45 protein-coding genes and 1 pseudogene (1 of these 46 running past the window's edge) are annotated in these 57671 nt (G+C 69.6%); 13 read left to right on the top strand and 33 right to left on the bottom strand.

Features of this window, described 5'->3' with window-relative positions; translation table 11 throughout:
• The first annotated feature begins 286 nt into the window (after positions 1 to 286).
• Together GGR16_RS08125 and trhA are read left to right on the top strand one after the other, a co-directional pair.
• A complete protein-coding gene (locus GGR16_RS08125; protein ID WP_183316208.1) occupies positions 287 to 1822 on the top strand; it encodes a DEAD/DEAH box helicase in 1536 nt (511 codons plus the stop codon).
• A 279-nt stretch (positions 1823 to 2101) separates the two neighbouring features.
• Positions 2102 to 2719 carry a PAQR family membrane homeostasis protein TrhA gene (trhA, locus tag GGR16_RS08130; RefSeq protein WP_019402400.1) on the top strand — a complete coding sequence of 206 codons (618 nt, stop codon included), beginning with the start codon at positions 2102 to 2104 and terminating at the stop codon, positions 2717 to 2719.
• Positions 2720 to 2767: 48 nt separating this feature from the next.
• Here the strand turns inward: trhA and ettA are convergent, their stop codons facing one another.
• Entirely contained in the window at positions 2768 to 4423 is a 1656-nt protein-coding gene (gene ettA, locus GGR16_RS08135) for an energy-dependent translational throttle protein EttA (protein WP_183316210.1), read from the bottom strand.
• Between the two features lie 152 nt (positions 4424 to 4575).
• Here ettA and arfB point away from each other — a divergent pair, with 152 nt between their 5' ends.
• On the top strand, positions 4576 to 4998 hold the full coding sequence (gene arfB, locus GGR16_RS08140; RefSeq protein WP_019402398.1) for an alternative ribosome rescue aminoacyl-tRNA hydrolase ArfB: 423 nt from the start codon (positions 4576 to 4578) through the stop codon (positions 4996 to 4998).
• 354 nt (positions 4999 to 5352) lie between these two features.
• Positions 5353 to 6795, top strand: coding sequence for an aldehyde dehydrogenase family protein (locus tag GGR16_RS08145; RefSeq protein ID WP_019402397.1), 1443 nt, complete (start codon positions 5353 to 5355; stop codon positions 6793 to 6795).
• A gap of 400 nt (positions 6796 to 7195) precedes the next feature.
• On the opposite strand, the gene pbpC is transcribed toward GGR16_RS08145, so the two are convergent.
• Both pbpC and GGR16_RS08155 read right to left on the bottom strand, forming a co-directional pair.
• Positions 7196 to 9307 carry a penicillin-binding protein 1C gene (gene pbpC / locus GGR16_RS08150; RefSeq protein ID WP_425486563.1) on the bottom strand — a complete coding sequence of 704 codons (2112 nt, stop codon included), beginning with the start codon at positions 9305 to 9307 and terminating at the stop codon, positions 7196 to 7198.
• Between the two features lie 178 nt (positions 9308 to 9485).
• Entirely contained in the window at positions 9486 to 14708 is a 5223-nt protein-coding gene (locus GGR16_RS08155) for an alpha-2-macroglobulin family protein (protein ID WP_183316211.1), read from the bottom strand.
• A 177-nt stretch (positions 14709 to 14885) separates the two neighbouring features.
• Here GGR16_RS08155 and GGR16_RS08160 point away from each other — a divergent pair, with 177 nt between their 5' ends.
• The gene (locus tag GGR16_RS08160) at positions 14886 to 15782 is read left to right on the top strand and encodes a peptidoglycan-binding domain-containing protein (RefSeq protein WP_183316212.1); all 897 of its coding nucleotides are present in this window, start codon (positions 14886 to 14888) and stop codon (positions 15780 to 15782) included.
• A 50-nt stretch (positions 15783 to 15832) separates the two neighbouring features.
• A complete protein-coding gene (locus GGR16_RS08165) occupies positions 15833 to 16297 on the top strand; it encodes a trypsin-like peptidase domain-containing protein (RefSeq protein ID WP_183316213.1) in 465 nt (154 codons plus the stop codon).
• A 142-nt stretch (positions 16298 to 16439) separates the two neighbouring features.
• Here GGR16_RS08165 and phnN read toward each other — a convergent pair whose 3' ends face one another.
• From phnN to phnG, 8 genes and pseudogenes are all read right to left on the bottom strand, one after another.
• Positions 16440 to 17039 (bottom strand): phosphonate metabolism protein/1,5-bisphosphokinase (PRPP-forming) PhnN, encoded by a 600-nt coding sequence (phnN, locus tag GGR16_RS08170; protein WP_183316214.1) that lies wholly within the window; start codon positions 17037 to 17039, stop codon positions 16440 to 16442.
• On the bottom strand, positions 17036 to 18190 hold the full coding sequence (locus tag GGR16_RS08175) for an alpha-D-ribose 1-methylphosphonate 5-triphosphate diphosphatase (RefSeq protein WP_183316215.1): 1155 nt from the start codon (positions 18188 to 18190) through the stop codon (positions 17036 to 17038). Before GGR16_RS08175 ends, phnN begins: the two co-directional genes overlap by 4 nt.
• A 15-nt stretch (positions 18191 to 18205) precedes the next feature.
• A complete protein-coding gene (gene phnL / locus GGR16_RS08180) occupies positions 18206 to 18919 on the bottom strand; it encodes a phosphonate C-P lyase system protein PhnL (protein WP_019401628.1) in 714 nt (237 codons plus the stop codon).
• Entirely contained in the window at positions 18916 to 19692 is a 777-nt protein-coding gene (gene phnK, locus GGR16_RS08185; protein ID WP_019401629.1) for a phosphonate C-P lyase system protein PhnK, read from the bottom strand. The genes phnL and phnK overlap by 4 nt, the downstream gene beginning before the upstream one ends.
• A gap of 194 nt (positions 19693 to 19886) precedes the next feature.
• Positions 19887 to 20813 (bottom strand): annotated as a pseudogene (locus GGR16_RS08190) (alpha-D-ribose 1-methylphosphonate 5-phosphate C-P-lyase PhnJ); the annotation flags it as partial.
• Between the two features lie 8 nt (positions 20814 to 20821).
• Positions 20822 to 21931 carry a carbon-phosphorus lyase complex subunit gene (locus GGR16_RS08195; RefSeq protein WP_071923911.1) on the bottom strand — a complete coding sequence of 370 codons (1110 nt, stop codon included), beginning with the start codon at positions 21929 to 21931 and terminating at the stop codon, positions 20822 to 20824.
• Between the two features lies 1 nt (position 21932).
• Positions 21933 to 22532 (bottom strand): phosphonate C-P lyase system protein PhnH, encoded by a 600-nt coding sequence (gene phnH / locus GGR16_RS08200; RefSeq protein ID WP_183316216.1) that lies wholly within the window; start codon positions 22530 to 22532, stop codon positions 21933 to 21935.
• Positions 22532 to 23026 carry a phosphonate C-P lyase system protein PhnG gene (gene phnG, locus GGR16_RS08205; protein ID WP_183316217.1) on the bottom strand — a complete coding sequence of 165 codons (495 nt, stop codon included), beginning with the start codon at positions 23024 to 23026 and terminating at the stop codon, positions 22532 to 22534. Before phnG ends, phnH begins: the two co-directional genes overlap by 1 nt.
• Positions 23027 to 23094: 68 nt before the next feature.
• On the opposite strand from phnG, the gene phnF reads away from it, so the two are divergent.
• Complete coding sequence (phnF, locus tag GGR16_RS08210) at positions 23095 to 23901, top strand: phosphonate metabolism transcriptional regulator PhnF (RefSeq protein WP_343059614.1); 807 nt, start codon at positions 23095 to 23097, stop codon at positions 23899 to 23901.
• A 256-nt stretch (positions 23902 to 24157) separates the two neighbouring features.
• Here phnF and phnE (GGR16_RS08215) read toward each other — a convergent pair whose 3' ends face one another.
• The 4 genes from phnE (GGR16_RS08215) to phnC all read right to left on the bottom strand — a co-directional run bounded on the left by phnE (GGR16_RS08215) (position 24158) and on the right by phnC (position 27909).
• Positions 24158 to 25045: a phosphonate ABC transporter, permease protein PhnE gene (gene phnE, locus GGR16_RS08215; protein WP_183316218.1), complete on the bottom strand. Its 888-nt coding sequence runs from the start codon at positions 25043 to 25045 to the stop codon at positions 24158 to 24160.
• Positions 25042 to 25926 (bottom strand): phosphonate ABC transporter, permease protein PhnE, encoded by an 885-nt coding sequence (gene phnE, locus GGR16_RS08220; protein ID WP_183316219.1) that lies wholly within the window; start codon positions 25924 to 25926, stop codon positions 25042 to 25044. Before phnE (GGR16_RS08220) ends, phnE (GGR16_RS08215) begins: the two co-directional genes overlap by 4 nt.
• A 178-nt stretch (positions 25927 to 26104) precedes the next feature.
• The gene (gene phnD / locus GGR16_RS08225; protein ID WP_183316220.1) at positions 26105 to 27031 is read right to left on the bottom strand and encodes a phosphonate ABC transporter substrate-binding protein; all 927 of its coding nucleotides are present in this window, start codon (positions 27029 to 27031) and stop codon (positions 26105 to 26107) included.
• A 62-nt stretch (positions 27032 to 27093) separates the two neighbouring features.
• The gene (gene phnC / locus GGR16_RS08230; RefSeq protein ID WP_019401543.1) at positions 27094 to 27909 is read right to left on the bottom strand and encodes a phosphonate ABC transporter ATP-binding protein; all 816 of its coding nucleotides are present in this window, start codon (positions 27907 to 27909) and stop codon (positions 27094 to 27096) included.
• Between the two features lie 167 nt (positions 27910 to 28076).
• Here phnC and GGR16_RS08235 point away from each other — a divergent pair, with 167 nt between their 5' ends.
• Positions 28077 to 28697, top strand: coding sequence for a DapH/DapD/GlmU-related protein (locus GGR16_RS08235; protein WP_183316221.1), 621 nt, complete (start codon positions 28077 to 28079; stop codon positions 28695 to 28697).
• Between the two features lie 7 nt (positions 28698 to 28704).
• On the opposite strand, the gene GGR16_RS08240 is transcribed toward GGR16_RS08235, so the two are convergent.
• The 6 genes from GGR16_RS08240 to GGR16_RS08265 all read right to left on the bottom strand — a co-directional run bounded on the left by GGR16_RS08240 (position 28705) and on the right by GGR16_RS08265 (position 36811).
• Positions 28705 to 30672: an alpha/beta hydrolase domain-containing protein gene (locus tag GGR16_RS08240; RefSeq protein ID WP_183316222.1), complete on the bottom strand. Its 1968-nt coding sequence runs from the start codon at positions 30670 to 30672 to the stop codon at positions 28705 to 28707.
• 114 nt (positions 30673 to 30786) lie between these two features.
• A complete protein-coding gene (locus GGR16_RS08245; protein ID WP_183316223.1) occupies positions 30787 to 32301 on the bottom strand; it encodes a malonate--CoA ligase in 1515 nt (504 codons plus the stop codon).
• A gap of 28 nt (positions 32302 to 32329) precedes the next feature.
• Positions 32330 to 33688, bottom strand: a complete 1359-nt coding sequence (locus tag GGR16_RS08250) for a malonyl-CoA decarboxylase (RefSeq protein ID WP_183316224.1) — start codon at positions 33686 to 33688, stop codon at positions 32330 to 32332.
• 19 nt (positions 33689 to 33707) lie between these two features.
• Positions 33708 to 35027 (bottom strand): TRAP transporter large permease, encoded by a 1320-nt coding sequence (locus GGR16_RS08255; protein WP_183316225.1) that lies wholly within the window; start codon positions 35025 to 35027, stop codon positions 33708 to 33710.
• The gene (locus GGR16_RS08260; RefSeq protein ID WP_183316226.1) at positions 35024 to 35551 is read right to left on the bottom strand and encodes a TRAP transporter small permease subunit; all 528 of its coding nucleotides are present in this window, start codon (positions 35549 to 35551) and stop codon (positions 35024 to 35026) included. The genes GGR16_RS08255 and GGR16_RS08260 overlap by 4 nt, the downstream gene beginning before the upstream one ends.
• Positions 35552 to 35812: 261 nt before the next feature.
• A complete protein-coding gene (locus GGR16_RS08265) occupies positions 35813 to 36811 on the bottom strand; it encodes a TRAP transporter substrate-binding protein (protein WP_019401630.1) in 999 nt (332 codons plus the stop codon).
• A 137-nt stretch (positions 36812 to 36948) separates the two neighbouring features.
• Between GGR16_RS08265 and GGR16_RS08270 the strand changes: the two genes are divergently transcribed.
• From GGR16_RS08270 to GGR16_RS08280, 3 genes are all read left to right on the top strand, one after another.
• Positions 36949 to 37605, top strand: a complete 657-nt coding sequence (locus GGR16_RS08270; protein ID WP_019401631.1) for a GntR family transcriptional regulator — start codon at positions 36949 to 36951, stop codon at positions 37603 to 37605.
• A gap of 194 nt (positions 37606 to 37799) precedes the next feature.
• A complete protein-coding gene (locus GGR16_RS08275; RefSeq protein WP_019401632.1) occupies positions 37800 to 38594 on the top strand; it encodes a PstS family phosphate ABC transporter substrate-binding protein in 795 nt (264 codons plus the stop codon).
• Positions 38595 to 38601: 7 nt separating this feature from the next.
• On the top strand, positions 38602 to 40641 hold the full coding sequence (locus tag GGR16_RS08280) for a methyl-accepting chemotaxis protein (protein ID WP_183316227.1): 2040 nt from the start codon (positions 38602 to 38604) through the stop codon (positions 40639 to 40641).
• Positions 40642 to 40754: 113 nt separating this feature from the next.
• On the opposite strand, the gene GGR16_RS08285 is transcribed toward GGR16_RS08280, so the two are convergent.
• Positions 40755 to 41903 (bottom strand): 2Fe-2S iron-sulfur cluster-binding protein, encoded by a 1149-nt coding sequence (locus tag GGR16_RS08285; RefSeq protein WP_019401634.1) that lies wholly within the window; start codon positions 41901 to 41903, stop codon positions 40755 to 40757.
• A 71-nt stretch (positions 41904 to 41974) separates the two neighbouring features.
• Complete coding sequence (locus GGR16_RS08290) at positions 41975 to 43744, bottom strand: ethylbenzene dehydrogenase-related protein (protein WP_019401635.1); 1770 nt, start codon at positions 43742 to 43744, stop codon at positions 41975 to 41977.
• Positions 43745 to 43923: 179 nt separating this feature from the next.
• Between GGR16_RS08290 and purU the strand changes: the two genes are divergently transcribed.
• Together purU and GGR16_RS08300 are read left to right on the top strand one after the other, a co-directional pair.
• On the top strand, positions 43924 to 44787 hold the full coding sequence (gene purU, locus GGR16_RS08295) for a formyltetrahydrofolate deformylase (RefSeq protein WP_183316228.1): 864 nt from the start codon (positions 43924 to 43926) through the stop codon (positions 44785 to 44787).
• 255 nt (positions 44788 to 45042) lie between these two features.
• A complete protein-coding gene (locus GGR16_RS08300; protein ID WP_026015039.1) occupies positions 45043 to 45258 on the top strand; it encodes a hypothetical protein in 216 nt (71 codons plus the stop codon).
• Between the two features lie 141 nt (positions 45259 to 45399).
• Here the strand turns inward: GGR16_RS08300 and GGR16_RS08305 are convergent, their stop codons facing one another.
• From GGR16_RS08305 to GGR16_RS08350, 10 genes are all read right to left on the bottom strand, one after another.
• Positions 45400 to 46851 (bottom strand): aldehyde dehydrogenase family protein, encoded by a 1452-nt coding sequence (locus tag GGR16_RS08305; RefSeq protein ID WP_183316229.1) that lies wholly within the window; start codon positions 46849 to 46851, stop codon positions 45400 to 45402.
• A gap of 149 nt (positions 46852 to 47000) precedes the next feature.
• Complete coding sequence (locus tag GGR16_RS08310) at positions 47001 to 48842, bottom strand: ABC transporter ATP-binding protein (RefSeq protein ID WP_183316230.1); 1842 nt, start codon at positions 48840 to 48842, stop codon at positions 47001 to 47003.
• Between the two features lie 3 nt (positions 48843 to 48845).
• Positions 48846 to 49706: an ABC transporter permease gene (locus GGR16_RS08315; protein WP_019401764.1), complete on the bottom strand. Its 861-nt coding sequence runs from the start codon at positions 49704 to 49706 to the stop codon at positions 48846 to 48848.
• Positions 49703 to 50650, bottom strand: a complete 948-nt coding sequence (locus tag GGR16_RS08320; RefSeq protein WP_019401765.1) for an ABC transporter permease — start codon at positions 50648 to 50650, stop codon at positions 49703 to 49705. Before GGR16_RS08320 ends, GGR16_RS08315 begins: the two co-directional genes overlap by 4 nt.
• Positions 50651 to 50920: 270 nt before the next feature.
• Positions 50921 to 52420: an ABC transporter substrate-binding protein gene (locus GGR16_RS08325; protein WP_246372858.1), complete on the bottom strand. Its 1500-nt coding sequence runs from the start codon at positions 52418 to 52420 to the stop codon at positions 50921 to 50923.
• Between the two features lie 224 nt (positions 52421 to 52644).
• Positions 52645 to 53925 carry an acetylornithine deacetylase/succinyl-diaminopimelate desuccinylase family protein gene (locus tag GGR16_RS08330; protein ID WP_183316231.1) on the bottom strand — a complete coding sequence of 427 codons (1281 nt, stop codon included), beginning with the start codon at positions 53923 to 53925 and terminating at the stop codon, positions 52645 to 52647.
• Between the two features lie 103 nt (positions 53926 to 54028).
• Entirely contained in the window at positions 54029 to 55309 is a 1281-nt protein-coding gene (locus tag GGR16_RS08335) for a TRAP transporter large permease (RefSeq protein ID WP_019400231.1), read from the bottom strand.
• Positions 55309 to 55842: a TRAP transporter small permease gene (locus tag GGR16_RS08340; protein WP_183316232.1), complete on the bottom strand. Its 534-nt coding sequence runs from the start codon at positions 55840 to 55842 to the stop codon at positions 55309 to 55311. Before GGR16_RS08340 ends, GGR16_RS08335 begins: the two co-directional genes overlap by 1 nt.
• Positions 55843 to 56221: 379 nt before the next feature.
• Positions 56222 to 57199 (bottom strand): TRAP transporter substrate-binding protein, encoded by a 978-nt coding sequence (locus GGR16_RS08345; protein WP_019400233.1) that lies wholly within the window; start codon positions 57197 to 57199, stop codon positions 56222 to 56224.
• 120 nt (positions 57200 to 57319) lie between these two features.
• Positions 57320 to 57671: the 3' portion of a 2-keto-4-pentenoate hydratase gene (locus tag GGR16_RS08350; protein ID WP_019400234.1), read on the bottom strand. The gene runs 470 nt beyond the window's last position; only the last 352 of its 822 coding nucleotides appear in the window; its start codon lies beyond the right edge, outside the window; the stop codon is at positions 57320 to 57322.

The following is a 57671-nucleotide window of genomic DNA, read 5'->3' on the forward strand; positions in this document are numbered from 1 at the left end:
ACGAGCGCGGGCATGACGGCGCAATGGTGCGCACGTCGATGGAGCGGCATTGCACGCCCCTCCTTGACAAAGCACCCGCCAGGGGACACATGTGGCGCGGGTCGCATCGATTTCCCTTTCACGTTCGGCTGCGTGAGCGACGTTCTTCGTCGATTGAGCCGTTCGTCCGGCGACCGATCCTTCCGGAACAGCCCAATTCACGCGGGGCGTTCGTTTCCCCGCGTTCGTGCGCCCGCTTCGGCTCGTTGCCGGCGGCGTGTCCGGCGCGCACCATGAAAGACGATAAGTGACTTCATTTTCCGATCTCGGCCTCGCCCAACCGCTGCTCAAGGCGCTGGAGAGCGAGGGTTACGAGCAGCCGACGCCGATCCAGGCGCAGGCCATTCCCCATGTCATCTCCGGCCGCGACCTGCTCGGCATCGCCCAGACGGGCACGGGCAAGACGGCGGCCTTCGCCCTTCCCATCCTCCACCGCCTCGCCAACGCGCCGAAGCGCCCGGGCCGCGGGCGCTGCCGCGTGCTCGTGCTGAGCCCGACGCGCGAGCTCGCCAGCCAGATCGGCGAGAGCTTCCGCACCTATGGCCGCCACCTCAACCTGCGCACCACCGTGATCTTCGGCGGCGTCGGCCACCGGCCGCAGTCCGATGCGCTGGCGCGCGGCCTCGACGTGCTGGTCGCCACCCCCGGCCGGCTGATCGACCACATGCAGACGGGTGCCGTCAGCTTTGCCGAGACGGAGGTCGTCGTCCTCGACGAGGCCGACCAGATGCTCGACATGGGCTTCATCCACGCCATCCGGAAGATCGTGCCGCGCCTGCCGAAGGAGCGCCAGAACCTCTTCTTCTCGGCGACCATGCCCAAGGAGATCGCCGCGCTTGCGTCCGACCTGCTGCACGACCCGGTCCAGGTGTCGGTGACGCCGGTCGCGACGACTGCCGAGCGCATCGACCAGCGCGTCATCTTCGTCGAGACGGCGCGCAAGCGTAACCTCCTCGCCGAGATCCTGAAGGGCGAGAAGCTCGGCCGCACGCTCGTCTTCACCCGCACCAAGCACGGCGCCGACCGCGTGGTGCGTCACCTCGAACAGGACGGCATCCGGGCCGCGGCGATCCACGGTAACAAGAGCCAGTCGCAGCGCGAGCGCGCGCTCGGCGGCTTCCGCACCGGCGAGACGCCGATTCTCGTGGCGACGGACATCGCCGCCCGCGGCATCGATGTCGACGGCGTGACCCACGTCATCAACTTCGACCTGCCGAACGTGCCGGAATCCTACGTGCACCGCATCGGCCGCACGGCCCGCGCCGGCGCCGACGGCAGCGCCATCTCCTTCTGTGACGGTGAGGAGCGCGCCTATCTTCGGGCCATCGAGAAGCTGACGCGCCAGAAGATCCCGGCGACCGACCGGCGCGCCAATCCGGGCGCCGAGCCGGAGGAGCCCGCCGAAGCCCGCCCGCAGGGCCGCAACGGCGGCGGCAGGAACGGCCCCGGCAAGAGCGCAGCCGGCAAGGGCCGGCACTCGCCGCGCGGCGGCCGCAACGCGCCGCAGCCGGGCCACCACAGCGCCGGCAAGGCGCCGGGTCACGGCAATGGCCATGGTCACGGCAGCGGCCTCGGCCAGGGCAACGGCCAGCGCCAGCAGGACGGTGCGTCCCGCCGTGATGGCCAGCGGCCGGCCAAGGCCGCCCAGGGCAGCGGCAAGCCGCAGCAGCGCGACCACCACCGCGGTCAGGGCCAGGGTCATGCCCCGGCCGGTGCCGAGCGCATGGACGGCATCGGCTTCATGCGCCCGGCCCGCCGCCGCAGCGACGGCCCGTCGCGCTGAGGCAGGCCTGGCAGCCGGCAAACCTCCCTTCCCCACACCTCGGGCTCGCCCGGGAGGTGTCCCTCGAAGAGCAAGTCGGGCACACCCGACTTGCGACAGACGGGATCAGCAGCGCCAGCTTGTGCCGTCAGCATGCTGCCATGATCGGCATCCATCCTGAGCCGTGAGGCAGCAACCAAGCTCACGGCCAGGGGCATGACGCGCGCGCCGTCCGGCACGACCGGATCAGCAAGGGGATTTTCGACGTCCGCGTGCCGCCCGCGCACGCGCCGCGAGATCGTGGCCGATGCGGTCGTGCACGCCATCGGCCTCGTCGCCGCCTGCGTCGGTGCGGTGGTGCTCATCGGTTTCGTGCTGCACGGCGGCGCCTACGGCGCCCTGCCCGCCGTGGCGCTCTACACCCTCGGCCTCTTCGTCATGCTCGGCTGCTCCTGCGCCTACAACCTGGCACCGGCGTCACCGCGCAAGGAGAAGCTGCGCCAGTTCGACCAGGCCGGCATCTTCCTGATGATCGCCGGCACCTACACGCCCTTCACGACGCTCAGCCTCGGCGGCCCCTGGGCCGTCGGCCTGACGAGCTTCGTCTGGCTCGCGGCCATCGCCGGCGCCTGCCTGAAGCTGTTCTTCCCGCGCCGCTTCGACCGCCTGACGATCGCCGCCTATCTCGCCCTCGGCTGGGCCGGCGGCGTCGCCGTTGCCCCGCTGATGGACGCGCTCGGCCTGACCACGCTGGCGCTGATCGCCGTCGGGGGCGTGCTCTATTCGGTCGGCGTCATTTTCCATCTCGCCGAACGCCTGCCCTTTCAGGCGGCCATCTGGCACGGCTTCGTCGTCGCCGCCGCCGGCGTGCACTATGCGGCGGTGCTGCGCGCACTGACGGCCGTCCTCAGCGCATAGAAAAGCGCCCGCAGGACGAACCCGCGGGCGCTCGCAACAGGGTCCCGCTCAGCGCGAGAACTTCTTGTACTGGATGCGCTTCGGGATCGTGGAATCGATGCCGAGGCGGCGCTTCTTGTCTTCCTCGTAATCCTCGAAGTTGCCCTCGAACCACTCCACGTGGCTGTCGCCCTCGAAGGCGAGCATGTGGGTGGCGACACGGTCGAGGAACATGCGGTCGTGGCTGATGATGACGGCGCAGCCGGCATAATCCTCCAGCGCCTCCTCGAGCGCGCGCAAGGTGTCGACGTCGAGGTCGTTGGTCGGCTCGTCGAGCAGCAGCACGTTGGCGCCCGACTTCAGCATCTTGGCAAGGTGCACGCGGTTGCGCTCGCCGCCCGAGAGCATGCCGACCTTCTTCTGCTGGTCGCCGCCCTTGAAGTTGAAGGCCGAGCAATAGGCCCGCGAGTTGATCTCGCGCTTGCCGAGATAGATGACGTCGTTGCCGCCGGAGATTTCCTCCCAGACGGTCTTGTTGCCGTCGAGCGCGTCGCGCGACTGGTCGACATAGCCGAGCTTGACCGATTCACCAACGGTGATGGAGCCGGCGTCCGGCGTCTCCTGCCCGGTGATCATGCGGAACAGGGTGGTCTTGCCCGCGCCGTTCGGCCCGATGACGCCGACGATGCCGCCCGGGGGCAGCTTGAACGACAAATCGTCGATGAGCAGACGATCGCCGAAGCCCTTGGTGAGGCCGTCGAACTCGATGACGTTGTTGCCCAGCCGCTCGGCGATCGGGATGACGATCTGGGCCGTGGTCGGTGCCTTGTCCGAGGCCTTCTGCACCAGCTCCTCGTAGCGCTGGATACGCGCCTTGTTCTTGGCCTGGCGGGCCTTGGGCGAGGCGGAGATCCACTCGCGCTCGCGCTCCAGCGTGCGCTGGCGCGCCTCCTCCTCGCGTCCCTCCTGGGCGAGGCGCTTCTGCTTCTGCTCCAGCCACGAGGAATAGTTGCCCTCGTAGGGGATGCCACGGCCGCGGTCGAGCTCGAGGATCCAGCCCGTGACGTTGTCGAGGAAGTAGCGGTCGTGGGTGACGATCAGGATGGCGCCCGGATAGGTCCTGAGGTGCCCTTCGAGCCAGGCCACCGTCTCGGCGTCGAGATGGTTGGTCGGCTCGTCGAGCAGCAGCAGGTCCGGCTGGGCGAGCAGCAGCTGGCACAGCGCCACGCGGCGCTTCTCGCCGCCGGACAGCGAGGCGACCTCCGCATCGTCCGGCGGGCAGCGCAGGGCGTCCATGGCCTGGTCGACCTTCGAATCGAGGTCCCACAGGCCCTTGGCCTCGATCTCGTCCTGCAGCCGCGTCATCTCGTCGGCCGTCTCGTCCGAGTAGTTCATGGCGAGCTCGTTGTAGCGCTCGAGCACCGCCTTCTCGCCGGCGACGCCCTCCATGACGTTCTCGCGCACATTCTTCGTCGGGTCGAGCTGCGGCTCCTGCGGCAGGTAGCCGACGCGCGCGCCTTCCGCCGCCCAGGCCTCGCCCGTGAACTCCTTGTCGAGCCCGGCCATGACCTTGAGCAGCGTCGACTTGCCGGCGCCGTTGACGCCGAGCACGCCGATCTTGGCGCCCGGGTAGAAGGACAGGTGCACGTTGTCGAGGACCTTCTTGCCGCCAGGGTAGGTCTTCGACAGGCCGCGCATGTGGTAGACGTACTGATAGGAGGCCATTCAAGTCTCTCTCAACGAAAGGACCGCATGCTCCCGGCGTGCACCGCGCACGCGGGAACTGTCGGCCGCATCGGAAATTCGAGCCACGAGTTATCAGGCGGGCGAGGTCGGTTCAAGCCGCGCGCCCCCGCACGCGACCTGCCGGATCCGCCATGCTGCGCATCACCGACGATATAAGCATCGACGAAAGCGAAATCGAGGAGAGCCACATCCGTGCCTCCGGCCCCGGCGGCCAGCACGTCAACAAGACGGCGAGCGCGGTGCAGCTGCGCTTCGACGCCCGCCGCTCCCCGTCGCTGCCGAACGAGGTGGCCATCCGCCTGATGAAGCTCGCCGGCAGCCGCCTGACGCAGGAAGGCGTCATCGTCATCACCGCCCAGTCGCACCGCAGCCAGCTGCGCAACCGCGAGGAGGCGCTGGACAGGCTCGTGGACCTGATCCGGCAGGCGACGGTGCGCCCCAAGCCGCGCCGGCCGACGAAGCCGACGAAGGCCTCCAGGGAGCGGCGGCTCGAAGGCAAGCAGCGTCGCTCCGCGGTAAAATCCGTCCGGCGGGCCAAGCCGACGGTGGAGTGACGGCCCGGCGATCGTGGAGCCAGACCTGCACGCCGTTTCCCTGCCGTCATGCCCGCGCTCGTCGCGGGCATCCACGCCTTCAACCGAAAAGCAACGTCAAAGGCGTGGATGGCCGGGACAAGCCCGGCCATGACGACCGAGGCGCCTCTGCCTGCCCCGTTCTCGCAGCTGCCCGCGAACCCGATTGGCAGCGTGCGGCGTTCCCCACATCGTGATCCCCACGCGCGGCACGCACGCCCGGCATGCACTGCTCGGTGCTTTTGCAATGTGAGCCGGGATGCGTATGGTGTGCGCCGAATGCGGCGGCGCCCGCGCTGCCCCACAGCCATCACATGAGGAACGACAGGAAGAGGCATGACCGCACATTTCCAGAACTTCATCGCCGGTGAGTGGGTCGCCGGGCACGACGCCACCAGGAACGTCAACCCGTCGAACACGAACGACGTCGTCGGCGAATACTCCCGCGCGAGCGCGGCCGACACCGAGCGCGCCATCGCCGCGGCCAAGGCCGCCTTCCCTGCCTGGGCCCGCACGACCCCGCAGGAGCGGCACGACATCCTCAAGAGGGCCGGCGACGAGATCCTCGCCCGCAAGGACGAGCTCGGCCGCCTGCTCTCGCGCGAAGAGGGCAAGACCCTGCCGGAAGGCGTAGGCGAAGTGGTCCGCGCCGGCCAGATCTTCCTCTTCTTCGCGCAGGAAGCGCTGCGCCTTGCTGGCGACAAGATCGCCTCCGTGCGCCCCGGCGTCGATGTCGAGATCACGCGCGAGCCGGTCGGCGTCGTCGGCATCATCGCTCCGTGGAACTTCCCCATCGCCATCCCCGCGTGGAAGATCGCCCCGGCGCTCTGCTACGGCAACACGGTCGTCTTCAAGCCGGCCGACCTCGTGCCCGGCTCGGCCCATGCCCTGTCCGAGATCATCGTGCGTGCCGGCATTCCCTCCGGCGTCTTCAACCTCGTCATGGGCCGCGGCTCGGTCGTCGGCGAGACGCTGCTGAAGTCGCGCGACGTCAACGCCATCACCTTCACCGGCTCCGTGGCGACCGGCCGCAAGGTGGCCGAGGCCTGCGTCGGCACGATGAAGAAGTTCCAGCTCGAGATGGGCGGCAAGAACCCGCTCGTCGTGCTCGACGACGCCGACCTCAAGACGGCGGTGGAATGCACCGTCAACGGCGCCTTCTTCTCCACCGGCCAGCGCTGCACGGCCTCCTCGCGCGTCATCGTGACGGCCGGCATCCATGACCGGTTCGTCGATGCGGTGGCCGAGCGCATGAAGGGCCTCGTCGTCGGTGACGCCCTGAAGGCCGGCACCCATATCGGCCCGGTGGTCGACCAGAACCAACTCGACCAGGACCTCTCCTACGTCAAGATCGGCCAGGACGAAGGCGCCCGCCTCGTCGCCGGCGGCGAGGTGCTGAACCGCGAGACACCCGGCTTCTACATGGCGCCCGCGCTCTTCACCGAGTGCACCAACGCCATGCGCATCTCGCGCGAGGAGATCTTCGGCCCGGTCGCCAGCGTCATCCGCGCCAAGGACTACGACGAGGCGCTCGCCCTCGCCAACGACACCGAGTTCGGCCTGTCGGCGGGCATCTGCACGTCGAGCCTCAAATACGCCAGCCACTTCAAGCGCAACGCCGAGGCCGGCATGGTCATGGTCAACCTGCCGACCGCCGGCGTCGACTACCACGTGCCCTTCGGCGGCAGCAAAGGCTCGTCCTACGGCGCCCGCGAGCAGGGCCGCTACGCGGTGGAGTTCTACACGACGGTCAAGACGGCCTATACGCTGCCGATCTGACGGTCGCACCTGCTTCCTCCCCACACATCTCGGGTGGACCCGAGATGTGATCCTGAGAGGCAGGTCGGGAACACCCCGACTTGCCTGGGGAGGGGGGCGGGGTGGGTGTTGCGGCTGCCCCCCTCCCTACCCTTCCCCGCAAGGGCACGGTATTCGCATACAAGGAGCGCTATTGATCCCTCCCCTTCAGGGGAGGGTGGATCGCGCCGGAGGCGCGAGACGGGTGGGGTCGAGGCGGGGACCGGTGTTCACAATCTCAGCCGCGCGGGCCCCCCCCCCCGTCGCTGCTACGCAGCGCCACCTCCCCCAATGCGGGGGAGGATCACGACCTCGACGTTCATGTGCAATAGCCTGCCCCCACAAGGGGAAACGGATCGACGACGCCGGGAAAGGGGTGCCCCTATTCCACCCGCACCGTCACGCTGTCCGTCGCGCCACGGCCGTCCGTCACCGTCACCCGTGCGAAGCCGCGCCCGTCCGCCTCCCACGCGGCCTCGCGCCTCGGGCTGTGCGTCCCGAGCGGCGCGCCGTTGACGTACCACAGGAACGGCGGGCTTCCGCCGCTCGCCTTGAGCGCGAGGAGCGCTCCGGCCCCCTCCTCCGAGAGACCGAGGTCGACGCGCGCCCCGTCCGGCGGGAAGGCGATGCGCAGCGGCGCCTGCGCCACGGCCGCGATCGTCTTCGGCACGTCCTTGCGCAGGTGGCGCAGCGGCGGCGGCAGGTTCGCCGTCGTCGCGTGGATGACGCCCGGCGGCTCGGCCACGGGCTCGCTCGCACCGCCGCGCCGGGCGAAGGCCTCGAACAGCATGGGCGCCGCCACCTGTCGGGCGACGAGGCCGGGCACCGCCGCGCCGTCCGGCCGGCCGATCCACACCGCGATGGTGGTGCTGCGGTCGAAACCGATGGCCCAGGCATCGCGATAGCCGTAGGAGGTGCCGGTCTTGTAGGCGATCATGCCCGGCAGCGCGTTCTGCGGCGCCGGCGCACCGCGCAGCACGTCGGCGACGTACCAGGCCGCGACCGGCTCCGTCAGGCGCGCGGCCTCGCCTGCGGGCGCCCCCTCCTCCCGCCACCACAGCGCCGGCACGGCGCCGCCACGCGCGAAGGCGGCATAGAGGCGCGCGAGATCGATGAGGCGCACGCCGACGCCGCCGAGGCCGATGGCGAGGCCCGGCGCCGCCTCCTTCGGCAGGACGAGGTCCGCCCCGGCCGAGCGCAGCCGCACGAGAAGCCGCACCGGCCCGATCTCCGACAGCAGTTCCACCGCCGGCACGTTGAGCGAGAGCTGCAGCGCATGGCGCGCCGTCACCGTGCCCTGGAAGGTGAGGTCGAAGTTCTTCGGCGCGTAGATACCATAGCGCGACGGCCGGTCGTCCAGCACCGTCTCGGGATGGGCGAACCCGCTCTCGAAGGCGAGCGCATAGATGAACGGCTTGAGCGCCGAGCCCGGCGAGCGCACGGCGAGCACGGTGTCGACCGCCCCGGCCCGCTCGGCCGAGAAATAATCCGCCGCGCCGACATAGGCGCGCACGGCGCCGCTCGCATTATCGATGGCGATGACGGCGGCCGAGGCGCGCGGATCGACCCGCTCGGCCGTCTCGCGCGCCAGCGCCTCGAGCCGCGCCTGCAGGCGCGCATCGAGCGTCAGGCGATGCTCGCGCCGACCGGGCTCCCCGCGCACCACCGTCTCGGCGAGGTGCGGTGCCAGCATCGGCACCGGCTGGCGCTGCGTCGGCACCGGCGCCTCGCGGGCTGCCCGTGCCTCGGCCTCCGAGATGCCGCCGTGGGCGAGCGCCCGTGCCAGCACCCGGTCGCGCGCGGCGCGGGCCACCTCCGGAAAGCGGTCCGGCCGGCGCGTCTCGGGCGATTGCGGCAGGGCGACGAGCAGCGCCGCCTCGGCGAGCGACAGGCGCTTCGGCTCCTTGCCGAAATAGGCGAGGCTCGCGGCGCGGATGCCCTCGAGATTGCCGCCATAGGGCGCCATGGTGAGGTAGAAGCCGAGGATCGCGTCCTTGTCGAAGCGCCGTTCCAACTGAACGGCGCGCACCGCCTGGCGCAGCTTGGCGGCGAGGTCGCGTTCCTCGCGCGGCTCGAGCAGGCGTGCCACCTGCATGGTCAGCGTGGAGCCGCCCGAGACGATGCGCCCGTTGAGCGCCACCTGGCCCGCGGCGCGCAGGACGGCGAGCGCATCGATGCCGGAATGCGCGCGAAAACGCCGGTCCTCATAGGTCGTGAGCAGCGCGATGAAGCCCGGATCGACGTCGTCGACGCCGACCGGCAGGCGCCAGCGTCCCTGCGGCGTGGTGAAGGCGCGCAGCAGCCGGCCGTCCCTGTCGGACACGACGGTCGAGCGCTCCTCGACCTGCGCCAGGTCGAGCGGCCCGAGCGAAGCGACGAAGCGCGCAAGCGCGATGCCGCCGGCGAGGAGCAGCACCGCGCAAACCGCCGCCACCCCGTGCAACGCGCGGGAGCGGAGCAGTCTGGCAAGTCGCTCGCTCAATCCGGCCGGCATCCCAGCGACCTTCTCGTTGCGCCCCGGCGGGCCTCATCTGTTCCCTCCCCCTTGCGGGGAGGGCCAGGGTGGGGGTGGCGCAGCCTGGAGGACCGCACCGTCACCCGACGTCGCGCCCCCCACCCCTACCCCTCCCCGCAAGGGGGAGGGGAAATTGCGGCGTCCATCGTAGCCGCCCCTACTTCGCCTCCGTCACCTCGACTGTCCCGAAGCCCGTGCGGCCGAAGCGCTCGGGGCGATACATGTCCTCGGCCGTCGCCGGCGGGTGGACGTAGCGGCCCGGCGCCACCGCGCGGATCATGTAGGCGACGGTGATGAAGGCCGACTGGCCGCTGTCACGGTCGAAGGCCGCGACGAAACGGTCGTCGCGGTATTCGACATGTGCCGGCTCCACCGTGGTCTGCAGCCACGACAGCGCCGCCGCCGAGGAGGCGTCGACGAGGTTCGGATTGTCGATCTCGAACCCGGCCGGCAGGTGATCGACGACGAGCAGGCGGGCGAAGCGCGCCTGGTCCTCCGTCACCTTCAGCACCGTGACGAGCCGCTCATTCTGCCGCACCGTCGCGGGATCGACCGCCGTGCCGTCGAGCCGGTAGTAGCTGCGCTCCACCGTGTAGCCGCGGGCGAGCGCGCCCTCCTGCGCCGTCGGATTGCCGGCCGCCGTGACGACGACCCGGGCATCGAGCGTGCCCGTATTGGCGATCGTCACCGCCCCCTCGTCGAGGCGGGCGGCGCGGTAGTTGCGGTAGAACGGGCCATCGGCCTCGCGCCCGTCCACGGTGAGCTTGAGCCGCGCATTGTCCCGCGCGAGCGCGCCGGCCGCGAGCACCATCCAGGCCTGTTCCTGCGTGCTCGTGTAGCGGCCCGTGCCGCGCGCCTCGTCGATGACGAGGGACGCCTGCTGGATCTCGGCGCCGCCGGTGCCCGCTTCGCCCAGGAGCGCCAGGACCGCGGCGCCGTCGCGCAGGCGCGAGCCGTAGTCCGGCCGCGAGGCCGGGCCGTCCTTCTCCCCGCGCAGGGTCGACATGGCGGTGGCGAAGGCGGTCTCGGCCCGGCGCCGGTCGCCGAGCAGCGCGAGCGCTGCTGCGATCTGCGCCTGCGCCATGGCGCTGCCGAAACGCGGCAGCCTGACGTCGGCGAGATAGCGCAGGTCGCCCATCACCGGGCGGCCGTTGCGGGCGAGCACATAGACCGCATAGGCCAGCGCCTGTCCCCGTCCCTGGTCGAACTCCGTCGTGTTGGCGACGTAGTTGCGCAGCCGCTCAAGCGCGAGGTCGAAGGCCGTCTGCGGCACGGCGAAGCCCTTTTCGCGGGCCCGCGTCAGGAAGTCCGTCACATAGGCGTCGAGCCAGATGTCGTCGCCGCCGACGGACCACAGGCCGAAGCTGCCGTTGGAATCCTGGCGCGACATCACCCGTTCCACGGCGCCGCGCACCCGCTCGTCGAGTTGCGTGTCGACCGGCAGGGCCTCGGTGCTGGCGAGCTCGTTCACATAGAGCAGCGGCAGAGCCCGGCTGACGATCTGCTCCGAGCAGCCGTAGGGATAGCGGTCGAGCGCCTGCAGCAAGCCCGGCACGTCGAGCGCGGCGAGCGTCGTCACGGAGACGGATGCGACGCCCGAGCCCGGCATCAGGCCGGCGAGGATGTCACTGCTGATCGAGACGCTGCCGCCGGCCGGCAGCGGCCGGACCGTGCGATGGGCGAGCGCCGGCGTGCCGGGAGCAATGCCGAGGGCGAAGTCCTGCGCCACGTCGATGCCGGGGCCGGTCAGCCGCGCGGTGAGCTTCGCGACGCCGAGCCCGCCGGCCGTGACCGGCAGCGACAGGGCCGTACGCGCGCCCTTCTCCAGCTTGAGCGTGCGCCGCGTCGCCTCGAGCGGCAGGATGACCGGACCGGAAGCGTCGACCTCCACCACATAGTCGCCCGCCTCACCTTCCACATTGTCGATGGCGAGGTGGATGCGGGACGTGTCGCCCACGTTGAGAAAGCGTGGCAGAGTGCCGGAGACGACGACGGGGTCGCGCACCACGACATCGGCCGTGGCCGAACCGGCCCGGGTCTTCGACCAGGCGACAGCCATGACGCGCACGGTGCCGTTGAAGGCCGGGATGTCGAACGACACATGGGCGACACCGTCGGCCCCGGCGCGCACGACGCCGGAATAGAGCGCGACCGGCTCCTGCGTCGGCGGCGCGTTGTCGAACTGCGGCGCGGCCGCGTCGCCACCGGAGCGGATCGCCCCGCGCGTGCCCTGCATGCCGTCGATGAGATAGCCGTAGACGTCGCGGATCTCGGTGCCGAGACGCCGCTGGCCGAAGAAATAGTCGCCCGGGCGCGGCGCCTCGTAGCGCGTGAGGTTGAGGATGCCGACATCGACGGCGGCTACCGTCACATAGGCCTCCTCCCCCGCCGCGAGCCCGCCGAGCCGCACCGGCACGTCGAGCGTCTGCCGCGGCTGCATCACCTGCGGCACATCGAGGGAGACGTCGATGTTGCGCTGGTCGCGCGCCACGGAGAACCACGCGAGGCCGAGCGCGCGGCCCGGCATGCGCTTGGCCCCGACGTCGAGCGGCCGGTGGGCCAGCACGACCACATAGGCCCCCGGCCCCCACTCGGCCTTCGCCTCGAGCGAGACCGTGGTGCCCGCCGGGTCGAGATCGACGAGCTTCTCCCAATGCACCTTGTCGCCGACGACGAGCACCGTCGCCTTGCCCGCCGCGCGGGGCTTGAGGCTGATCGCCATCCTCTCGCCGGCCGCGTAGGAGGCCTTGTCGAGGCGCATGTCGAGCACGTCCGGCGTATCGGCGCTCACGGCGCCGCTGTAGCCGACGGAGAAGGACAGGCTCGTCGGCGCCGCCTCGCCCCGGCCCGCCTCGATCTCCAGGCGGTAGCGTCCCCAGCCGACGGGCGCGGAGATGCGCGCGGGCGCATCGGTCCCCGGCTCGATCTCACCGTCGGCGATGCGGCGCGTCGTCTGGATCGGCTCGTAGGACCAGCCGCCGCCCTGGTTGAACCATTGGTAGCGCTGGTCGATGCGGTAGAGGCTCCAGCGCAGCGGCATGGCGAGCCGCTTGCCCTCGCCCGTGGCCGCGACCACGTCGAAGGTCGCGATGCCGCCATCGGAGAGATCGGTGAACAGCTTGCGCACGCCGATGACATTTCCGGCCTGGGCGACGGGCAACGTGAGCGAGCGCGCCACGCCACGCCCGCCGGGCTCGGCCACGGTGACGGTGACGGTGGCCTGCAGCGGCCGCGGCGCGGAGACGTCCGGCAGCGGCACGGCGAAGGTCGCCTTGCCGGCGGCATCCGTCTCTGCCCCCTCCTCGACCTCCTGCATCACGGTCTCGAAGGCCTCGTCGTCGAGGCCGACGGCATAGCCCTCGAGCCCCGGCACCGCATTGTTCGGCACGGCCTCGACGGTCACGGTGCCGCTGACCTCGAGCTCCGCGCCCGGGGCGCCGTAGAGATAGCGGGCCGTGACGTCGATGTTCGCCGCGTCGCCGGCGGCGACCGTCGGCTCCTGCGGGGCCAGCGTCAGCTCCAGCCGCTCCGGCACATAGTCCTCGACGAGGAAGGTCGTCTCGCCGATGGCGGCGCCCTTCGGGTCCGCATAAGCGGTGAGCCGCCAGGTGCCGCGCATGGCCCCGGGCAGGATCGCCAGCGACCAGGCGCGCCCGCCGAGGCCCTGGTCGTCGACGGCGACGCGCCGGTATTCGACGCCGTCCGGCCGGCGGGCGACGAGGGTGAGCGGCAGGCCGGCGGCGGCATCGCCGCGCGCGTCGCGCAGCAGCGCCGTGACCTGGACCGTCTCGCCCGTGCGGTAGACGCCGCGCTCGGTGAAGACCTGCGCATCGAGCGGCCCCGGCGTCTGCCGGCCGGCGACGCCCCGGTCGGTGAGGTCGAAGGGCGTCTGGGCCAGGTCGAGGAAGGCATAGTCGCCGGCCTCTGTCGTCGCCACCACGAGCCCCGGCGCGAGGCCACCCTTGCCGCGCGAGAGGCCGGGCGCGAAGACGGCGCGGCCGTTGCCGTCGCTCTTCACCTCGCCGAGCACCTCGTTGTTGCGGGCGACGAGCTTGACGGTGGCGCCGGCGAGCGGCCCGGCCGAGGCGAGCGAACGCGCGACGACGTGCACGCCGTCCTCGCCCGAGAGCGCCGTGAGGCCGATGTCGGAGACGATGAACCACTGGGTCGCGGCCGGGCTGTAGTCCTCGTCCGCGGGCGGCCCGCCGGAGGGACGCGCCGTCATCACATAGACGCCGGGCTCCAGCTTGCCGCCGGTCGCCTCCAGCACCGGGAAGGCGGTCGTCACGTCCTCGTTGATCCGCCGCGCCACATCGAGCGTGCCGGCCCAGACCTTCTGCCCCTGGTCGGAGGCGATGTTGTCGGCCGTGTAGCGGGCGATCTGCGACATGAACTCGTCGGAGCGCAGCGTCGGCAGGAGGTTGCGGTCACCGATGCGGTAGAGCTCCACATCCACCTTGTCCGTGTTCACGGTGACGACCGGGATGCCCTCCTGCCCCGTGCGCGGCAGGATGTAGTTGCGGCCGGTGAAACGCGCCTGCGGAGAGCGGTCGCGCACGTAGATCTCGTAGTCGGCGTTGCGCAGCAGCGTCTCCTCGACGGACGAGGGCAGGCCCTGGCGCAGCACGATGGCATAGCGCTCGCCGTGCTTCAGGCCGTCGACGCAGAGCTGGCGGTCCTCGCCCGTCACGGCGGGCGTCGCGCTGCCCGTCACGGCGACGAAGGGCGCGAAATCGACGCGGCCGCGCGCCAGAGGCTCCGAGAAGTTGAAGCACACGCGCGGCGAGGCTGAATCGGAATCGACCCGGTAGTCGAGGATGCGGAAGCCGTATTTCTCGCGCAGGCCTTCATAGATCGACCGCACATGCGAATCGTCGGCGAGCGCGAGGCTCATCCGGTAGGCGTCGAGCGAGGGGCGCCAGTATTGCCGCGAGGCGAAGACGTCGCCGAGAAGCGCCAGCGCCGAGGCCTCGGCCGCGGCCCCGCGCGCGTTCTGATAGGCCGCATAGGCCGCGCTCGTCGCCCGCTCGGCGAGCCTGTAGCGCTCGCTGTAATTGGCCGGCGAGATCGCCATGGCCGCCCGCGCATAGGCCGTCCAGCCGGCAGCGCTGGCCGGATCGGCAGCGACGGCCGCGGCGGCGGAGGAAAGCGCCTGGCGGGCGTCGCCGCGGGCGAGCGCCTGGGCGCTGTCACGGCGCAACTGGTCGGCGGGACGCGTTGCGGCCGCTCCCGCCTCCGTCTTCAGGTCGGCCTGCAGCCTGACGGCGGCGCTGGCGAGATCGTCCCGGACCAGGGACTTCTGCGCCGAAGCCGGTGGGGCAAGGGCGAGGAGGCAGAGGGTTGCGATGGCGACGGCAATCAGTTGCGCAGCACGAATCATGCTCCCCTCCCTGGGCGTGCCTTCGGGTGACGCCTAGGAAAAATAGCGCCGCCGCGATGACGAGCGCGAGACTAAGCGCCTCGAAGCACGGCTGCAATCCATGGCTGCAACGCATGCCGTGACGACATCGTGCAGTTTTGCCATAGTCGCGCGACGGAACGAACGGGGAGCGGGGGCATGAACCGGGCGCGGACGGGGCGCGGTCGCAGACGGGATCGTGGACAGGGCGGCATCGGGGCCCTGCTGGGCCTCCTTATCGGCGCGGCGGCCCTGCCGCTCGGCTCCCCGGCTCTCGCGCAGCAGCCCGCAGCGGGCGAGGCGCTCGATGCCGCCCGTGCCGCCTTCGAGGCGCTGCCGGAGGCCGACCGCAAGGCCATCCAGGACGCGCTCGTCTGGACCGGCGACTACAACGGCACGCTCGACGGCGCCTTCGGCAAGCGCAGCTTCGATGCCATCCGCGCCTTCGAGACGCGCAGCCGCCTCACCGCGGACGGCATTCTCACGCCCGCCGAACGCGACGCGCTCCTGGCGGCCGCGCAACGCCAGCGCGATGCCGCCGGCTTTGCCGTCATCGACGATCGCCGCTCCGGCATCCGCATCGGCGTGCCGCAGAAGGTGCTCGCCGAGCGCAGCGACACGCCGGGCGGCTCCCTCTTCCGCGCCAGGCGCGGCGGCGGCGCCCTGACGACGGATCTCATCCCGGCCGCGGCCGGCACCGGCCTCAAGGATCTCTACGCCGACCTCAGCGCCGCGGCGCCGGGGCGCCGCATCACCTACAAGGTGCTGCGCGACAACTGGTTCGTCGTCACCGGCGAGGAAGGCGCCGAGCGCTTCTTCACGCGCTTTGCCGCAACCGCCGCCGGCCTGCGCGGCTTCACCATGGCCTATCCGCGAGCGCCGCCGCGACCTTCGACAGGCTCACCATCGCCATCACCAACAGCTTCGAGCCGGAACCCGAGGCTGCATCGGCAACAACGGCCACGGCCGGGGCCGGCGGTGCGGCATCCCCCGCCCCCACCGTCTCCGGCGGCAATGCCTTCACGGCCGTCGTCCTCGACGGCGGGCGGGCGCTGACGAGCGCCGCCGCAGGTGCCTGCAAGGCGCCGACGGTCGGCGGCAAGCCGGTGAAGATCGAGGCGAGCGGCGAAGCCGCCTTCGTCGAGGGCGCCTTCGCGGCGGGAGGGGTGCCAGTCGCCTGGCGCCGCCCGGAGGGCACGGACCAAGACGTCTTCGTCCTCGGCCATGCCGCCACGGGCGGCGAGCGCCGGCTCGTCGCGACGCCGGGCGTGCTCAAGGTGGCGGGCGATGGCACGGCGCGCCTCGCGGCCCCGGTGCAGCCCGGCATGGCGGGCGCCCCCGTCGTCGACAGGTCCGGTGCGCTCGTCGCCGTCGTAGGCCCCCTGCCGCAGACGATGACGCTGGTTGCCGGCATCGCGCTCGGCACGAGCGTCCCCGCGACGACCGCGGCGAGCCTTGCCGACAGCACCCGCCTGCCCGAAGCCGGCGGGACGGGCGAAGCGACAACCCTCGGCGCCGCGGCCGAGGCCTGGCGCGCCCGTATCGTGGCGGTGGACTGCCCGGGCGGGTAGCCGGGGGCAGGCCGGCCACCTCCCACGCCGTCATGCCCGCGCTCGTCGCGGGCATCCACGCCCTGCCGTCGCGCAAGGGGCTCGAAGGCCGCGGGCGGCGGAGAGCGTCGGGTACGCGGCCCGGAGGCACTCGGAAGCACCCTCAGTCCCGGAGCGCCCCACGCAGGAAGGCGACCAGCTTCTCCCCGGCCGCTTCCACGCTGCCGTCATTGACGATGGTGAGATCCGGCGCCCGGTCGGGCACCACGGCCTTGCCGCGGGCGAGGCGCGCGGCGATCGTCTCGGCGCTTTCCCGGCCGCGGGCCGCGAGCCGCCTGGCGATGACGGCGTCGGGCGCCGTCACCGATATGACGGCGATGCGGGCAAAGGCCTCGCGCGCCGCCGCGACCTGCGCCCGCGAGATGTTGCTGACGACGACTGCCCCGTCCGCAAGCGCCGCCTCGACGCTGCGCGGCAGCGCATAGCCGAGGCCGTGCGCATGCCAGTGCAGCGAAAAGGCTCCACCGGCGACGCCTGCGCCGAAGGCCTCCTCGCTCAGCACATCATGGTCCTCGGCAGTGCTCGCCGCGCGGGTGACGAGCCGGCGCGGAAAGACGAAGCGTTCCCCCTCAACCGCGAGGCGCCGGCGGGCATGGTCGATGAGCGTGTCCTTGCCGGCGCCGCTCGGCCCGACGACGCAGACGAAGAGCCCGCGCCCGAGCGTGATGCGCACGCGATCGCCGGCTTCGGCTTCCATGGTCATGCCACGCGGCGCCCCTCGCGCCACACCTGCCGCACCACCGGAACGGCACCCGTCATGTGCACGCACACGAGGTCGGCCCGAAGCCCGGCGGCGAGCGCGCCGCGGTCGGCGAGCCCCGTCGCGAGGGCCGGATTGCGCGTGACCGTCGCCACCGCCTCGGGCAGCGAGATGGCCGGCACCCGGCGCGGCAGGTCGAAGGCGGCCATGAGGAGGCTCGCCGGGACGTAGTCGGAGGAGATGATGTCGAGCACGCCCTCCCGCGCCACGGCCTCGGCGGCGACGCTGCCGGAATGGGAGCCGCCGCGCACGATGTTGGGGCCGCCCATCATCACCCGGATGCCGGCGGCATGGGAACCGCGGGCGGCCTCGATCGTCGTCGGGAATTCCGCGATGGCGACGCCGTCGGTCTTCGCCTCCTCCACATGCTCTGGCGTCGCGTCGTCGTGGCTTGCCAGCACGACGCCGCGCGCGCGGGCGATCTCGACGAGGCGGCGCCGGTGGGTTTCGGCATTCGCCTCGTGCATCGCGAGGCGGCGCGCCATGAGCGCGTTCATGGCATCGTCGCCGACGCCGTTCTTGCCGCTGTAATAGGTCTTCCACACGGCGATATCGCGGAACTGACGCTGGCCCGGCGTGTGGTCCATCAGCGACATCATGTGCACCGGATATTCGGCCACATAGCGCTCGGCCTGGTCGATGACGTCAGGGGACGAGATCTCGCAGCGCAGGTGCGTGCGGTGCTCGGCGCGCACGTGCCCCTCGGCGACGGCCGTCTTGATGGCATCGGCGAGCGTCCACACCTCCTCGCCGAGCGAGCCCTTGTCGAAATCGGAGCCGATGCGCAGGGAATCGAACACCGTCGTGATGCCGGCCGCCGCGATCTGCGCGTCATAGGCCATGACGGCGGCGAGCGGGTGCCAGCGCACCTTGGGCCGGGGCGCGTAGTGGCTCTCGAGATGATCGGTATGCAGCTCGACGAGGCCCGGCAGCAGATAGTCGCCGGCAAGGTCGATGCCGCGCTCCGGCGCCCGGCCCTCGCCGAACTCCGCGATGCGGCCGTCCGAGACCGCGAGCCAGCCGCCCGGGACGATCCTGTCGGGCAGGATGAGCGTGGCGTTCTCGATGACGAAACTGTCGGGCGTTGCGGTCATGACGGCGGCTCTCAATCAGGCGGCTCGGGAAGAAGCGAAGCGGGTGACGTCCTCGATGCGGTCGGCCACCGCCTCGCGCACGTCTTCGTCGTGGAAGATGCCGAGAATGGCGGTGCCAGCCCGCTTCTTCTCGTGGATGAGGTCGACGACGACGGCGCGGTTCTTCGCGTCGAGCGAAGCCGTCGGTTCGTCGAGGAGCAGCACCGGCCGGTCGGCGGCAAGGCCGCGGGCGATGTTGACGCGCTGCTGCTCGCCGCCCGAGAAGGTCGAGGGCGGCAATTGCCACAGGCGCTCCGGGACGTTGAGGAGGCTGAGCAGGCGCCTCGCCCGCTCCATCGCCTCCTGCTGCCCGATACCGCTCTCACGCGCCGCATTGGCCACGATGTCGAGGGTCGCGACGCGCGGGATGACGCGCAGGAACTGGCTGACATAGCCCATGACGTCGCGCCGCAGCGCCAGGATGCGGCGCGGCTCGGCGCTGGCGACGTCGACCACCTCCGCCCCGTCGCGGACGAGGATGCGGCCACGGTCGGCGCGGTAGTTGCCGTAGATCATCTTGAGGATCGACGACTTGCCGGCGCCCGAGGGCCCGCCGAGGACGACGCATTCGCCGGCCGCGACCGCGAGGCTGACGTCGGAGACGACGGCAAGCTCCAGCCCGCCGCGCAGGTGGAGCGTGAAGCTCTTCGACACGTCGTCGAGGGCGATGAGAGGCTGTTCGGTCGTCATGCTGCCAGCACCGAGGAAACGAGTAGCTGCGTATAGGCCTCGCGCGGGTCGTCGAGCACCTGGTCGGTCAGTCCGGTCTCGATCACCCTGCCCCGGCGCATCACCATGATGCGGTGCGAGAGCAGACGAGCCACAGCAAGATCGTGTGTCACGATGATGACGGCGAGGCCGAGTTCCGCCACGAGGCCGCGGATGAGATCGAGCAGGCGCGCCTGCACCGAGACGTCGAGGCCCGAGGTCGGCTCGTCCATGAAGACGAGGCGCGGATGGGTGACGAGGTTGCGGGCGATCTGCAGGCGCTGGCGCATGCCACCGGAAAAGCTCTTCGGCGTGTCGTCGATGCGGCCGGCCTCGATCTCGACGCGCGCGAGCCAGTCGCTCGCGGCGGCGCGGATATTGCCGTAATGCCGGGCGCCGACGGCCATCAGCCGCTCCCCGACATTGCCGCCGGCCGAGACGCCCATGCGCAGGCCCTCGCGCGCATCCTGGCGCACGAAGCCCCAGTCCGTGCGCAGCAGCAGGCGCCGCTCGGCCTCGGTGAGCTCGGACAGGTCGCGCACCACGCCGTCACGCATGCGGTAGTGGACCGCGCCGGCGCTCGGGGCGAGCTCGGTCGCGAGCAGGCCGAGCAGCGTCGACTTGCCCGAGCCCGACTCGCCGACGACGGCGAGCACCTCGCCCTCGTGGAGATCGAAGGTCACGTCCCAGCAGCCGAGACGCTCGCCATAATATTTCGTCAGCCCGCGGGCGGACAAAAGCGGACGCTCGCTCATCGGGTCTCTCCTGCCTTGTCCTTGGCCACCACTTCCCTCTTTTCAGCAGCCGTATCGGATGGCAGGTCGCTCGATCCTCCCCCGTATGGGGGAGGTGGCGGCCGCAGGCCGTCGGAGGGGGCCGCGCGCTTCCCGGCACGAGCGGCGTGCCTCGCCTCACCCCACCCGTCTCGCGCCTTGCGGCGCGATCCACCCTCCCCTTCAGGGGAGGGATCACTGGCGCCGGGATCCACCATCATCCCTTGATGCCCGGCCGCCCGGCGCTCCTCGCAGAAATCGGTGTCGGAACAGACGAACATGCGCCCGCCGCGGTCGTCGAGCACCACCTCGTCGAGATAGACCCCCTCGGCGCCGCAGAGCGCGCAGGGCTGCTTGAAGGTCTGGATGCGGAAGGGGTGGTCCTCGAAATCGAGGCTCCTCACCCGTGTGTGGGGCGGCACGGCATAGATGCGCTTCTCGCGCCCGGCGCCGAAGAGCTGCAGCGCCGCGCACATGTCCATCTTCGGGTTGTCGAACTTCGGCGTCGGCGAGGGATCCATCACATAGCGGCCGGCGACCTCGACCGGATAGGCGTAGGTCGTGGCGATGTGGCCGTGGCGGGCGATGTCCTCATAGAGCTTCACATGCATGAGCCCGTAGTCGGCGAGCGCATGCAGCTTGCGCGTCTCGGTCTCGCGCGGCTCGAGGAAGCGCAGGGGCTCCGGGATCGGCACCTGGTAGACGAGGATCTGGCCGTCCCGCAGCGGTTCCTCCGGGATGCGGTGGCGCGTCTGGATGACGGTCGCCGCCCTTGTCTTCGTCGTCGTCTCGACGCCCGCCGTCTTGGCGAAGAAGCGGCGGATGGAGACGGCGTTCGTGGTGTCGTCCGAGCCCTGGTCGATGACCTTGAGCACATCCTCGGGGCCGAGCACCGCGGCCGTCACCTGCACGCCGCCGGTGCCCCAGCCATAGGGCATCGGCATCTCGCGGCTGGCAAACGGCACCTGGTAGCCGGGAATGGCGATCGCCTTCAGGATCGCCCGCCGGATCATGCGCTTCGTCTGCTCGTCGAGATAGGCGAAGTTGTAGGCGTCCGTTTCCTTCCCCGCCGTTGCGCCGGGAGAAGGAAGATCATCCCGCATCGCCGCGCTCATTCCGCAGCCTCCTTCATCTCGCTCGCCTCGCCACGGCGGGCGGCATATTCGGTGCGCATGCGGCGCACGAGGTCGAGCTCGGCCTGGAAGTCGACGTAGTGCGGCAGCTTCAGATGCTCGACGAAGCCGGTGGCCTGCACGTTGTCGCAATGGGCGAGCACGAATTCCTCGTCCTGCGCCGGGGCCGTCACCTCCTCGCCGAAGTCGCGGGCGCGCAGCGCCCGGTCGACCAGCGACATCGCCATGGCCTTGCGCTCGCTCTGGCCGAAGACGAGGCCGTAGCCGCGCGTGAACTGCGGCGGCACCTCGGCCGAGCCCTTGAACTGGTTGATCATCTGGCACTCGGTGACGTCGATCGTGCCGAGCGGCACGGCGAAGCCGAGCTCCTCCGGCACGAACTCCACCGCAACCTCGCCATAGCGCACCTCGCCGACGAAGGGATGCGTGCGGCCGTAACCGCGCTGGGTGGAATAGCCGAGGGCGAGCAGGAAACCCTCATCGCCGCGGGCGAGCGCCTGCAGGCGCAGGTCCCGCTCCGCCGGAAAATCGAGCGGCTCGCGCGTCAGGTCGCCGACCGGCGTATCGCCGTCGGGCGCGACCTCGCGCTCGATCAGGTCCTCGCCGTCGAGGAGGTCGGTGACGCGCGCCATCGGCTCGCCCTCGCCCGCCGCGGCTTCCGCCGGCTCGGGCGGCGCGGCGCCGGCGGCCAGCAGGAAGTCGATCAGCCGGTGGGTATAGTCGAAGGTGGGCCCCAGCACCTGTCCGCCCGGCAGGTCCTTGTAGGTGGCGGAGATGCGGCGCTCGACGGCCATGGCCGCGGTGTCGACCGGCTCGCTGTAGCCGAAGCGCGGCAGCGTCGTGCGATAGGCGCGCACCAGGAAGATGGCCTCGACGAGATCGCCCCGCGCCTGCTTGATGGCGAGCGCGGCGAGGTCCCGGTCGTAGAGCGAGCCTTCCGCCATCACCCGGTCCGCGGCGAGCTTCAGCTGCCCGCCGATCTGCTCCGGAGAGATCTCCGGCACGGCGGGGTCGCCGCGCCGCGCATGGGCGAGCAGACGGTGGGCGTTGTCGATGGCGGCTTCGCCGCCCTTGACCGCAACATACATGTCAGCCCTCCGGCAGGATCTGCGTGGTGCGGGGCAGCGCCGCGACGGAGCCCGGCGCGACGAAGAGACAGTCGATGCCGCGCGGGAAGAGGGCGCGGTTCGCCGCGCGCTGGGCGAGGAAGTCGCCCGGCAGCGGCGCGATGGCGATGTCGGCGCGGTCCAGAATGCCCGGCCCCTCGCAGGCGAGCCCCCGCCCCGCCGCGAGCGTCCGCACCGCCATGACGACGGTGGTGGAGCGGTCGGGATATTCGTCCGTGCCGACCGCGAAGGCGCCGAGCGGCGGCATCGCATCGGGCTCGGCGACGAGGGCGAAGGCCGCCTCGTCCGGCGTCTCCACGACGCGGGCCCCGGTGTGGAAGCGCAGATAGGCGGCCACCGCCGGCACGGCGGCGAGCGCCGCATCGAGCCACAGCGGCGCCTCGTGGTCGGCCAGCGCCAGCGCCACCGCGGCGAGTTCCGGCGTTAGCGGCGCCGGCGGCACAAGGTCCGTGGCGAGCGGCTGGACGGTCGCCGGCCGCGCGGTGGCATCCATGAGAGCGCGGAAGACGCGCTGCGCATCGAAGACGGGCTCGGTGAAGCCGGGTGCGAGGGCGATGCTCATCAATCCTCTCCGCGGACCATAGTGAAGAAGTTGACGCGCGTCGCCGCCGTGCGGCGCGCGGCCGTCTCGCGCCCGGCCATGAGCCGTTCGTGCACCGGTGCGAGCGCCGCTTCCACCGCCTGCCGCCGGCCCGGCAATTGCCAGAGCGCGTCGATGACGGCGGCGGCGCGCGCCCGCGCCGCATCGCGGCCGAGGTGATAGGCGAAGCCGTTGACGGTGCGTCCGCCCTCCGCGATGCGCACCGCCGCGCGCGTCACCGTCGCCTCGCCGAGGTTGAACGGCGCCCCGTCACCGCCGGCACGCCCGCGCGTCATGACGAGGCCCGTCTCCGGCCGGCGCAGGTCGCTCGCCTCCGGCAGCGGCGCGAGCGCGGCGAGCACGCTGTCCAGCTCCTCGCGCCGCGCCGCGGCCGAAACGGCCATCACGGCTTGCCGCGCCGCGATTTCCCGATCATCGTCAGCTGGATGGATTTCACCTGGACCGACTGCGGTCATGATCACCCGCCCTCGCTGCCCTGTTGCAGCGCTTCAACAATCATTTGTCTAGTGGTATAGACAACTACATGAAAAAGTCCAGTGACACTTCCATGACGGGCGAGGCCATAGCGGATTTCGGCGACGAACCGATGACCGGGACGAGCGACGGCGCGCTCGCCCGCGCCGCTGGCGTCACCGCCTGGCGGCAGATCGCCGATGCCATCGAGGCGGATGTGATGAACGGGCGCCTGACGCCCGGCAGCCAGCTGCCGACGGAGGCGCGGCTTGCGGAGCGATTCGCCGTCAACCGCCACACCGTGCGCCGGGCGATCGCCGCGCTCGCCGCCAAGGGCCTGCTGCGCGCCACGCAGGGACGCGGCACCTTCGTGGAGGCGAAGCCCCTCGCCTATCCCATCGGCCGGCGCACGCGCTTCACCGAGATCGTCTCGCGCGAAGGCCACGAGGCCGGCGGCGAGTTGATGTCGGCGGCCGAGACGGTGGCCGACGAGGAGACGGCCCGGCGCCTGCGCCTCATGCCCGGCTCGCCGGTGCTGCGGACGGAGGTGCGCCGCTTCATCGACGGTACGCCCGTCTCCAGCGGCACGTCCTTCTTCCCGCTGCCGCGCTTTGCCGGCGCCGCCGCGGTGCTGCGCGAGACGGGATCGATCACCCGGGCGCTCGCCGCCTGTGGCGTGACGGACTACGTGCGCGCCGAGACGCGCATCACCGCCCGCCTCGCCACCGGCGACGATGCGGCGCGGCTCGACCTCTCGCCGGGGCGCATCCTTTTCGTCGTCGATGCGCTCAACGTCGACGGCACGGGCACGCCCGTGCAGGCGGCCCATGTGGTCTTCGCCGCCGACCGCGTCGAACTCGTCGTCGAGAACGGCTAGAGCAGGACGAATGCAAGCCGGCCGCAAGGCTCTTGGCTTGATCCCTCCCCTCAAGGGGAGGGTGGATCGCGCCGAAGGCGCGAGACGGGTGGGGTCAAGACCGGGATCGACGCCCTTGTTGTCAACCCCTACCCCCTCCGTCGCCGCTTCGCGGCGCCACCTCCCCCATACGGGGGAGGATCAGCGCGCACCAAAGTGCATCCGCCCGCGAATTGGATGCCGGCTGGGGGAATAGGCGGATGCGAACATAAACGGTTCAGGCCACGATCTTCGCATTGCCGATGATGGCAAAGCGCAGCCGGCCGGAGACGAAGTCGATCACCGCCACCGTGAGAAGGATCATCAGCACCAGGAAGGAGACGTGCTGCCATTCGAGCATGCGGATCTGCTCGTAGAGATGCAGGCCGACGCCGCCGGCGCCGACCACGCCGATGATGGTGGCCGAGCGGGTGTTCGATTCGAAATAATAGAGCACCTGGCTGACGATGACCGGGAAGACCTGCGGCAGGAGGCCGAAGCGTACCTGGTGCAGCTTGCCGCCGCCGGTCGAGGCGACGCCTTCCACGGCCTTCTTGTCCATCGCCTCGATGGCCTCGGAGAAGAGCTTGCCGAACTCGCCGAAATTGCTCGTCGCCACGGCGAGGATGCCGGCGAAGGGCCCGAGCCCGACGACATTGATCCAGATGAGCGCCCAGATCAGCACGTCGACGCCGCGCACCACATCGAGCCCGCGACGCAGCGAAAAATGGAGGAATACGTTCGGGATGACGTTCTTGGCCGCGAGGAAGCCGAAGGGAAAGGCAAGGATCGCCGCCGTCAGCGTGCCGAGGAAGGCGATCGCCAGCGTCTGCGCCAGCGCCATGAGATAGGTGAGGAAAGTCGCGTAGCTGCCCGGCGACGGCGGCAGCATGAAGCCGGCGAATTCGACGAGCTTGCCAAGGCCGCCGGCGATGCGGGCGAAGGAGAAGCCGAGCGCCCAGAAGCCGGAGATGAACAGCCCGGCGAGCACGGCGACGATCGCCACTGTCAGCGCCCGGCGCGGCCAGTTCACGCGGAAGATGGAAGGATGGCGCGCCGCGAGCCCCGCCATGTCGGCGAGCGCCTCGGCCTCGAAGCGGGGGGCGGTTGGCGCAGATCCGTTCATGAGCGGCTCTCCATGCCGATCAGCGCGTGGCGCAGCCGCTCGGTCGCAAGGTCGATGACCATGACGGTGGCGATGATGATGAGGAGGATGGCGCTGACGTCGGAATAGTAGAACTTGCGGATGGATTCGATGAGGTCCTGGCCGATGCCGCCGGCGCCGACGAAACCCATCACGGCCGCGCCGCGCACGTTGATCTCGAAGCGCAGCAGGCCGTAGCTGGCGAAGTTGGACAGCACCTGCGGCAGCACGGCGAAGCGCACCGTCTCGAGCCAGGTCGCGCCGGTGGCCGAGACGCCCTCGACCGGCTTCATGTCAATGTTCTCGACGACCTCGGAGAACAGCTTGCCGAGCGCGCCCGTCGTGTGGATGGCGATGGCGAGCACGCCCGGCACCGGGCCGAGGCCGAAGGCCGCGACGAAGATGAGCGCGAAGACGATCTCCGGCACCGTGCGGCAGAATTCGAGCACCCGCCGCACCAGCCAGCGCACCCGCGCCGAGCGCGAGAGATTGGCCGCGGCAAGGAAGCAGAGGCTGATTGCACAGAGCCCGCCGAGCATGGTGCCGAGATAGGCGATGAGCAGCGTCTCGCCCATGAGCCTCAGCCAGTAGCCGAGCCCCCAGTACCACTCGGCGAGGTCCTCGCCGAGATGGGTGAGCCTGAGCGTCGGCACGATGTCGCCGATGTAGCTCGGGAAGCGCCAGAGATTGGCGAAGAACTTCGCAAGGTCCACCTCGCCCGCCCAGGCGGACAGGCCGACGAGCGCGGCAAGGACGAGGCCGCCGAGAAGGACCTGCCGGCGCTTGGCGGCGACGGCCGCGCCGTAGGCATCTTCGAGCGCGCGCAGGCGCGGCTCGGGCAGGCGGGCGATGGCGTGGGACATGGATGGATACTTCGTCAGCCGGTGGGCCGGAGGCAGCACGCCGCCATGCCCGCACCTGTCGGGGGCATCCACGCCTGACCGCAAGCGACGTCGGACGGGCGTGGATGGCCGGGACCAGCCCGGCCATGACGATGGAAGGCGTGATCGGCGGCAGGGATGGCCTGCCGAACGGATGCGCTCAGGACGCCTTCTTGCGCTTCAGGCGGTCGACGAACTCGATGAGCTCGATGGTCGCCTTGTAGTCCTGCGTCGTGACCGGGGCGAAGCCCTTGTCCTTGCCGTCGGAGAGCTTGTCGAAGGCGGTCTTGTCCTTCTGCGGCGCCTCCTGGAAGGCCTTGGTGATGGCCTGCTTGAGGTCCGCCGGCAGGTCGGTGAGATAGGCGTAGGGCGAGCCCTGGATGAGGTCCGACTTGTAGATGATCCGGAAGTTCTCCTTCTTCGCCATGCCCTTGTTGGCCATGCGCGTCAGGTTTGAGTCGTTCTCGGAGTTCCACCAGTTGAAGGCGACGTCGACCGTGCCCTGGTCGAGCGCGGAGACAGCGTTCTCGTGGCTGCCGGCATAGACGACCTTGCCGAAGAACTGCTCGGGATCGATGCCCTGCTTGTCGAGGGCGAAGCGCGGCACGTTGTTGCCCGAGGTCGAGTTGGGGTCGACGAGGCCGAGGTTCTTGCCCTTGAGGTCGTCGATCGACTGGTAGGGGCTGTCCGCCTTCACATAGGCGACGGAATAATAGCCGACCGTGCCGTCGGAGTTGATCGTCGTCACGAAGGGCTCGACGCCGCCGCTCGTCACCTTGACGGCGCGGGAGAGCGAGGCAGGGCCGTAATAGGCGATGTGGATGTTGCCGGCCTTCTGGCCCTCGATGACCGCGGCATAGTCGTTGGCGATGCGCAGCTTCACCGGCACGCCGAGTTCCTTCGACAGATAGGCGACGAAGTCGTCGTAGCGCTCGTTCACGCCCGAGGCGTTCTCGGCCGGGATGACGGCGAAGGTGATCTCGGGATACTTCGCCTTCCAGTCCTCAGCGAAGGCCGGGATCTGGGCCATGCCGGCGAAGGCGAAGGACGCGGCGGCGGCACCGATGAGGGCGCGGCGGTTCAACATCGTGGTCTCTCCTCAAGAGTAAGGTCCGGCGCGGATCGCTGCGCCGGCGTCCATCGCGGCGCTCAGGCCGGGATCGCGACAGGGGAACGGGCGCCCCATCCGGCGGCTGCCGGGGACGTTGCGCCCTCGCCGATGACGTCGGCGGCCTCGAGCCCGTAGAGCTCGCGCGCCACGTCGTCGGTCAGGCTTTCCGGCAGGCCGTCGAAGACGACGCGGCCCGCGGCCATGCCGACCAGGCGGTCGCAGTAGCTGCGCGCCAGATCGAGCGAATGCAGGTTGCAGATGACGGTGATGCCGTAGGTGCGGTTGATGCGCTGCAACGCGTCCATGACGATGCGCGTGTTGCGCGGATCGAGCGAGGCGATCGGCTCGTCGGCCAGGATGATCTCGGGCGACTGCGCGAGCGCCCGGGCGATCGCCACGCGCTGCTGCTGGCCGCCGGAAAGCTGGTCCGCGCGCTGCGCCGCGAGCCCGGCGATGTCGAACTGCTCGAGCGCCGCGAGCGCGATCGCCTTGTCCTCCGGCGCCCACAGGCGCACGAGGGATTTCGCCGAGGGCGCGGCATTGAGCCGGCCCATGAGCACGTTGGTGAGCACGTCGAGGCGGCCGACGAGGTTGAACTGCTGGAAAATCATGGCGCAGCGCGCCCGCCAGTCGCGCAGCTCACGGCCCCTGAGGCCCGTCACGTCGACGTCGCCGCAGCGGATGCGCCCGTCGCTCGGGTCGACGAGCCGGTTGATCATGCGCAGGAGCGTCGACTTGCCGGCGCCGGAGCGGCCGATGACGCCTACGAAGGAGCCGGGAACCACGGTCAGCTCGACACTGTCGACAGCCGTCTTCGCACCGAAACGTCGGCTGACGCCTTCGAGAACCAGCATGCAGCAACCTCCACGATTGCTGCGTTAGCTAGATCGAGCAGACGACACTATCATGACAATCAATAAATTGATCGATTTGCCATCTAACAACTTTTCAATACTGTTGCTACCGTCACAACAGCGTCATATCGGCACACGAAACCTGCGCGCCACCTCCCGGGAGACGAATGATGGGCAAGCGCCTCGGCGAAACGCCGACGATCCACCCGACCGCCAGCGTGCTGCGCTCGACGCTCGGCCGCTACACGGAGGTCGGCGCGCGCACGAGCCTCGTCGAGACGACGCTGGGCGACTACAGCTACATCGTGAACGACGGCGACGTCATCTACACGACGATCGGCAAGTTCTGCTCCATCGCCGCCCAGGTGCGCCTCAACCCGGGCAACCACCCCATGTGGCGGGCGAGCCAGTCCCACTTCACCTACCGCGCCTCGGCCTATTTCGAGGGCGAGGAGGACGAGAGCGGGTTCTTCGACTGGCGCCGGGCCCAGCCCGTCACCCTCGGCCATGACGTGTGGATCGGCCACGGCGTCACGGTGATGCCGGGGGTGACGATCGGCACCGGCGCCGTCGTCGGCTCCGGCGCCGTCGTCACGAAGGACGTCGCCCCCTACGCCATCGTCGCCGGCGTGCCGGCAAGGCCCATCCGGCCCCGCTTCCCCGCCGCCGTCGCCGAGCGGCTCATGGCGCTCGCCTGGTGGGACTGGAGCCATGAGCGCCTGCACGCCGCCCTGCCCGACTTCCGCGCGCTGCCGGTCGAGGCCTTCCTCGAGAAGTACGGCGGCTGATCCGGCCTCAGCGGGCGACGTCGGAGGCTTCCGCGGCACGGACGATGGTGTCCGCGTCCGCCGGCAGCATCAGCCGCTCGTCAACGAGCTTGCGCGCCGCGGCGGAGACCGCCGCCACATAGGCGGCATGATCGGGATAGCGCTCCTCCAGCGACAGGCGCCCGTCGCCGGCCTCCTGCCGCGCCGCCCTGGTGCGGGCGAGCGGGACTTCGGAGCCGGTCAGGCCGCAGATGGCGCCCTCGGCGAAGCCGGCCTTGCGCAGGTTCCAGCCGAGATAGGTCGCCGTCGGCGCCTCGATCACCGGCAGGCGGATGCCCGCGACCGCATGCCCGTCGGCATCGACGCGCGGCAGGAAGACGGGATAGGCCGGTCCTGCGACGGGCGGCATGCGCGTGTGGTCGACGAGCGACTTTTCGTTGTGCTCGCCCGCGAATTTCAGGCCGGGAATGCCGTCGTAGCCGGCCTCCTGTGCGGCGACGAGCGTGCCCTCCTCGAGGCCCGGATAGCGGCTCGGCGGCGGCTCCCGGCCCTCGGCCACCCAGGCATCGAGCGCGACGAGCAGCGCGCGCATGGGCGCGCCGGCGTGCAGCGGATTCGACGGCAGCTGGCAGGCCGCCGCCGGCGCGGACTTGGCGCCGAAGGGCGTGAAATGCGGCAGCCCGGCGAAGTAATAGGCGCGCACGTTGTCCGGCAGCGCCAGCGGCTTGCCGGCCGCGTCGGTGACGACGAGCGACAGGCGCGCCTGCACCGCCTCCGTGTCGGTGTCGGTCTGGATCACCTTGGGGCAGGAGCCGGCGGCCTCGCAGCGCTTCAGGATGCCGTCCGTGGTGCCGCCGATCGGGTCGAGGCTCGTCGCATAGGAGAACGGGAAGGCATCGCCCGGATAGAGATGGTCCTCGTGATCGCGCGAATAGCGGCCCGGCTGGGCGAAGCGCGCATTGGTGAAGGTTCTGCGCGCGCCGGCGATGTGCGGCATCAGGCCGTCGAACACGGGCCGCCCGCTCTCGTCGTCGTTGAACCCATGGTAGAGGAGATCGCGCAGGAAGCGGCCGCTCTGGGAGATGCCGATGGCATAGGCGGCCTTCAAGGCCGGCGCGCCGTCCGCGGCGAGAGGATTGGCGCTCCCGTCCGGCGCCGCGCCCTCGTAGCGCAGAAAGGAGACGAGGTCGCGCACGGCGGCAAAGCCGAGGCCCATGACCTTCGGGTCCTTCGCCGCGTAGATGAACTCGTAGATGGCGCCCGCATCGAAGCCCGGCGCCTTGGTGATCTCGATGCGGGTCGGGCTCAGATATTTGAAGGAGAGACCGGCCGGCGTCGCGCGCGCATCGCCTTCCCGGGCCCGCACCGTCAGCCGCGCCTTTGCGGGATCAGGATCGGCCGCCGGATAGGAGAGATCGATGGCAACCACCGGCCCCTCGGTGCCCTTGGTGTCGTCGAAGACGAATTCCTCGCGGCTCTCCCCCGTCACGCCGGGCACGGTCGGCACGTCGAGGCCCAGAAGCCCGCCGGCGGTCGCGAGGTCGCCCTGCCATCCGCTCCAGACGAGGGTGTAGCCCTGGTCCATGAGGAAGCCGTTGCCGGCATCGGCGGCCGAGGCCGGGTCATTCACCATCGGGGCGTCGTTCAGCAGGCTGAGCCCGAGCTTGCGGCCGCGGTTGGTGACTTCGTAGAGGAGCTTGCCGTTGCCGCGCGCGGGATCGGCCGGCTTCAGGATGTGCACGTCTGTCGAGAAGACCACTTCGCCGGCGGCGTTCCGGGGCGCGAGCGCCAGGTCCACGATGCCGGCGTTGCGCGCATCCTCCGGCTTCACCGCCATGGTGACGCGCGCCACGATCTTCTCGTAGGGGCCCGCCGCGAAGCTGCGGCCGGCGAAGGCCGGCGCCTCGGTGCGCGTGACCTCGAAGCCGACGACGCGCGCCTCGGCGCCGGCGGCGAGTGCGACGAAGGATAACCCGGCGAGCAGCAGTCCTTTCACGGCCTTCCCTCCCTGCTTCGCCCGAGCGGCCGCGGCGGCGCGGGACGCGCCGTCATCTCACCGTCGGGGATTGCCTCGTGCCGCCGCGGGCCGCCGGTCAGGCCTCGGGATGCCTCACCGCGCGTAGAGGTCCTTGTAGGTGTCCCGCAGCACGTTCTTCTGCACCTTGCCCATGGTGTTGCGCGGCAGCTCCGGCACGATGAAGACATGCTTGGGCTGCTTGAACTTGGCGAGGCGCCCTTCGAGCGCCTTCACGATGGCGGCGGCGTCGACGCTCGCCCCCTTCTCCGCGACGACGGCCGCCGTCACGCCCTCGCCGAAATCGGGATGCGGCACGCCGAAGACGGCGCTCTCGACGACGCCGGGCATGGCGTCGATCTCGCTCTCCACTTCCTTCGGGTAGACGTTGTAGCCGCCGGTGATGATGAGGTCCTTGCCGCGGCCGACGATGTGGACATAGCCGCGCTCGTCGACCTTGCCGAGGTCGCCGGTGATGAAGAAGCCGTCGTCGCGGAACTCGGCCTTCGTCTTCTCCGGGTTGCGCCAGTAGCCCTTGAAGACGTTGGGCCCCTTGACCTCGATCATGCCGATCTCGCCCTGCGGCAGCGCCTGCCCGCCTTCGGGATCGACGACGCGCAGCGTGACGCCCGGCAACGGGAAGCCGACCGTGCCGGCGACCCGGTCCCCCTCATAGGGGTTGGACGTGTTCATGTTGGTCTCGGTCATGCCGTAGCGCTCGAGGATGGCGTGGCCCGTGCGCTCGCGCCATTCGCGATGGGTGTCGGCAAGGAGCGGCGCCGAGCCGGACACGAAGAGGCGCATGTGGCGGGTGGCCTCGCGCGTCAGGCCCTCGTGCTGCAGGAGGCGCACGTAGAAGGTCGGCACGCCCATCATGGCGGTTGCCTTCGGCAGGAGACGCATCACCTCGTCGGCGTCGAACCTCGGCAGGAAGAGCATGGACGCCCCGGCGGCGAGGATCACGTTCGTCGCCACGAAGAGCCCGTGCGTGTGGAAGATCGGCAAGGCATGCAGCAGCACGTCGGCGCTGGTGAAGCGCCAGTAGTCGACGAGCGTCAGCGCATTCGACAGAAGGTTGTCGTGGCTGAGCATGGCGCCCTTCGAGCGCCCGGTGGTGCCGGACGTGTAGAGGATGGCGGCGAGATCGTCCGCGCCCCGCTCCACATCGGCGAAATCGGGCGCCTCGCCGGCGGCGCGCTCCATCAGGCTGCCCTTGCCCGCCGCATCGAGCGTGTCGACCCGCGCGCCGTAGCGCTCGGCGACGGGCACGAGCCCGTCGCGGCTCTTGGGGTCGCAGACGACGAGGGCCGGCTCGGCATCGCCGAGGAAATAGTCGAGCTCGGCGAGCGTATAGGCCGTGTTGAGCGGCAGGAAGACGGCGCCCGCGCGCAGGCAGGCGAGATAGAGCATGACCGCCTCGGGGCTCTTCTCCACCTGCACCGCCACCCGGTCCCCCGGCCCGACGCCGCGCGCCACGAGCGCATGGGCGATCCTGCCGGTGCCGGCGACGAGGTCGCCGTAGGTGATGATCCGCCCGGTCGGCGTCTCGATGAAGGGCCTGTCGGCAGCCGGCATGCGGGCGGCGAGTTGGGCGAAGAGATAGGATGGCATGGGCTTTGTCTTCGTTCTGTTTTCTTGTTCAATCGGTGACGGGCACGAGCGTGCGCGACGCCCGCTCGCCCTTCAGCTGCTTCCTCACCGCCGCGGCGGCGATGACCTCGCCCGAACCCGCGAAGGCCTCGTGGTTCTTCTCGATGTCCTCGAGCGCGTAGAGATAGTTGACCATCAGGCCATGGGCCTGGCCGAGGCCCTTGGCGCTGGTGTCGCCGAGGAAGTTGAGCCGCTCCAGCCGCGCCCCGTTGCCGAGGTGGAAGCGCGCCACCGGATCGACCGGCCGGCCGTTCGGCGTCTTGGCCTTGAGGAAATACCAGGCGGCGGCGGGCAGCAGCACCTTGCGCACCTTCTCCGCCGTCGCCGGATCCTCGTGCCAGCCCTCCTCGTCGAGCGCCGCGAGCACCGTCTTCGCCTCGGCATCGAGCGCCTGCGAGGCCTCGGAGCCGCGCTCGCGCTCGAGCCATTTCGCAAAGCCCGGCACCGGCGACAGGGTGACGAAGGTCTTGAGGTTGGGCAGGTCGCGCTTGAGGTCGTCCACCACCTGCTTGATCAGGAAGTTGCCGAAGGAGACGCCGCCGAGCCCGCGCTGGGTGTTGGAGATGGAATAGAAGACGGCGGTCGTCGCCGCCTCGGCGGCGATCGGCTTGCGGTCCTTGGCGAGGAGCGGCGCGATCGCGCCGGGGATCTCCGCCGTCAGCGCCACCTCGACGAAGATCAGCGGCTCGTCGACGAGCTGCGGGTGGAAGAAGGCGAAGCAGCGCCTGTCCGGCGGCTCGAGGCGCCGGCGCAGGTCGTCCCAGTCGTGGATCTCGTGCACCGCCTCATAGCGGATGATCTTCTCGAGAATGTTGGCGGGCGTCGTCCAGTCGATGGGGCGCAGCACCAGGAACCCCCTGTTGAACCATGACGAGAAGAGATGCACGAAATCGGCGTCGACCGCCCTGAGGTCCGGCCGGTTCGGCAGATGCTCGATCAGCTCCTCGCGCATCCTGACGAGCGCGGCTGTGCCGCCCGGCGCCAGGTTGAGGCGGCGCATCAGCTCCTGCCGGCGCGCCTCGGCGGCGGTGTGCAGCCGGTGCAGCGTCGCCGCACCGGGCTTGTCGTGATAGGCCGCGATTGCCTCCTCGACCTTCTGCGGGTCGGCGCCGAAGCGCTCGGCGAGCGCCGTGAGGAAGGCGAGGCGCGTGGCGAGCGGGGCATTGGCATAGGTGTCGAGCACGGCCTTGGCGAGCGCCACGCCCGAGGCCTCGCCGCGGCCGGAGAGCAGGTGCTCCGACAATTCGGCGACGTCGCCGCGCGCCGCCGCATCGCGCGCGAGCCCGAGCATGGCCCGGCCCCGCTCGCTGAGCTGCTGCAGGAGTTCGTTGAAGAACGAGTTCGGCATCCGCCTCTCCTTGATCCTGTCAGACTGCAGGCCCCATCACGACATCCGGCAGCCACGTGGCGATCTGCGGAAAGATGCACAGGAGGAGGATACCGAGGAACATCACGAAGACATATGGCAGCGAGCCCCACAGCACCTCCCGCGTCGGCACCTGCGGCGCGATCGCGTTGATGACGAAGAGGTTGAGGCCGATGGGCGGCGTGATGAGCCCGACCTCCATGTTGATCGTCAGCACCACGGCGAACCAGTAGGGGTCGAAGCCCGCCTGCGTCACGATGGGGAAGAGCAGCGGCGCCGCCATGACGATGACCGCAACCGGCGGCAGGAACATGCCGGCGACCAGCAGGAAGACGTTGATGACGCCCATCAGCAGCCAGCGGTTGATCTCGAGCGAGGCGATGGCGCCGGCGATGGTCTGGGTGATGAAGAGCGAGGACAGCGCGAAGGCGAAGAGCTCCGCCGCCGCCATGATCATCATGATCATGATGCTCTCGCGCATCGCCGTGCCGAAGATCTCGACGACGGGCCCCGCCCGGAACAGCCGGTAGACGATGATGACGACGCCGAGCGTGAGGAAGGCGCCCGCCCCGGCCGCCTCGGAGGGCGTCGCGACCCCGCCGTAGAGCACGAAGAGCACGCCGAGGATGATGACGAGGAACGGCACGACCCGCGGCAGCGTGGCGAACTTCTGCGCCAGCGTGAAGCGCCCGCGCCCCGCATCGCCGAAGCGGAAGCCCTTGCGCTTCGCATCGACCAGTGCCCAGGCCATGAACATCGCCGTCAGCATCAGCCCCGGCAGGACGCCGGCGAGGAACAGCCGGCCGATGGAGGTCTCGGTGGCGATGCCGTAGACGATCATCGTGACCGACGGCGGGATGAGGATACCGAGCGTGCCGCCGGCGCAGATGGATCCGGTGGCGACGGAGGCGGGATAGCCCCGCTTCATCATCTCGGGAATGCCCATCTTGCCGGTGGCGGCGCAGGTGGCCGGGCTCGAGCCGGTCATGCCCGAGAAGATGGCGCAGGCGCCGAGGTTCGACAGCACGAGCCCGCCCGGCACCCGGTTGAGCCAGCGGTCGAGCGCCTCGTAGAGGTCCTTGCCCGCGGGCGAGGCCGCGACGGCGGCGCCCATGAGCACGAACATCGGGATCGAGACATAGGCGAGGTTGGCGATGCCCGCATACATCGTCTCGCCGAGGACGTCGAAGATGCCGAAGCCTTCCTCGACCAGGAGCCCCGCGATGGCGGCGAGGCCGAGGGCGAAGGCGATCGGCATGCCCGTCGCCAGGAAGGCGAAGAGCGAGCCGACGATGACATAGGCAGCGATGGAGAGCGTCATGCGTCGGCTCCTGCGGCGTGCGGCAGGCGCTGCGCCGCCGACGTCGAGGTGAAGAGTTTCAGGATCTCGGCGACGTACTGCAGGCTGAGCAGCCCGAAGCCGACAGGCAGCGGGATGAGCGGGATCCACAGCGGCGGCGCCCAGACGGTCGACGTGGTCCAGCCGCCTTCCCACGCCTCGTGGAAATAGAGGACGGAAGCGACGAACATCGCGATGCAGAAGGCAAGGCCGAGGAAGGCGCCGAGGATGGCGAGCGCCCGCCGCACCGGCGCGCTCGCCAGGGTCTCGATGACGTCGACCCCGACATGCCCCTTGCGCAGGAGGACGTAGGGCGCGCCGAGGAAGATCGCCGCCGTCGCGCTGAAGACGACGAAATCGGTCTGCCAGATGGTCGGCGCGCGAAAGATGTAGCGCATGAAGATCATCTGGCAGACGACGACCATGGCGGCTGCGATGAGGACGCCGGCGACGATGCCGAACAGGCGCGATACGTTGTCGACACCGGCAACGAAGGCTCGAACCATGTGCGTGTTCCGTTCTCCGAGATGGACCGTGCCGGCTTCGATCCCTCCCCTCCCGGGGAAGGTGGATCGGTCCGAAGGACCGGGATGGATGGGGTCACAGTCCCGGCACCGTTCACGGCACCTGCCGCGCCCCCTCCGTCGCCGCGTGCGCGGCGCGCCACCTCCCCGGGGGGGGGGGAGGATCACCCATCCTCTCTCCGGGGCGGGACGGGGCTTTCGCCACCGTCCAGCACAACCTCTGCGTTTCCCGAAGCCCTCACCTCACTCGACGGCGAGCGCCTTCTCGATCAGCTCCTGGCCGCCCTTCACCTTCTCGGCGAAGTTCTTGTAGGAGGATTCCTGCGCCACCTTCAGCCAGGCCTCGTAGTCCGCCTGGGACATCTCGACCACCTCGACCCCCGCCTTCTTGAAGGTGTCGATCAGGAGCTGGTCGCCCTTCTTCGATTCCTCGTTGAAATAGGCTTCCGACGTCTTGCCGGCATCGAGGATGGCCTTCTGCTGCTCGGGCGTGAGCTTGTCGAAGACACGCTTCGACATCAGCACCGGCTCGTACATGAACCACAGTGCGTTCTCGCCCGGCGCCGTGAGGCACTTCACCTGCTCGTAGAGACGATAGGAGATGAAGCTCGACGAAGAGGTGTTGGTGGCATCGAGCACGCCGGTCTGCATGCCGGTATAGATTTCCGACGAGGGCATCGACGAGATCGAGGCACCGGCCAGGGCCAGCATCTGCTCGAAGGCCGGGCCGGCGGCGCGCGTCACCTGTCCCTTGATGGAATCGGGGCCGGTGATGCAGTTCTTCTTGGAGGCGAAGCCGCCCGACAGCCAGGCATCGGCGATGACGACGGCGCCAGCATCCTCGATGATCTTCTTGATATCCGCCATGAAGGGCGAATTGTTGAGCCGCTCGGCACGCTCGTAATTGCGCACGAGGCCCGGCATCAGGGTGGCCGAGAACTGCGGATGGCGGCCCGAGGCATAGTCCAGCGGGAAGGCCGACATATCGAGCTGCCCCTTGGTCAGGGCGCCCCACTGCTCGTTCGGCTTGAAGAGCGAGGCACCGGGGAAGACCTGGATCTTGAGGCCGACATTGGCCTTCTCCACCTCGCGGGCGATGATCTGCACCATCTCGTCACGCGGGTCGCCCTTGCCGCCCGGGAACTGGTGCGAGGCCTTGAGCACGATCTCCGCGGCGGCGGGCATCAGGCCGCTGATCAGGACGGCCACGGCACCGGCCGTCGCCAACAACGTCTTGCGCATGTCGTTTCCTCCGAATGGTCTGGCTCCCTGGGAGCCGGGCCTCTTGCGGGCCTTGGCGCTATCGAAATCAAACTTGCATCCGCTGTCAACGATTTTGTATACAATACAGATCGTCTCGTATGCGATGGTGCGATCACATGAGCGGCAAACGCGGCTTCGTCCTCAGGGACGCCCTGGAGAACGACATCGCCATGGGCCTTCTCAAGGCGGGAGAGCGGCTGGACGAGGCGACGCTCGCGCAGCGCTTCGGCGTCTCGCGCACGCCGATCCGCGAGGCCCTGCTGCAGCTCGCCACCACGGGCCTCGTCGAGATCCGCCCGCATCGCGGCGCGGTCGTCGCCCAGGTGGGCCCCTCGCGGCTCATGGAGATGTTCGAGGTGATGGCCGAGATCGAGGGCATGTGCGGCCGCCTCGCCGCCCGCCGGGCCGACGGGAGCGACCTGACGGCGCTGGCGGCGGCACAACAGGATTGCCGCGCGGCTGCCGAGGCCGACGATACGGACGGCTACTACTACGCCAACGAGCGCTTTCACCACGCCATCTACCAGGCTTCCCGCAACGGCTTCCTTGCCGAGCAGGCCACACTGATGCACCGGCGTCTCAAGCCCTATCGGCGCCTTCAGCTCCGGGTTCGTGGTCGCCTTCACACCTCGCTCGCCGAGCACGACGGCATCCTCGCGGCCATCGAGCGAGGGGATGCGGAAGCCGCCTCCCACCTGCTCAAGGCGCACATCATCATCCAGGGCGAGCGCTTCGGCGACCTTGTCGCCAATCTCGCCGAGCACACGGCCTGAGCCGGCTGCGCGATTTAACGCTCGGCGAGCGTAAATACTGATTTGATCTGCGGAAGTAGCGGACGGTTAACCGACAACATGACCGTTCGTGGGGCGCATTGCACTGAACGCCACAACTTTCGGTAAGTTCACCTTTCATTACCCTCTGTCTCCTATCATGCAACAATCGGGGCAATAACGAGACAAGAGGAAGCATGCGCAAGCTCGTCGGCCTGATCTGCGCCGCCGTCGTCGGCCTCGGCCTGCCAACAGCCGCGAAGGCGGAAGAACTGCGCATCGTCGGCACCGGCGACGGCATCGAGATCCTGAGCGCCGTGGGCGAGCTCTACATGGAGCGCCAGCCCGAAACGACGATCATCGTGCCGCCGAGCATTGGTTCCGGCGGCGGTATTCTTGCCGTCGGCTCGGGAAGGGAGATCCTCGGCCGAATCGCGCGTCCCCTGACCGACGCCGAAAAGGCGCAGGGCGTCGTCGCCGTCCCCTTCGTCAAGCTCCCTTCGGCCTTCTATGTCCATCGCAGCACCGGCGTCTCGTCGCTGACGGGAGCGCAGATCCGCGGGCTCTTCTCCGGCAGCATCGAGAATTGGCGCGAGGTCGGCGGAAACGACCTGCGCGTGCGTGTCGTGCGCCGCGAGGACCGTGACAGCACGCTCTTGGTCCTGCGCGCGACCATGCCCGGCTGGGACAAGCTCGTCTTCACCGAGAAATCGAAGACCGCCTTCACCACGCAGGAAGGCATCGAGACCGTGCGCGACGTGGAGGGCGCCATCGGCTTCGGCCCCTATTCCGCCAACCTGCCCGACGACCTCGTCGTGCTGAAGGTGGACGGCCTGTTTCCGACGGACGACGGTTATCCCAGCGCCAATGCGGTCGACATCATCTACAGCGAGAAGACGGTGACCCCGCAGGCGCGCGACTTCCTCTCCTTCCTCTCCTCGCCGGAAGCCCGTGCGATCATGCGCCGCATGGGCGGCGTGCCCACGAAGTGAGGTCTACGTGAAAAGCCTGTCGTCGCTCGGCACGCGTTTCACCATCGCGATCGTCGCCACGGCCCTGGCGGCTTTCGCAGCACTGGTGGCGCTCACGGTCATGCGCCTCGATCGCGGGCTCAACCGGCAGGCGCTGCAGCTCGAGGCGCTCGCCGAAACGAAGCTCTCCGAGCGGCTCGATGCCGATGCCAAGCTCGCCGCCGCGCGCCTGCACAATGTCTTTGACGAGGTCACCTACCGCATCAACGCCATCGCACTCAGGGCCGATGTGGGGCGCGCCATCACGTCGCGAAACGTCGTTGCGATGAGCGAACTGCTCTCGCGCGCCGCCGAGGTGGCCAAGATCGACGGCATCCTCGTCATCGACAACAAGATGCACGTCATGGGCTCGCACGATCAGTGGCTCGATATCCTCGGCGCCGATGACGCGCTGCAGAAGAGCCAGCTCGCCGATCGCATCCGCCCCCTTCTAGCAGACAACGACAGGCGCCGGCCGCGCATCCTCGAGGTGGTGATGCCGCTCGACGAACAGACGGCGACGGCCATCGGCGCCGTTGCCCCGGCCCCGGCCGCCGCCATCGTCGTCACGCCCATCTTCGACGATTTCGGAGACGTGGTGGCGGCGCTCATCGCCCACCGGGCGCTGCGCGCCAGCGAGCCTCTCCTCAACGAGTTCTCGCGCCTGACGAACACGGGCGTGGCCGTGCTCTCCGGGGACAGGATCGTCTCCCGCTCGGGCCTGCCGCCCCTGACGGGAAGCTTCTCGTCCCACACCAACAACAACCTGCTCGAAACCCCCGACGGACATTTCTTCGCCCGCTGCATCGGCTTCCCCGCGAACCTCCGCGTCTGCGCCCTCGCCCCGCGCACCGAGGCCTACCAGCTCAGGGACGAGACCGTGCGCATCGGCGCAGCCGAGACCCGCGCGCTCGTCGCCTGGCTCGTCGGCGGCGCCAGCCTCGCGCTCATTGCCTTCGCCGCCATCGCCCTCGCCACCGCCCGTCACGTCACCCGGCCGCTGGAGCGCATCACCGAGGCTGTCGGCGCCGTCGCGCAGGGCGACTGGCGCACCCACGTCTCCGGCGCCAACCGCAAGGATGAGGTGGGCGACATCGCGCGCGCCGTCGTCCTGCTCCAGCGCTCGCTGCAGGAACGCGACCAGTTGCGCACCCACGTCGCCTTCGCCGAGACCGTCAAGCAGCGCCGGGAGGCGCTGGAACAGGCCATCCACCGCTTCGACGAGACGATGCGGTCGGTTCTTGTGCGCGTCGGCGGCGGCATCGACACGATGGACGCCATGGCGCACCAGCTCGCCGACGTGTCCGCTGCCGCCGAGAGGGAAGCCGTCGAGGCCGTCGCCGCCTCGGAAAGCACCGTCTCGAGCGTCACGCTCGTGAAGCAGGCGACCGAGCAGCTCAGCACCTCCATCGCCGAGATCGCCGGCAAGGTGCAGGAGACGGCCACCGTGGTCGACGACGGCAATGCCGTCGCCCGCACGGCCACGGCCAAGGTCGACGGCCTTGCGGAGGCGGCGAGCAAGATCGGCGCCGTCGTGCGCCTCATCGACGAGATCGCGGCCCAGACCAATCTCCTCGCCCTCAACGCGACGATCGAGGCCGCCCGCGCCGGCGATGCCGGCAAGGGCTTCGCCATCGTCGCCAACGAGGTGAAGGCCCTGGCCGGCCAGACGGCGAAGGCCACCGACGAGATCGCGAGCAAGGTCGCGGCCATCCAGGAGGCGACCGGCGAGGCGGTGAGCTCGATCGAGATGATCGCGCGCACCCTCGAGAACGTCATGGCGCATACGAAGGCGATCGAGATCTCCATCGAGCGCCAGACCGTGGCGACGCAGGAGATCGCCGGCAGCGTCTATGCCGCCTCCAACGGCACGGTCGACCTGTCGCACAGCGTCGATCGCCTCAAGGCGACGATCGGGGATGCCCGCAGCACCTCCGTCCACGTCGTCAACACGGCGACCGTCATGGTCGAGGAGGCCCGCCGCCTCGACCAGACCGTCCGCACCTTCCTGACCGAAGTCTCGGCTTAAAGCATCTTCGACCGGAGCGGCCGCCGGATCGGCGGAAGAAAACGCCAGATTCTCAAAAGGATAGGCGCTCTTTCTGATTCAATTGGTTGGAAAGAGCCGTGGCGCCCGCCTGGTTATTCCCGGCGCATCAGCCGCCGTGCGGCGAAAAGCGTCTCCTGCAGCGGCCGCCGCGCCGCGGGCCGGCTCGCCGGCCGCGCGGCCGGCAGGCGGCCGGCGTCGTCCATCCCGGCCATCTGCGGAGCGAAGAGGCCGGCATCCTGCGGCACAGGCGTGCGGCCGGGCGTGCGCAGCAGCCGCGCCATCCTGTTCATGAAGGACATGCGCTGCTGGCTGGGCAGGAAGGGATCGGCGAAGCAGAAGGCCCCGGCCGACAGCGCCTTCAGCTTGACGGCGTCGACCAGCCCCGGCGCGCCGGCGACATAGACCATGTCCGACGGCCCGAGCAGCGGCAGGTAGTTCGTCGGCCGTCCCGAACGCACGAGCCCGCCCCCGCCCTGCTGCGCCGTCGCGATGACCTCGCGCGCACCGTGGTCGCGCAGCCAGTCGAGGGAGTGGCGCATGTAGAGCCCGTCGAGGTCGCGTGCACCGGCGATGACGATGATGTCGCGGCGGGGCCGGGCCCGCACGGCCTCGCGCGCCACGGCCCAGATCGGTGCCCAGCCGGTGCCACCGGCAACCAGCACCATGAGGCCGTCGCCACGGCGAAAGAAGGCATGGCCGAACGGCCCCCGCACATCCACGCGATGCCCGGGCATGATGCTGCGGCCGAGTTCCGACGAGACGATGCCGTCCGGCAGCATGCGGATGTGGAAGACGAGTTCGTGCGCCGCGCGCGTGCCGTCCCAGCGCAGGGTCGGGCTGTAGTCGCGCGGCGGAAAGCCGGCGAAGGTGACGCTCACATATTGCCCGGGCAGGTAGTCGAGCGGGCTGCGCAGCTCGACGACCACTTCGACCACGTCGTGCGAGAGGGCGCGCATCGCGGCCACCTGGCCCGAGCGCTTGGTCGCTTCCGGCACCTCGTCATAGGTGATGACCGCATCCCCCTCGAGCGTCGCCTGGCAGGCGAGCACCGTGTCGCCCTCCCCGGTGCCCTGGTCGTCGACCGCCCCGGAGACGACGCGCACGCGGCAGGTCTCGCACTGCCCCGAGCAGCAGTCGTGCGGCACCGCGATCCAGCCCCCCATGGCCGCATCGACCAGCGTCTCGCCGACGCTGGCCCGAACCGTGCGTCCATTGACCGTCAGGTTGCACTTGCTTGCCATGTCTCACCTCTGGCGCCGCATCCGCCCCGCGGGCGCGGCAGAACGGGACGCTGCGCCGGGCAGCGGGCGCATCACTCGACGACCAGCTTGACGGGACGCACGTGGCGCGTGTGCCGGGTCTGGGTGTGGTCGAAGACGGCGACCCACATGTAGAAGGGCTCGCCAGGCACGAAATCGACGTCGTACTTGCTGCCTGTGGCCAGGGCGCGCTTGGTCTCCAGCGTCCACCACCCGTCCGCCCAGCGGGCGGCACCGGTGACATCGGCGCGATCGCCGCTGTACTCGCCCATGATGAGCACGCCGGGGATCACGGTGCCGACGGGGATGGCGGCATCGAGCTCCGGCGAATAGGGGGCCGTCTCCGCCTCCATCATCCACCACTGCGCGCCCTCGCTGTCGATGCTGTCGGGGTCGAGGTCGAAGGTCTTGAGCTTGGCGACGGTCTGCCGGTAATCGACCGGCAGGCGCTTCAGCTGCACGGGGCCGCGGTAGCCGCCCGGCGGCTCGGAGACGTAGTTGTAGACATAGAAGGCCTTGCCCGGATCGCCGGTGTAGCCGCCCTGGTAGCGGGCCGTCTTGTTCCAGTCCGCCTCCTTCGGCTCGATCGGCGGGCCGATGAACTGGTCGTCGACCTGGCCGAGCAGACCGCCGCGCGAGGCCTTCCACTGCCACATGTCGATGTAGCTGTCGTCGGTGGTGTAGTGCAGGCCGCGGTTGTTGAGCGCGCCCGGCTTGTCGGGAAGCGGCCGCGGGCCGAGATGGGTCGCCCCGCCTCCGCCGAAGGCCTGCGAGCGCGAGAAGATGACGGACAGCTTGTCCTCGTAGAAATTGAACACGTCCGCGGTATCGGCGTGATCGTGGATGAGGTGCCAGCCGTCCTCCCGCTTGATGAGCGGCAGGCGGCGCAGCGAGCGCGACGGATCCTGCCAGCGGAAGGCGAAGTAGATGTTGTCGGCATCCCGAACCGCCCGCACCTCGACGAGCGATTCACCGCTGCCGCCGAGATTGGCGCCCTGCTGGGTGCGGATGCGCACCGGGCCGGCCCGCCGCCAGGCGGGATCGTCGAGCACGCCGTCGAGCGTCGGCGCCTCGTCGACGACGCCGACCGTCAGCGTGTCGCGCGTGCCCCAGTCGAAGGCGGCGATCGCGCCCGCGACCGGCACGCCGACCAGGACCGCCGTGAGCAGGGGGCGGGCCTTCATGCCGCTGTTGGCCACGAGCCGCGTCGGCCGGAACAGCCGCAGGATCTGCGCCCAGCCGCCGTAGAGGAAATGCGCGACGACGTGAACGACAATGTAGGCCAGCACGGCAAGGGCGCAGGCCGCATGGACGGCGACGATCCAGCCGCCGTAGCCGAGGTAGAGCGCGATACCGGTCGCCGTGAGGACGGCGACGAGCCCGTAGATCACCCAGTGCAGGATGACGTTGACGGCGCCCCAGCGCAGGCGGTTGGCGGCGGGCATGACGAGCGCCCGCGTCTTCTTCAGCGCCACCCGATGGCGCAGGCCGCTGCGCAGCATGTAGAGCGCATAGGCCGTCGCGGAGAAGAAGAGGACGAGGCTGGCGACGAAATGGACGGTCCAGATCTCCCCCTGCGGCAGGATGGGCTCCAGCGCCTTGGAGATCACGGCCTCGGGCGCGTCGGCCGAGATGCGCAGGCCCGTCAGCAGGCTCGCCACCATGGCGATGGCGACGAGCCAGTGCAGGAAGATGGTGCCGATATCGGTGCGGGGCGGCCCCTCCCTGTCGCGGGTTGCGGCCTGCCTTGCCGCCCCGGCCGTGGCCCGTCCGGCCGGTCGGGATCTGTCGATCCCTTCTCGCAGATGTCCGATATCGGCCATGCTCGTCACCCGTATCGAGGAAGTCGGATCCGTGAATGCTGTTTTGATTTAAATTTTAATCTATCTTTTATCAAATCAGACCGGTCGCCAATAGCCAAGACTGATCGTGCGGCGAAATTCTGTGGTGCTGCGACGCCGTAGCCCTTGCAGATTCTGGAAAAAGGCTCAAAAGGGCGGCCATGTCACAGCCGCACTACGTCCTCACCCTGTCCTGCACTAACCGCCCCGGCATCGTGGCGGCGGTTTCGACGCATCTGTTCGAATCGGGGTGCAACATCCTCGACGCGCAGCAGTTCGACGACACCGAGAGCAACTGCTTCTTCATGCGGGTGGTCTTCAACCCGCTGAACGGCGCCCCGACGCTGGAGGAGCTCAGGCAGAGCTTTTCGCAGGTCGCCGAGCGCTTCTCCATGGCCTGGACGATGCGCGACAGGGCGGAGAAGAGGCGGGTGATGATTCTCGTCTCCAAGTTCGACCACTGCCTCGTCGACCTGCTCTATCGCAGGCGCCTCGGCGAATTGCCGATGGATCTCGTGGCCGTGGTCGCCAACCACCCGCGCGAGACCTACGGCTCGCTCGATTTCGACGGCGCCGCCTTCCATCACCTGCCGGTGACGAAGGAGACGAAGCTCGAGCAGGAAACGCGCCTGTGGGAGCTCGTCCGCGAGACCGGCGCCGAGGTCGTCGTCCTCGCCCGCTACATGCAGGTGTTGTCCGACGGGCTCGCGGCCAAGCTCGCGGGGCGCTGCATCAACATCCACCACTCGTTCCTGCCCGGCTTCAAGGGCGCCAAGCCCTATCACCAGGCGCATGCGCGCGGCGTGAAGGTCATCGGGGCGACGGCCCACTACGTCACCTCGGACCTCGACGAGGGCCCGATCATCGAGCAGGACGTGGAGCGCATCAGCCACCGCGACACGCCGGACGACCTCGTGCGCAAGGGCCGCGACATCGAGCGGCGCGTGCTGGCCCGGGCCCTGCGCTATCACCTCGAGGACCGCGTCATCCTCAACGGCCAGCGCACGGTGGTGTTTACGGATTGATCACGGCCCGAGCGCCGCCGGGCGCTTGGGAGAATTGGAAACAAAGGTCGCGCCGTTCAATGCACATGGTGCGTATAATATCAATATATATTCCGAATTGAACTGATCGCCGCATCTGCAATTTCCATATCGAGAACAGACAGAACTTGCAGAGACCTCTATTCCACGGATTGGCGACAGCCGCCATTTGCATGACGCATGAATAGAGGTTCGACCATGCCAAATCCCCCCAAGATCGCCCCGGAGCGCGGATACATGCCCGGAACGCACCTGCCGGGACAGAGCATTGCCGCCCAGGCCGATGCCTGGACGCGAGGTCTCACCCAGACCATCCAGCAGCTCCCGCCGGGCCAGCAGCACCTTGCCGTGAACCCGGCCAATCCCGGGATCGGCGCGGGCAACGCGGCCAATCCCGCAAACGCCGCCAACCCGGGAGCCGGCGCCAACAATCCCGGAAATGCCGCCGGCTAAGGCGGAAGCAGTCCGGGCTGCGCCGGCCCTGCACCTATCGACCGGCAGGTGACGGGCGCCCGCCGGGCAGCGAGGACGGCATCGCGCAACACGGATTTTCACGATGCGTGATGCCGTCCTTCGACCGGCCCTATTGACCGCCTAGCCGTGCAGGATGGCCACCGTCTTCAGCACCGAGAAGCCGTAGAGCGCCTCGAACCCCTTCTCCCGGCCGTGGCCGGAGCGCTTGACGCCGCCGAAGGGCAGTTCGACGCCGCCGCCTGCGCCATAGTTGTTGATGAAGACCTGGCCGGACTTGAGCGCCCGCGCCATGCGCAGCTGGCGGCCGCCGTCGCGCGTCCACACCCCCGCGACGAGGCCGAAGTCGGTGCCGTTGGCGATGCGCACGGCCTCCTCCTCGCCCTCGAAGGGGATGACGACCTGCACCGGGCCGAAGATCTCCTCCTGCGCCAGCCTGTGGTCGCCCGACACATTGGCGACGAGCGTCGGCCGCACGTAGCAGCCGCCGGCCGGCGCATCCGCCACGATGCCGCCCTCGCCGGCGATGGCGAGGCCGTCGGCCCTGGCAATGCCGATATAGCGCTCGACGATCTCCTTCTGCCGGGCCGAGACCATGGGGCCGACGTCGAGGTCCGCGAGCGCAGGCCCCACCTTCAGCGCCCGGTAGCGCTCCGCCATGCGCGCGACCACCTCGTCGAAGACGGCGCGCTCGACGAGGATGCGCGAGGAGGCCGAGCAGGTCTGGCCGGCGTTCTGGATGCCGGCATTGACGAGGAAGGGCAGCGCGACGTCGAGGTCGGCGTCCGCGAAGACGACCTGAGGCGACTTGCCGCCGAGCTCGAGCGTCACCGGCACCGCGTTCTTCGCCGCGGCGGCCTGCACCAGCGCGCCGGTCGCAACGGAGCCGGTGAAGGACAGGTGATGGACGCCGCGATGCGCCGAGAGCGCCGCTCCCGCCGCCTCGCCCGTGCCCGGCACGACGTTGAGCGCCCCGGCCGGCAGGCCCGCCTCCTGCGCGATATAGGCGAAGGCGAGCGCCGTCAGGCAGGCCTCCTCGGCCGGCTTCAGCACCGTCGCATTGCCCATGGCGAGCGCCGCGCCGACCGAGCGGCCGATGATCTGCATCGGGTAGTTCCACGGCACGATATGGCCGGTGACGCCGTGCGGCTCGCGCAGGGTCAGCACCGTGTAGCCGTCGAGATAGGGAATGGTCTCGCCGTGCACCTTGTCGGCCGCGCCGCCGTAGAACTCGAGATAACGCGCCAGCGCCAGCGCATCGGCCTTCGCCTGTTTCAGCGGCTTGCCGACATCGAGCGCCTCGAGGCGGGCGAGCTCGTCCGCCTTCTCGGCGACAAGCCGCCCCATGGCCGAGAGGACGCGCCCGCGCTCGGTCGCCGTCATCCGGCCCCAGGCGCCGGACAGGGCCTCTTCCGCCGCGCCGACCGCGGCGTCGACATCGCGGGCGCCGCCGGCGGCGATGCGCGCCAGTTCGCTGCCGTCGGAGGGATTGACGAGGGGAAGCGTCTCGCCGCTCGCCGGCGCCCGCCATTCGCCGGCGATGAGGACGCGGTCGGTCGCAAAGGCAGCAGTCATCTCGTTCACCCGTTCGCTGATCTGTCGCTGACGCTGTTCTAGAGCATTTTCCGCCGAAGTGGATACCGGTTCGGCGAAGAAAATGCTCTATTCTCAAAAAGATAGACGCTCTTTCCGATTTAATTGAATCGGAAAGAGCTATCGCCGCTTCAGCCGCCCGAGGGGACCTCGCCCGCCGCCGGGCCCGCCCCCGCCGGCCGCATGGCTCGCGCCGCGAGCGCCCGCGACAGATCGGGCGAGGCGGCGAGAAGCTCGCGCGTATAGGCGTGCCGAGGCGCCGCGAACACCTCCGCCGTCGGCCCCTCTTCCACGATCTGGCCGGCGCGCATGACGAGCACCCGGTCGGTGATGGCACGCACCACCGTAAGGTCGTGCGAGATGAAGAGATAGGCGAGCCCGTGCTCCGCCTGCAGGTCGGCGAGAAGGTCGAGCACCTGGGCGCGGATGGAGACGTCGAGCGCCGACACCGGCTCGTCGAGGATGATGAGCGCCGGCCGCGTGATGAGAGCCCTTGCGATGGCGAGGCGCTGGCGCTGACCGCCGGAGAACTCGTGCGGATATTTGTCCGCATCCTCCGGCCTGAGGCCGACGTCGCGCAGCACCGCGGCGATGCGTCGGTTGCGCTCGGCCGCGTCGATCTCCCCGCGCAGGAGATGGAGCGGCTCGGCGACGAGCCGGCCGGCCTTGTGGCGTGGATCGAAGGAGCCGTAGGGATCCTGGAACACCACCTGCACGGCCCGCCGCATGGCGGTGAGATCGGCGGCGGAGAAATCGGCGAAGGAGCGGCCGCGGAACAGCACGGCCCCGCCCTGCGGCGGCTCCAGCGCCATGAGCGTGCGCGCCAGGGTCGACTTGCCGCAGCCGGATTCGCCGACGAGGCCGACGCTTTCACCCGGCCGGACGGCGAGGCTCACGGCATCGACCGCGCGCCGCTTCTCGGGCGCCTTGAACAGCGACCGGCGCCGGCCGCGGTATTCACGGACGACGGACTGCGCAACAAGGATAGGAGTGCCTGGTCCCTCCTCTCGGCGAGAGGGTGACGGATACGGCTGATCCCTCCCCTTCAGGGGAGGGTGGCTCGCGCCTCTCGGCGCGAGACGGGTGGGGTCCGGGCTGGGAGCAGTGCCCTCGACGGCAGCCGCGCCGCCCCCTCCGTCGCCGCTATGCGGCGCCACCTCCCCCTCACGGGGGAGGATCGGTGGCGCCGTCAACTTGCGCCGCGCCGGCACGTGGGTCGATGCTTCCAGCAGCGCCTTCGAATAGGGATGCCGCATGCCGGAGAAGAAGGCCGCCGTCGTGCCCTCCTCCACCACCTCGCCGTGGCGCATGACGGTGACGCGGTCGGCCATCTCGGCGACGACGGCAAGGTCGTGGGTGATCATGAGGAGGCTCGTGCCCTCCTCGGCCACCAGCTCGCGCATCAGTTCGAGGATCTGGGCCTGCGTCGTCACGTCGAGCGCCGTCGTCGGCTCGTCGGCGATGATGAGCTTGGGCTTCAGCGCCACCGCCATGGCGATGACGACGCGCTGGCGCTGGCCGCCGGAGAGCTCGTGCGGATAACGGTCGAGCGGGAAGCGCGACGGCGGCAGGCCGACCCGCTCCAGCGCCTGCCCGGCCCAGGCCGTGCATTCGGCGCGCCGGGCGCCGAGGTGCTGGGCAAAGCACTCCGCCACCTGCGCGCCGATGGTCTTCAGCGGGTTGAGCGCCGTCATCGGCTCCTGGAAGACCATGCCGATGTCGCGCCCGCGCAAGGCGCACATCTGCGCTTCGCTCTTGGAAAGAAGGTCCTCGCCGTCGAGCAGGATGCGCCCGCGCGCCTGCGCACCACGCGGCATGAGCTGCATCGCCGCGAGCGCCGTCATGGACTTGCCCGAGCCGGATTCGCCGACGAGCCCGAGGATCTCGCCCTCGCCCACCGAGAGCGAGACCCCCTTGAGGATCGGCAGGCCGTAGATGGAAAGGTCGAGCCCCTCGACGCTGAACATGGTCATGGCTCAGCGCTCCCGGGCAAGGCGCGGGTCGAGCAGGTCGCGCAACCCGTCGCCGAGGAGGTTGAGGCCCATCACCGTGACGACGATGGCAAGGCCGGGCACCAGCGCAAGGCGCGGCGCGAGCGCCATCAGCGTCTGCGCCTCGTTGAGCATGCGCCCCCAGCTCGGCGCCGGCGGCTGCACGCCGAGCCCGACATAGGACAGGGCCGCCTCGGCCAGCACGCCGAGCGAGAGCTGGATGGTGGCCTGCACGATGACGAGGCTCAGCATGTTGGGCAGGATGTGCTCGAGGGTGATGAGCCCGCCGCCCTTGCCGGCGACGCGCGCCGCCATGACGAACTCGCGCGTCCACAGGGGCAGCGCCGCGCCATAGGCGAGCCGCGCGAAGACCGGCACGTTGAAGATGCCGATGGCGACCATGGCGTTGATGGCGCCGGGGCCGAAGATGTCGCGCAGCATGATGGCGATGATGAGCGCCGGGAAGGCGAAGACGAAGTCGTTCGCCCGCATCACCGCCTCGCCGACGAGGCCGCGCCGCGCCGCGGCGAGGAGCCCGAGCGGCACGCCGAGCCCGAGCCCGATGCCCACCGCGACGAAGGACACGGCCATCGACGTGACCGCCCCGTGCATGATCATCGACAGGACGTCGCGGCCGTACTGGTCGGTGCCGAGCCAGTGCGTCGCCGAGGGCGGCTGCAGCTTGCGGGCGATGTCGAGCACCGTCGGGTCGTGCGGCGTCCAGACGAAGGACAGGAGCGCCATCGCGGCAACGACGAGCGAGATCGCGGCGCCGAGGAGGAAGCTCGGGTGGCCGAGCGCGCGGGCGGCGAGGCTGCGCCGGCCGGCGGCCATGGTCGCGCTCATGCCCGCCTCCTCAGGCGCGGATCGACGGCGGCATAGGCCACCTCGACGAGGAAGTTGACGATGACCACGCTCGCGACGAGCAGCATCACGATGCTCTTGACCACGATGAGGTCGCGCTGGGTGATGGCCTGGAAGACGAGGCGGCCGAGGCCCGGCAGGAAGAAGACATTCTCGATGATGATGGTGCCGGCGAGCAGGAACGAGAACTGCAGGCCCATGATGGTGAGCACGGGGATGAGCGCGTTGCGCAGGGCGTGCCGGCGCACCACCTCGCTCCGGCTCAAGCCCTTGGCACGGGCGGTGCGCACGTAGTCCTCGCCGAGCGCGTCGATGAGGGAGGAGCGCATCACGCGGGCGAGGATCGACGCCTGCGGCAGAGCGAGCGCCACCGCCGGCAGGATGAGCGAACGCCCCGCCGGCCACAGGCCCGCCCCCCAGCCGGGAAAGCCGCCGGCGGGCAGGAGCCGGAGGCTCACCGCGAAGACGAAGACGAGCAGCATGGCGAACCAGAAGTTCGGCACCGCGATGCCGACCTGCGTCGCCGCCATGATGCCGACATCGGCGGGCCCGTTGCGCCGCGCCGCGGCGAGCGCGCCGACGGGAACGGCGATGAGCACCGTGAGAAGCAGCGAGATGGCGGCGAGCGGCAGGCTGACCCACAGGCGCTGCGCGACGAGCTCGCCGACAGGCACGGAATAGGTATAGCTGCGGCCGAGATCCCCCTGGACGAAGCCGGCGACCCAGGCGGCATAGCGCTCCGGCGCTGGCCGATCGAGCCCGAAATCGGCCCTGAGCGCGGCAAGGGTATCCGGCCGCGCATTGGTGCCGAGCATGATCTCGGCCGGATCGCCGGGCAGCACCTCCATCACCGCGAAGATCACGACCGAGGCGATGACGAGCGTCGCGGCGAGCGATGCGAGACGCTTGGCGAGATAGACGAGCATCAGGTCAGCCCCACCTGAACGTCGCTATCGACGGCAGTCCGACTGCTTCGCTTCGCGAGCGGACGTCAGCGATGCGAGCAACGCGATCCCCCTCCCCCCGCTTGCGGCGGGGAGGGGCTAGGGGTGGGGGGCACGCGTGCGCAATCGTCGACAATTCCGGGAAACATCTGCCTGCGGCACCGCCCCCCACCCCGACCCTCCCCACCACTTCGTGGGGGGAGGGAGAAGGGGACGCCGCGCGCGGGGAGCCGGACACGACCGAGATCACTGCTACTCGCGCCACTTGGCTTCCGTCAGGTCGTTGGCCGGCACCGGCGTGTTCTCCCACAGGCCCTCGAGCCGCGCGTCCCAGATGCCGATCTTGGGCAGGAGGAACAGCCAGGCGTTGACGGCGTCGTCCGCCAGCTTCTCCTGCAGCTGGCCGAGGAGCGCGAGCCGCTCGCTCTCGTCGGTCGAGGCGACGAAGCGCTCGTAGAGCGCGCGGTATTCCGGGTCCTTGTAGCCGAAGTAATAGTCGTCGCGGGCGTAGATATCGAGATCGAGCGGCTCCACGTGGCTCACGACGGTCATGTCGAAGTTCTTGTTGCGGAAAACCTCGCTCAGCCACTGCGCCCATTCCATCGGCACGATCTCGACCGAGATGCCGACGTTGCGCAGTTGCGCCGCCAGCACCTCGCCGCCGCGGCGGGCATAGTCCGGCGGCGGCAGCACGAGCCGGACGGAGAGGTTCTCCGCCCCCGCCTCCTTCAGGAGCGCCTTCGCCTTCTCGGGATCGAACGGATACTTGCCGGTGAGATCGACATAGCCCTTGTCCTGCGGCGCGAAATGCGAGCCGATGGGCTTGCCGTAGCCGTACATGGCGCCCTCGACCAACGCCTTGCGGTCGACGGCGTGGGAGACGGCGCGGCGCACGCGGATGTCGTCGAAGGGCTTCTTGCCGTTGTTCATGGCAAGCACGGTCTTGCCCTCGGTGTCGCCGACGACGACCGTGAAGCGCGGGTCGGCCTCGAACTGCGGCACGTTCTCCGGCGCGGGGAAGATCGGGAACGCGTCGACATCGCCGGCCATCAGCGCCGCGAAGGAGGCGGTCGGGTCGCCGATGATCTTGAAGGTCGCCTTCTCGAGGGCGACGGGCTCGCCCCAATAGCCGTCGCTGCGCGTCAGCGTGACGTGGTCGCCCTTCACCCATTCGGCGAGCTTGAAGGGACCGGTGCCGACAGGCGTCGTCTTGTTGTCGGCGGCGCTCTCAGGCGCCACGATGACGGCCGCGGCCCAGCCGAGGCTGAACGGCAGGCTGCCGCTCGGGCGCTTCAGCGTGATCCGCACCGTCTGTGGGTCCACCACCTCGACGGTGTCGATGGGCTCGAAAAGGCCTTTCTGCGGGTTGACGCTGTCGGCCGCGCGCGCCCTGTCGAGCGAGAACTTCACGTCCTCGGCGTCGAAGGTCGTGCCGTCGTGGAACTTCACGCCCTGCCGCAGGTGGAAGGTGTAGACCTTGCCGTCCTCCGACACCTCCCAGCGCTCGGCGAGCGAGGGCTTCACCGTCCCGTCGCGGTCGATGCGCGTCAGGCCCTGGAAGACGTTGTTGTAGACGATCTCCGCGATCGCCGCCGCGGCGCCCGCGGTCGGGTCGAGATGCGGCGGCTCGAGCCGGATGCCGAGAATGACGTCGGTCCGCGCCGCCAGGGCCGGCGTGCCGAGGAGGATGCCGGCCGATACGGCGGCAGCGGCCGTCCCCCTCACCAGATGCTGCATCAGACGGCGATACATTCCGGCCCCTCCTTCGTCGCAAGGTCTTTTGTTGTCCATATCATGCCAGGCACGCCTTTCGTCATGGCCGGGCTCGTCCTCGCAAGTCGGGCTTGCCCGACTTGCGACACTTCCCGTAAGCGCAGCGCGTATCCGCGCTGCATTGCCATCCACGCCTTCTGCACAGGCTGCAGGGCGTGGATGCCCGCGACAAGCGCGGCCATGACGGCGGGTGCACAACACGCTCACGCCTTGCCGCCGCCTTCCAGAAGCTCATGCAAGGCGCGCGCCATGACCCTCGCCGAATCGACCATGTCGTCGATGCCGACATACTCGTCCGGCTGGTGCGCCAGGTCGAGGATGCCGGGGCCGTAGGCGATGCAGTCCTTCAGCCGGCCGATGCGGTCGACGTGCTTCTGGTCGTAGGTGCCGGGCGAGACGACGTAGCTCGGCTCCCGGCCCATGACCTCACGGATGCCGCCTGCGACAGCCTGCACCACGGGCGCCTCGCGATCGGTCATCGTCGGCTGCACCTCGAACAGGTCCTCGATGGCGTAGGAGAAGTCCTTCCGCTCCCCGGCCAGCCGGTCGAGGATGCCGACTACCTCGGCCTTCACGTCCTCGATCCGCTCTTCCATGAGGAAGCGGCGGTCGATGACCATGCGCGCGGAATCCGGCACGCAGGGCGACGGCAGGCCGTCATAGTCCTCGCCTTGCCCGCCGTGGATGGAATTGATGTTGAGGGTCGAGCTGCGCGCGCCCGGCGGGATCACGGGCATCGCCGTGCGGCGCGCGGCGAGCGCCGGGATAAGCTCGCATTCGAAGGCGTTGAGGACTGCTCCCATATGGCGCACGGCGCAATCGCCGAGGAAGGGCATGGAGCCGTGCGCGATGCGGCCCTTGGTCTCGATCTTCGCCCACCACACGCCGCGGTGGCCGAGGCAGATGCAGTCCTTGTTGAGCGGCTCGGGAATGATGACGTGGTCGACGCGCGGCTTCGAGAAGAAGCCCTTGCCCGCAAGATAGGCGACGCCGCCGTAGCCGCCCGATTCCTCGTCGGCCGTGCCGGAGATCTCGATGGCGCCGGGAAAACCGGGCATGAGATCGATGAAGGCCTCCGCCGCGATGATGGAGGCGGCGAGCCCCCCCTTCATGTCGCAGGCGCCGCGGCCATAGACCTTGCCGTCTTCGATCTGCCCGCCGAAGGGGTCACGCGTCCAGCCCGCTCCGGCCTCGACGACGTCGATATGGGAATTGAAGTGGACGCAGGGCCCCGGCCGGGCGCCCTCCTTGCGCGCGACGACGTTCCAGCGCGGATAGCGGTCGCTGTCGCCGGGCGTTCCTTCCGCGCGGACATAGGCGATGTCGAAGCCGCGCCGGCGTAGCCGCTCGCCGACGAATTCGGCGCAGTCGAGGTAATTCTCCCCCGGCGGGTTGACCGTCGGGATGCGGATCAGGTCGGCCGTCAGGGCGGCCAGCTCATCGCGCCGGTCTTGAACGGCTTGAAGGACGTCTCGGATCGACATGACCGTCTCGGATCGATTGGGCCCGGCATGGTTTCACCACGCCGGGCCACCTGCAAGACGGTTTTCGTTTGTACGCACACGTTTTCGGGAAACTTTCGCATCCCTACCGGAAGAGCGCCGGCAGCCACAGCGACAGCGACGGCACGTAGGTGACGAGCATCAGCACGGCGAAGCACGCGCCGTAGAAGGGCCAGATGGTCCTCACGGCCTGCATGATGCCGATGCGGGCGACAGCGCAGCCGACGAAGAGCACGGAGCCGACCGGCGGCGTGCACAGGCCGATGCCGAGGTTGAGCACCAGGATGACGCCGAAATGCACCGGGTCCATGCCGAAGGCGGTGACGACGGGCAGGAAGATCGGCGTCGTGATGATGATCAGCGGCGACATGTCCATGAAGCAGCCGAGCACCAGCAGGAGGAGGTTGATGAGGAGGAAGATGACGATGGGATTGTCGGAGAGCGCGCGCATGCCCTCCACCATCGCCGTCGGCACCTGCAGCAGCGCGAGCAGCCAGCCGAAGGACGCCGCGCTGCCGATGACGAGCAGCACCATCGCCGTGGTGCGCACGGCGCCCAGCGTCGCCTCGACGAAATCGCGCCAGCCCATCTCGCGATAGACGAGCACCGTGATCGCCGCGGCATAGACGACGGCGATGCAGGAGCTCTCGGTCGCCGTGAACACGCCCGAGCGCACGCCGCCGAAGATGATGCCGATGAGCAGGATGCCCGGCACCGCCCCGACGAGGATCGGCAGCATGGCATGCCAGCCCGGGAAGATGCCGGCCGGATAGCCGCGCTGCCGGGCGACGATGTAGGCCACCACCATGAGCACGATGGCGAGCAGCAGCCCGGGGATGATGCCGGCGGTGAAGAGGTCGGCGATCGAGATGCGCCCGCCCGCCGACATCGAATAGATGATCATGTTGTGCGAAGGCGGGATCATCAGCGCGATGATGGCCGAGGTCACCGTGACGTTGACGCCGTAGTCGGCGGCATAGCCGCGCTCGCGCATCTGCGGGATCATCAGCCCGCCGACCGCCGAGGCGTCAGCAACCGCCGAGCCGGAAACCCCGCCGAAGAGCGTGGAGGCGACGATGTTGACCTGCCCGAGACCGCCGCGCAGATGGCCGACGAGGGCGGCCGCGAGGCGCACCAGCTTGCCGGCGATGCCGCCGCGCACCATGAGGTCGCCGGCATAGACGAAGAACGGAATGGCCATCAGCGCAAAGGCGTTGATGCCGGAGTTGAGCCGCTGGAAGACGATGAAGGGCGGCATGTCCATGTAGAGCACCGTCGCCAGCGAGGCGATGCCGAGGCAGAAGGCCACCGGCGTGCCGAGGACGAGCAGGCCGAAGAACGTGCCGAAGAGGACCCAGAGTTCCATCAGTGCGCCTCCAGATCCGCGGCGGTCTTGGCGACCACGATGTCTTCGCGCGGGTGGGCGATCATGCCGACGAGCCGCTCGACGGCGAAAAGGGCGATGAGCCCGCCGCCGACGACGAGCGGCAGGTAGTCGATGCCGCCCGGGATGCCGAGCACCGGAAGGGTGGCGGACCAGGTGCCGACGACCAGCGTCCAGCCGAACCAGGCCATGGCGATGCCGAAGCCCGTGATGGCGACGAGGCTGACCCCGTCCATGAAGCGTGCCACCCGGTCAGGGGCGAAGAAGCGCACGATGTCGAGCCCGAGATGAAAATTCTCGCGCACCCCCACGGCCGCCCCGAGCAGGATGAACCAGCTCATCAGGAGGAGCGAGATCGGCTCCGTCCAGCTCGGCGTGTCGTTGAGCACGTAGCGGCCGAAGACCTGCCAGGCGACGGCGGCGGTCATTGCCACGAGCCCGGCGGCGGAAAGCCAGAGCGCCGCCGTCGACAGGACGCGCAGCAGGCGATGCAGGGATGTCAGGATGGATGTCATGGGCGGTCCGATGGCGGTCCGGTTCTAAAAGGCCTGGGACGACATTTGTCGCTCGTCATGGCCGGGCTTGTCCCGGCCATCCACGGTCTTGCCGTTCGTCACAAGCTACGGCGCGGGCGCCTGAGAGGCCCCTCTCCGCCATCATGGCCGGTGTGTCATCGTCAGTCGGGCCTGCCCGACTGACGATACTCCCCGCAGACGCAACGCGTATACGCGTTGCTGTCGCCATCCACGCCTTCAACCCTGCGCGAGCGGCACGGCGTGGATGCCCGCGACGAGCGCGGGCATGACGGTGTGCGGTGGGGGGGCCGGCGATATGCGCCGGCGCTTCCAGACCGTCCGGGCCCATGGGCCCGGACGGCGTGACGCAACCACGCTGTCACTGCACCGCGCGGATCTTCTCGACCAGCGCCTGCAGCTTGGGATCCTTCACGAAGGATTCGTAGAAGGGCTTCATCGCCTCCTCGAACGGCGCCTTGTCGATGGTGATCACCTCAACGCCGGCCTGCCGCACGATATCCTCGGACTTCTTCTCGCGCGCCTGCCAGAGCTCGCGCATCTTGACGACGGACTTCTTCGCCGCGTCGCGGAAGGCCGCCTGATCCTCGGGCGAGAGCTTGTCCCACACCTTCTTCGACATCACCAGCACCTCCGGCGACAGGGAGTGCTCGGTGAGCGTGTAGAACTTCGCCACCTCGAAGTGCTTGGAGCTCTCGAGGCTCGGCCAGTTGTTCTCGGCCCCGTCGATGACGCCCGTCTGCAGCGCCGAGTAGACCTCGCCGTAGGGCATCGGCGTCGGGTTGCCGCCCATGGCCTTGACCATGCCGATGAAGAGATCCGACTGCTGCACGCGGATCTTGAGCCCCTTCACGTCATCGAGGCCCCGCACGGGCTTCTTCGTCGTGTAGAGGCTGCGTGCGCCGGAATCGTAGAAGGCGAGCCCGACGAGGTCGTGCGCCTCGAACGCCTTCAGGATCTCGTCGCCGATCGGCCCGTCGACGACCTTGTGCATGTGGTCGACCGAGCGGAAGAGGAACGGCAGCGAGAGCACGCCCGTTTCCGGAATGAGATTGTTGAATGGCGCCATGTTGACGCGGTTGAGGTCGAGCACGCCGAAGCGCGTCTGCTCGATCGTGTCCTTCTCGCTGCCGAGCTGCTCGGAGACGAAGACCTTGATGTCATAGCGCCCGTTGGTGGCCTCCTTGAGCAGGGAGCCCATGTATTTCACGGCCTCGACGGTGGGATAGCCGTCGGGGTGAACGTCCGCCGAACGAAGGACGGTCTGCGCCGATGCGGGCGCGATGGCCAGCGCCGCTGCCGCGAGCGCCGTGCCGACGAGAGTGCCGAACCTGAGCATTGAAGATGCCTCCCTGGAAATGGAACCGGGGCTTTTCGCCCTCGTTTTCTTGGCGGACCCGACAGGCCGCAGCGGCGGCGGTGGCAGCGGGGAAAGCCCCCGGCGCCGGCCGGCCGCGGATCACCCCTCGCCGACGGCGCGGGTAACCGAAAGACGGATGTCGCCGGCCGCGCCGCACGACACGATCGCCCCCATGCCGGGGCGCACCGGATGGATGCCGGTGCTCGCCCCGGTCGAGACGATGTCGCCGGCCCTGAGGCCCAGGCCTCGTGCCGACAGGCAATTGGCGGCGAAGACGAGGGCGCCGAGCGGCCCGCCCGGCACCTTCGCCGCGCTGCCCTCGCCGACGGTCGCACCGTCGACCACGACACGGGTCGCGAGCGCATCGAGCGGCGCGTCGCGCCAGCCCTTCACCTGCGGCCCGACGATGATGCCGGCATTGTTGCCGAAGCCGCTGATGATGGCGGCCGGC

This window comes from Chelatococcus caeni, assembly GCF_014196925.1.
In the GTDB taxonomy this organism is placed as follows: domain Bacteria; phylum Pseudomonadota; class Alphaproteobacteria; order Rhizobiales; family Beijerinckiaceae; genus Chelatococcus_A; species Chelatococcus_A caeni.

Bases quoted from the DNA above. Each gene is read 5' to 3' on its own strand.
- GGR16_RS08145 (WP_019402397.1), top strand. From the start codon at position 5,353: ATGACCGCACATTTCCAGAACTTCATCGCCGGTGAGTGGGTCGCCGGG.
- phnH (WP_183316216.1), bottom strand. From the start codon at position 22,532: ATGAGCATCGCCCTCGCACCCGGCTTCACCGAGCCCGTCTTCGATGCG.
- arfB (WP_019402398.1), top strand. From the start codon at position 4,576: ATGCTGCGCATCACCGACGATATAAGCATCGACGAAAGCGAAATCGAG.
- GGR16_RS08290 (WP_019401635.1), bottom strand. From the start codon at position 43,744: ATGGCCGATATCGGACATCTGCGAGAAGGGATCGACAGATCCCGACCG.
- GGR16_RS08285 (WP_019401634.1), bottom strand. From the start codon at position 41,903: ATGGCAAGCAAGTGCAACCTGACGGTCAATGGACGCACGGTTCGGGCC.
- GGR16_RS08300 (WP_026015039.1), top strand. From the start codon at position 45,043: ATGCCCGGAACGCACCTGCCGGGACAGAGCATTGCCGCCCAGGCCGAT.
- GGR16_RS08305 (WP_183316229.1), bottom strand. From the start codon at position 46,851: ATGACTGCTGCCTTTGCGACCGACCGCGTCCTCATCGCCGGCGAATGG.
- phnL (WP_019401628.1), bottom strand. From the start codon at position 18,919: ATGACGACCGAACAGCCTCTCATCGCCCTCGACGACGTGTCGAAGAGC.
- GGR16_RS08310 (WP_183316230.1), bottom strand. From the start codon at position 48,842: ATGACCATGTTCAGCGTCGAGGGGCTCGACCTTTCCATCTACGGCCTG.
- phnN (WP_183316214.1), bottom strand. From the start codon at position 17,039: ATGACCATGGAAGCCGAAGCCGGCGATCGCGTGCGCATCACGCTCGGG.
- phnG (WP_183316217.1), bottom strand. From the start codon at position 23,026: ATGACCGCAGTCGGTCCAGGTGAAATCCATCCAGCTGACGATGATCGG.
- GGR16_RS08245 (WP_183316223.1), bottom strand. From the start codon at position 32,301: ATGCCATCCTATCTCTTCGCCCAACTCGCCGCCCGCATGCCGGCTGCC.
- phnE (WP_183316218.1), bottom strand. From the start codon at position 25,045: ATGAACGGATCTGCGCCAACCGCCCCCCGCTTCGAGGCCGAGGCGCTC.
- GGR16_RS08260 (WP_183316226.1), bottom strand. From the start codon at position 35,551: ATGGTTCGAGCCTTCGTTGCCGGTGTCGACAACGTATCGCGCCTGTTC.
- GGR16_RS08175 (WP_183316215.1), bottom strand. From the start codon at position 18,190: ATGACCGCAACGCCCGACAGTTTCGTCATCGAGAACGCCACGCTCATC.
- GGR16_RS08255 (WP_183316225.1), bottom strand. From the start codon at position 35,027: ATGACGCTCTCCATCGCTGCCTATGTCATCGTCGGCTCGCTCTTCGCC.
- phnF (WP_343059614.1), top strand. From the start codon at position 23,095: ATGAAAAAGTCCAGTGACACTTCCATGACGGGCGAGGCCATAGCGGAT.
- GGR16_RS08160 (WP_183316212.1), top strand. From the start codon at position 14,886: ATGAACCGGGCGCGGACGGGGCGCGGTCGCAGACGGGATCGTGGACAG.
- phnC (WP_019401543.1), bottom strand. From the start codon at position 27,909: ATGCTGGTTCTCGAAGGCGTCAGCCGACGTTTCGGTGCGAAGACGGCT.
- GGR16_RS08340 (WP_183316232.1), bottom strand. From the start codon at position 55,842: ATGACATCCATCCTGACATCCCTGCATCGCCTGCTGCGCGTCCTGTCG.
- GGR16_RS08250 (WP_183316224.1), bottom strand. From the start codon at position 33,688: ATGCCGAACTCGTTCTTCAACGAACTCCTGCAGCAGCTCAGCGAGCGG.
- purU (WP_183316228.1), top strand. From the start codon at position 43,924: ATGTCACAGCCGCACTACGTCCTCACCCTGTCCTGCACTAACCGCCCC.
- phnE (WP_183316219.1), bottom strand. From the start codon at position 25,926: ATGTCCCACGCCATCGCCCGCCTGCCCGAGCCGCGCCTGCGCGCGCTC.
- GGR16_RS08270 (WP_019401631.1), top strand. From the start codon at position 36,949: ATGAGCGGCAAACGCGGCTTCGTCCTCAGGGACGCCCTGGAGAACGAC.
- pbpC (WP_425486563.1), bottom strand. From the start codon at position 9,307: ATGCCGGCCGGATTGAGCGAGCGACTTGCCAGACTGCTCCGCTCCCGC.
- phnD (WP_183316220.1), bottom strand. From the start codon at position 27,031: ATGTTGAACCGCCGCGCCCTCATCGGTGCCGCCGCCGCGTCCTTCGCC.
- GGR16_RS08315 (WP_019401764.1), bottom strand. From the start codon at position 49,706: ATGAGCGCGACCATGGCCGCCGGCCGGCGCAGCCTCGCCGCCCGCGCG.
- GGR16_RS08330 (WP_183316231.1), bottom strand. From the start codon at position 53,925: ATGTCGATCCGAGACGTCCTTCAAGCCGTTCAAGACCGGCGCGATGAG.
- GGR16_RS08235 (WP_183316221.1), top strand. From the start codon at position 28,077: ATGATGGGCAAGCGCCTCGGCGAAACGCCGACGATCCACCCGACCGCC.
- GGR16_RS08275 (WP_019401632.1), top strand. From the start codon at position 37,800: ATGCGCAAGCTCGTCGGCCTGATCTGCGCCGCCGTCGTCGGCCTCGGC.
- GGR16_RS08265 (WP_019401630.1), bottom strand. From the start codon at position 36,811: ATGCGCAAGACGTTGTTGGCGACGGCCGGTGCCGTGGCCGTCCTGATC.
- GGR16_RS08345 (WP_019400233.1), bottom strand. From the start codon at position 57,199: ATGCTCAGGTTCGGCACTCTCGTCGGCACGGCGCTCGCGGCAGCGGCG.
- GGR16_RS08195 (WP_071923911.1), bottom strand. From the start codon at position 21,931: ATGTATGTTGCGGTCAAGGGCGGCGAAGCCGCCATCGACAACGCCCAC.
- GGR16_RS08325 (WP_246372858.1), bottom strand. From the start codon at position 52,420: ATGTATCGCCGTCTGATGCAGCATCTGGTGAGGGGGACGGCCGCTGCC.
- GGR16_RS08155 (WP_183316211.1), bottom strand. From the start codon at position 14,708: ATGATTCGTGCTGCGCAACTGATTGCCGTCGCCATCGCAACCCTCTGC.
- phnK (WP_019401629.1), bottom strand. From the start codon at position 19,692: ATGAGCGAGCGTCCGCTTTTGTCCGCCCGCGGGCTGACGAAATATTAT.
- ettA (WP_183316210.1), bottom strand. From the start codon at position 4,423: ATGGCCTCCTATCAGTACGTCTACCACATGCGCGGCCTGTCGAAGACC.
- GGR16_RS08320 (WP_019401765.1), bottom strand. From the start codon at position 50,650: ATGCTCGTCTATCTCGCCAAGCGTCTCGCATCGCTCGCCGCGACGCTC.
- GGR16_RS08335 (WP_019400231.1), bottom strand. From the start codon at position 55,309: ATGGAACTCTGGGTCCTCTTCGGCACGTTCTTCGGCCTGCTCGTCCTC.